Source organism: Massilia sp. Se16.2.3, assembly GCF_014171595.1.
In the GTDB taxonomy this organism is placed as follows: Bacteria; Pseudomonadota; Gammaproteobacteria; order Burkholderiales; family Burkholderiaceae_D; genus Telluria.
In genome coordinates, this window is record NZ_CP050451.1 from 4438291 (window position 1) to 4493178 (window position 54888).

The window sequence follows — 54888 nt, forward strand, 5'->3', positions numbered from 1 at the left end:
CAGCGAAACGAGCAGGAACATCTTCAGGAACAGCCAGAAGAAGCCGCCGAATGCGCCGCCGAATTCCAGGAAGGAGAACGGTGCGTGCCAGCCGCCGAGGAACATGATCGATGCCAGGGTGGAGATCAGGATCATGTTGGCGTATTCGGCCAGCATGAACATCGCGTAGGACATGCCCGAGTATTCCACCATGTGGCCGGCGACGATTTCCGACTCGCCTTCCACCACGTCGAAGGGGTGGCGGTTGCATTCCGCCAGGCCCGAGATGAAGTAGATCGCGAACAGCGGCAGCAATGGCAGCCAGTTCCACGAGAACAGGTTCAGGCCATGGCTGGCAGCCATGCCGACGGCCTGGCCGGCGACGATGTCCGAGAAGTTCAGCGAACCCGACACCATCAGCACGACGACCATCACGAAGCCCATCGGGATTTCATACGAAATCATCTGGGCCGAGGCGCGCATTGCGCCCATGAAGGCGTACTTCGAGTTCGAGGACCAGCCGGCGATGATGATGCCGTACACCTCGATCGAGGTGATCGCCAGCAGCAGCAGCAAACCGGCGTTGACGTTGGCCAGCGCCGCACCCGGGCCGAAAGGCACGACCGACCAGGCGGCCAGTGCCGGCATGATCGTCATGATCGGGCCCAGCACGAAGAGCTTGGTGGTGGCTTTCGCCGGGATCACGATCTCTTTCAGCAGCAGCTTGAGCGCGTCGGCGATCGGCTGCAGCAGGCCGGCCGGACCCACGCGGTTCGGGCCGACGCGGATCTGGATCCAGCCGATGAGTTTACGTTCCCACAGGGTGGCGTAGGCGACCAGGCCCATCAGCGGCAGAAGCACGCACAGGATCTTGATCACGGTCCAGATGACTGGCCAGACCGGCGCGATCGGGCTGGACGCGCCGAACTCGTAGAAACTATCGATATAACCGGGCGTTGCCATTAGTTGCCCTCCCCTGCTTTTTCAACTTGGATGGCGCCGAACATCGCGCCCAGACTTGCGGTTGCCGGATGGGCGGCGGCCACGCGCACGACGTTCGCCGGCAATCTAGCGTCGATGTCGGCGACCAGCAGCGCGCTGCCATTGCCTTGCGTGACCTTGACGACGTCGCCGGCTTTCACGCCGAGGCGTTCGGCCAGGGCGCGCGGCAGGCGTGCCAGCGGCTGCTGGCCGTCGGCCGTACGCAGCAGCGGTTCCGAGCGGCGCGCGATGGCGTCGGCGAAATAGATCGGCACGTCGGCGAGGCGTTGCAGGCTGCCCTGCTCTTCAGAGCGTGCAGCAGCTTGCGGCGCCAGCTTGGCCACGTTGTTCAGCTTGGCCGAATGGTCCGTTACACCTTTGCCCAGCGCTTCGTCGCGGATCGATTCGGCGGTGTCGAACTCGAAGCCCGAGAGGCCGAGCAGGTTGCCCAGCACGCGCAGCACTTTCCAGGCCGGACGGGTTTCGCCCAGCGGCTTGACGGTGCCGTTGAAGCTCTGTGCACGGCCTTCGCAGTTCACAAACGTACCGGCGGTCTCGGTGAACGGCGAGATCGGCAGCAGCACGTCGGCATAGTCCATGCCGTGCTTGAACGGCGACATGGCCACGACCATCTCGGCGCCCTGCAGTGCGCCCAGGGCCTGCTGCGGGTTGGCGGCGTCGAGTTCCGGCTCGGCGTTCAGCAGCACGAAGGCTTTCTTCGGCGTGGCGAACAGGTTCTGGCTGGTGGTGGCACCGACCAGGTAGCCGCCGACGGTATTGGCCGCTTCGACGAAGGAACCGAAGCTGGCGCCGACGGCGTTGGCGATCCATTGCGCGGCGGCGTGGATTTGCGAGGCTTGCGGGTGGTGCGTGGCGGCGTTACCCAGCAGCACGGCGCCCGGCAGCTCGCTACCCACGGCAACCAGCGAAGCGGCGATGGCTTTCGCCACGTCGCCGGCCTGCACGTTCTCGAAGCCGGCAGGGGCCTGGACCTCTTTCGCAGCGGCGACAGCCGAGACGATTTCCGACAGCGCAGCGAGCCAGTCGGTCGGCGCGGCGATCATTTTCGCGGCGGTCGGGATCAGGTTGTCCTCGTCCGAACCATGCAGGATCGACAGCTTGGCGCCGCCCTTGACTGCCTGGCGCAGGCGGGTCGCGACCAGCGGGTGATCCTTGCGCAGGAAGGAACCGATGACCAGCACGCGCTTCAGGTTCGACAGTTCGGCGATCGGCATGCCCAGCCATGGGGTGACCTGGCCGTCCAGGGCGAAATCGCTCTGGCGCAGGCGGAAGTCGACGGCATTGACGCCGAAGCCGCGCATGGCCTTGTTCAGCAGGTGCAGTTCTTCGACGGTCGAGTGCGCGGTGGCGACCGCGGCGATGCTGTCGGCGCCGTGTTCATGGCGGATGTTGCGCAGGCCGTGGGCGACGTATTCCAGCGCCGTCTGCCAGTCGGTTTCCTGCCACTGTCCGCCCTGCTTGATCATCGGGTTGATCAGGCGGTCGGCATTGTCCAGCGCTTCGTACGAGAAGCGGTCCTTGTCGGACAGCCAGCACTCGTTGATCTTTTCGTTTTCCAGCGGCAGCACGCGCATCACTTTACCGCCCTTGACCTGGACGATCAGGTTGGTACCGAGCGAGTCGTGCGGGGAAATCGACTTGCGGCGCTGCAGTTCCCATGGACGTGCCGAGAAGCGGAAAGGTTTACTCGTCAGCGCGCCGACCGGGCACAGGTCGATCATGTTGCCCGACACTTCAGAGTCGACGGTCTTGCCCACAAAAGTAGTGATTTCCGAATGCTCGCCGCGGCCGACCATGCCGAATTCCATGACGCCGGCCACTTCCTGGCCGAAACGCACGCAACGGGTGCACTGGATGCAGCGGGCCATCTCTTCCATCGAGATCAGCGGACCGGCTTCCTTCGGGGTGACGACGCGCTTTTCTTCCTGGTAGCGCGAGTTGCCCTTGCCGTAGCCGACGGCCAGATCCTGCAGCTGGCATTCGCCGCCCTGGTCGCAGATCGGGCAGTCCAGCGGGTGGTTAATCAGGAGGAATTCCATCACCGACTTCTGCGCCTGCACGGCCTTGTCGCTGTGGGTGCGCACGATCATGCCGGGCGAGACTGGCGTGGCGCAGGCAGGCATCGGCTTCGGTGCCTTCTCGACCTCGACCAGGCACATACGGCAGTTCGCTGCGATCGACAATTTCTTGTGATAGCAGAAGTGCGGGATATAGGTCCCGAGTTTGTTTGCGGCGTCCATCACCATGGAACCTGGTGCGACTTCGACTTTCTTGCCGTCTAATTCAATTTCAACCATTTGATCGTTACCTGACGGGGCTTAAAGGTAGGTGGGCACGAGGCATTGCTTGTGCTCGATGTGATGAATGAATTCCTCACGGAAGTTCTTGATCATGGCTTCCACAGGCATCGCGGCGGCTTCGCCGAGCGCGCAAATGGTACGGCCCTTGATGTTGAACGCCACATTGTTCAGGAGTTCGATGTCTTCCGGACGGCCTTGTCCGTTTTCGATACGGTGCACCATGCGGTACAGCCAGCCGGTGCCTTCGCGGCAGGGCGTGCACTGGCCGCAGGACTCTTCGTAATAGAAATAGGACAGGCGCAGCAGCGACTTGACCATGCAGCGGGTCTCGTCCATGACGATGACGGCGCCGGAACCGAGCATCGAGCCCGCTTTCGCGATCGAATCATAGTCCATGTCGGTTTCCATCATGACTTCGCCACGAATCACCGGTGCCGACGAACCGCCTGGAATCACGGCCTTGATCTTCTTGCCGCCGCGCATGCCGCCGGCCAGCTCGAGCAGCTTGGCGAACGGCGTGCCCAGCGGGATCTCGTAGTTGCCTGGACGCTCGACGTCGCCCGAGATCGAGAAGATCTTGGTGCCGCCGTTGTTCGGCTTGCCCATGCCCATGTAGTTCTCCGGGCCGACGTTCATGATGAACGGCACGGCGGCGAAGGTCTCGGTGTTGTTGATCGTGGTCGGCTTGCCGTACAGGCCGAACGAGGCCGGGAACGGCGGCTTGAAGCGCGGCTGGCCTTTTTTACCCTCGAGCGACTCCAGCAGCGCGGTTTCTTCGCCGCAGATGTAGGCGCCGTAACCGTGGGCGGCGTGCAGCTGGAAGCTGAAGGTCGAACCCATGATGTTATCGCCCAGGAAGCCGGCGGCACGCGCCTCTTCCAGCGCTTCTTCGAAACGCAGGTATTCCTGGAAGATCTCGCCGTGGATGTAGTTGTAGCCCACGGTGATGCCCATCGCGTAGGCGCCGATGGCCATGCCTTCGATCAGCGCATGGGGGTTATAACGGATGATGTCGCGGTCCTTGAACGTGCCCGGCTCGCCTTCGTCGGTATTGCAGACGAGGTATTTCTGGCCCGGGAACTGGCGCGGCATGAAGCTCCACTTCAGGCCGGTCGGGAAACCGGCGCCGCCGCGGCCGCGCAGGCCCGAGGCCTTCAGGTCGGCAATGACCTGTTCCTGGGTGATGCCGCCTTCGAGGATACGGCGCAGGGCCGAGTAGCCGCCGCGCTTCACGTAATCGTCGAGACGCCAGTTGTCGCCGTTCAGATCCTTCAGGATCAGCGGATTGATGTGACGGTCATGCAGGCTGGTCATTGCTTCTGTTCCTTCAATTCATCCACCAGGGCGTCGATCTTCTCGTTGCTCATGAACGAGCACATGCGGTGGTTATTCACCAGCATGACCGGCGCATCGCCGCAGGCGCCCATGCACTCGCCCTCGAGGACGGTAAACTGGCCGTCTTCGGTGGTGCTGCGGAACTCGACGCCGAGCTTGTCCTTCAGGTGCTTGGCGGCGCGCTCGCCACCGGACAGGGCGCACGGCAGGTTGGTGCACACGGTGATCTTGTGCTTGCCGACCGGGCGGATGTTGTACATGTTGTAGAAGGTCGCCACTTCCTGCACGGCGATCGCCGGCATGCCGATGTAGTCGGCGACTTCCTGCATGGTTTCGGGCGACAGCCAGCCCAGTTCGACCTGGGCGTGGGCCAGCGCGGCCATCACGGCGCTCTGGCGCTGGTCGGCCGGGTACTTGGCCAGCTCGCGATCGATTTTTTTATAGCACTGCTCGGATAACAACATAATCTTTTCTGCCTTTGAGCTTTATCGGTCAATAGAGCCGAACACGATGTCCTGGGTACCGATGATCGTGACGGCGTCGGCGATCATGTGGCCGCGTGCCATCTCGTCCAGGCTCTGCAGGTGCGCATAGTCGGGCGTGCGGATCTTCAGGCGGTAGGGCTTGTTGGCGCCGTCGGAGACGATGTAGATGCCGAACTCGCCCTTCGGGTGCTCGATGGCGGCATACGCCTCGCCTTCGGGCACGTGGAAGCCTTCGGTAAACAGCTTGAAGTGGTGGATCAGCGATTCCATGTTCGACTTCATGTCTTCGCGCGCAGGCGGGACGATCTTGTAGTTGTCGATCATCACCGGGCCCTGGTTCGCACGCAGCCAGGTCACGCACTGCTTGATGATGCGGTTCGACTGGCGCATCTCTTCCACGCGGACCAGGTAGCGGTCGTAGGAGTCGCCGTTGGTGCCGACCGGGATATCGAAGTCGAGGCGGTCGTAGACTGCGTACGGCTGGGTCTTGCGCAGGTCCCAGGCCACGCCCGAACCGCGCAGCATGGCGCCGGTGAAGCCCATGGCTTTCGCGTCTTCCGGCGACACCACGCCGATGCCGACGGTACGCTGCTTCCAGATACGGTTATCGGTCAGCAGGGTCTCGTATTCGTCGACATAGCCGTCGAAGCGCTTGGTGAAGGACTCGATGAAGTCGAGCACCGAACCCTGGCGGTCTTCGTTGAGCTGGTCGATCGCCTTCTTGCTGCGAATGATCGATTCCTTGTGCTTCGGCATGAAGTCCGGCAGGTCGCGATACACGCCGCCCGGGCGATAGTATGCCGCGTGCATGCGTGCACCCGAAACAGCTTCGTAGACGTCGAACAGGTCTTCGCGGTCGCGGAAGGCGTACAGGAACGGGCCCATCGCACCGATGTCGAGCGCGTGCGCGCCCAGCCACATCAGGTGGTTCAGCAAACGGGTGATCTCGTCGAACATGACGCGGATGTACTGGGCGCGCAGCGGTGCTTCGATGCCCAGCAGCTTTTCCACCGCCAGCACATAGCCGTGCTCGTTGCACATCATCGACACGTAGTCGAGGCGGTCCATGTAGGGCACGGACTGCAGGTAGGTACGGGTCTCGGCCAGTTTCTCGGTGCCGCGGTGCAGCAGGCCAATGTGCGGGTCGGCACGCTGGATCACTTCGCCGTCCAGTTCCAGGACCAGGCGCAGCACGCCGTGCGCTGCCGGGTGCTGCGGACCAAAGTTCAGGGTGTAATTCTTAAGCTCAGCCATTATTTCATCCCGTAGGTTTCTTCGCGGATCACGCGCGGGATGTTCTCACGCGGCTCGATCGTCACGGGTTGGTAGATCACGCGCTTCTGCTCGGGGTCGTAGCGCATTTCGACGTAACCCGAGATCGGGAAGTCCTTGCGGAACGGGTGGCCGATGAAGCCATAGTCGGTCAGGATGCGGCGCAGGTCGCCGTGACCGTCGAACAGGATGCCGAACAGGTCGAACGCTTCGCGCTCGTACCAGTTGGCGGCACGCCAGATGCCGGTGATCGATGCGATCAGGGGCATGTCGTCGTCCGGGCAGAAAGTACGCACGCGCACGCGCCAGTTATTGGCCAGCGACAGCAGGTGCACGACGACCGCGTAGCGCGGGCCGTCGTAAGTACCTTCCCCATATTGGGAGTAGTCGACGCCGCACAAGTCGATCATTTCCTCGAATGCGAGCGAAGGATCGTCGCGCAGGGTCTGCATCGCTTGCGCATAGTCGGCGGCCTTGACCACCACGGTCACTTCGCCAAGCGCCGCGCTAATGGCGGCGCCCTCGCCCAGTGCTTTTTCCAGGGCGAGTTGGAGGGCTTCGATTTTCGTTGTCATGGTGAACCCGGCTGTGTTAACGCGCGATGGTGTTGGTGCGCTTGATCTTGTTCTGCAGCTGCATGATTCCGTACAGCAGGGCTTCGGCGGTCGGCGGGCAGCCCGGCACGTACACGTCGACCGGCACGATGCGGTCGCAGCCACGCACCACCGAGTACGAGTAGTGGTAGTAGCCGCCGCCGTTGGCGCAGGAACCCATCGAGATGACCCAGCGCGGCTCGGCCATCTGGTCGTAGACCTTGCGCAGTGCCGGTGCCATCTTGTTGCACAGCGTGCCGGCCACGATCATCACGTCGGACTGGCGTGGCGATGGACGGAACACAATGCCAAAGCGGTCGAGGTCATAGCGGGCTGCGCCCACATGCATCATCTCGACCGCGCAACAGGCCAGGCCAAACGTCATCGGGAACATCGATCCCGTGCGCGCCCAGTTGATCAGCTTATCGGCTGTGGTGGTAATGAAACCTTCGTTTAAGACGCCTTCATGAATAGCCATGGCTTATTCCCAATCAAGGGCACCTTTCTTCCAGATGTACCAGAACCCGACGACGAACTCGGCGATGAACACCATCATCGTCACGAAACCGGTCCAGCCCAGTTCGCGCATCGAGACGCCCCATGGGAAGAAGAATGCCGTTTCCAGATCAAACAAAATAAAGAGGATCGCCACGAGATAGTAGCGAACGTCGAACTTCATGCGCGCGTCTTCGAAGGCTTCGAAGCCGCATTCGTAGGGGGAGAGTTTTGCCGCATCAGGGCGATTCGGACCGAGCAGGTAGCCGAGCACCTGGGGCGCGACACCAACGCCGACACCGATCAGGATGAAGAGAAGAACGGGGAAGTAATTTTCGAGGTTCACGATGGAGCCTATTTGAACGATCGGTTAATGAAACCACTGCATGCCTGCAGCGCCGTATCGCGCAATCCTGGCTGTAAAGCACCCGCCACGGAGCACTTGGCCTGCCACCAGGACCGTACGACTGATCCTCGTAAAAAAGCCAGCTCAGGCATGAGAGCAATCGCTCGTTTGCCCTTGCTGGCTTTTCTGTATCTTGGTGCCGACGGCGAGACTCGAACTCGCACAGCTTGCGCCACTACCCCCTCAAGATAGCGTGTCTACCAATTTCACCACGTCGGCTGGAGACCAGTATTCTACCCTGCCTTAGCACCTTTTTTCAATGCACAAATTGAGGCGTCGCAAGGAAAAACAGGGAATTTTTCAAACTTTCTTCCGTGCAGCCGTCAAAACCACGGCGGAAGGGGCTTGAACACCGGATAAACGCCCAGTTGAGGGCGTCAGCCGGGTACTACAAGGAGGAAACGAGGCGGCTCGACCTGTTTACTCCACGGCCTTGCGGCCGGTTTTGCCTGCGGTGCGGGGCGGGGCTGGGGCGAACCGACCTGCGGTCCGTGCTCCTGCAGGCACCCTGCCTTCCACACCTTGCTGCGATATTGCTTACTGCGCGCTCGCCCCGGGCGCAGCATCAGGCCAGGGCGAACGAACCATCTGGAATTACTGCTGCGTAGCCGGAGCTGCCGGAGCAGCTGGCGCCGGTGCGCTCTGCGCAGGCGCGGCCGGCACCTCGCTCGCCGGGGCGACAGGCACGCCGGCGGTTGGGGACGGGGCGGTCGTGGCAGGTGCCGTCGTGGCGGGAACATTCGCGCCGCCAGGTGCCGGCACGCCATTGCCTGGCTGAGCCATGCGCTCCATCACGCCGCCGCTCGGTGCTGCGCCCGTGCGGTTGTTGGCCATCGAAGCCAGGCCGAGGGTCGACGCGAAGAAGATCGCGGCGGCCAGGGCGGTCGACTTCGACAGGAAGTTCGACGAACCGCTGGCGCCGAACAGGCTGCCCGATGCACCGGAGCCGAAAGCGGCACCCATGTCGGCGCCCTTGCCATGCTGCAGCAGCACCAGGCCGATGATGGCCAGGGCGGAGATGACCTGCACGATCACTACGAGATTGAACAACACGTTCATACCAGTTCCATTCCAAGTTGTACTACGTTGCAAATTCTTTTCAGGCGGCACCTTGGGTGGCGCCTCGGGTCATGCTTCAGGCAGCGTTGACGATCGCCAGGAAATCCGCCGCCTTCAGCGCGGCGCCGCCGATCAGGCCGCCGTCGATGTCGGCTTGCGCCATCAGTTCGGCCGCGTTCTCCGGCTTCATGCTGCCGCCGTACAGGATCGCGACCTGCGCCGCCGCCTCGCTGCGCTGGCGCAGCTGGGCGCGCAGTTGCGCATGCACTTCCTGGGCCATGGCCGGCGTGGCCGTCTTGCCGGTGCCGATCGCCCATACGGGTTCGTAGGCCACCACGATACGCGCGACAGACGCTTCGTCAAGCAGTTCGAGCACTGCCGACAGCTGGCGATTGACGACGGCGGTAGTCTGGCCTGCTTCGCGCTCTTCCAGGGTTTCGCCGACGCACACGATCGGGGTCAGGCCGGCTTCGAGGGCTGCAAGCGCCTTCTGCGCCACCAATTGATCGCTCTCGCCATGGTAGGCGCGGCGTTCCGAGTGGCCGACGATGACGTAGCGGCAAGCGAAATCGACCAGCATCGACGCGGCGACTTCGCCCGTATAGGCACCGCTGGCGTGCTTCGACACATCCTGCGCACCCCATGCGAGGGGCGTGCCGGCAAGGGTGTCGGCACATTGCTGCAGATAGGGAGCGGGAACGCAGACCGCGCAGGCCGCCTTCGCGCCTTCGAGTCCAGCGACGATTCCAGCGAGCAGCGACGCATTGTTCGCGCGGCTGCCATTCATCTTCCAGTTACCTACGACGAGCTTGGGACGCATATTACCCCACAGTCAAATAACCCGCTATTCTAGCTGCCGTTCAGGGGTCGGTCAAACTATGGCTGAGCAAGCGTATTACAAAGGCGTCAATGAGATCCCGAATTCCGGGACGGCCGATCGAGGCCGCCCTAAAACAGGACAGGCGGCACTTGCCGTAGGGTGGACTCTCGAGTCCACGCGGTCTCACCGCATGCAGATGGCAGCGCGGCCACCGGCCAATGTCGTTCGCGTACCCGCCAGCCTCACACCACCTGCAACACGATCTTTCCCACATGCGTGCTCGACTCCATCAGCGCATGCGCCGCCGCGGCTTCCTCCAGCGGGAAGGTCTTGTAGATCACCGGCTTGATCCGGCCCTGCTCGATCAACGGCCATGCCCGCTCGCGCAGTTTCTGCGCGATCGCCGCCTTGAACGCCACCGGCCGCGGCCGTAGCGTCGAGCCGCTGATGGAGAGGCGCCGGCGCAGCACCTGGCCCAGGTCGACGTTTGCCTTCGCCCCGCCCAGCAGCGCGATCAGCGCGATGCGGCCGTCGTCGGCCAGGCAGTCGATCTCGCGCGCCACGTAGTCGCCCGCCACCATGTCGAGCACGACGTCCACGCCACGCCCGCCGGTCAGGTCCTTGACGACGGCAACGAAGTCTTCATTCCGGTAATTGATGCCGCGCTCGGCGCCGAGTGCTTCACAGGCGCGGCATTTCTCATCGCTGCCGGCAGTGGCAAATACCCGGTGGCCAAGGGCACTGGCGAGCTGAATCGCAGTCACGCCGATGCCGGAAGTACCGCCCTGCACCAGCAGCGTCTCGCCCTCGGAGAGTCCCGCGCGGTCGAACACATTGGTCCACACGGTAAAGAAGGTTTCCGGAAGCGAGGCGGCCTCGACGGCGCTGAGTCCGCCTGGCACCGGCAGGCACTGTGCCAAGGGCGCGGCGCAATACTCGGCATAGCCGCCGCCCTGCACCAGCGCGCATACCATGTCGCCCTTCGCGAAGCCGCTGCCGGCAAGAATGCCGTCGACGATCTCGCCCGCCACTTCCAGCCCCGGCAGGTCGGATGCACCCGGCGGCACCGGATAGTGGCCGAGGCGCTGCAGCACGTCGGGACGGTTGATGCCGGCCGCATGCACGCGGATCAGGATCTCGCCATCCTTCAGAACCGGCAGGGGCCGCTCGCAGGGCTGCAGGACCTCGGGTTTGCCGGGCTGGGTGATTTCGATTGCGCGCATGGTTCGGCTCCATGAAAAAGCGCCATTGTACGTCAGCCTTTTCCCCGCCGTTTTCGTTGCTGAGCAACCACTTCCGAGCTCCTCTATTTCCAATTCCTGTGCTCAAACGCAAGCAAATGCTTTGACGCATGAGCTTTTTGGGGAACTTTAGAGCTGGCACAACGAACTCGACTGTAACCACCTTGTCGCCCCTATTCGCGCCGCATAGATTGGAGGACGCGAGCTCAGGCATACGAGCCGTCCCGACCAACCATCGAAGGAGCGAGATCATGTACTCTGCCCTGCTTGACGTCGTCCGCCGCACCGCGGCGCTGTTTTCCCAGCCCCTGCCGGCCGACCGGCGCCGCCGCGGCATGCTGCTTGGCGGCGCTGCGCTGGCCATCGCCCTCACCCTGCCCGTCCCGCGCGCCGGCGCCCGGGACTGGACGAGCGAGCGCTGGGTCGGCACCTGGGGCACGGCCCCGGCCGGCCCGCCACCCGCCGCCAGCCTGCAGACCTTCAGCAACCAGACCCTGCGCCTGATCGTCCACACCAGCATCGGCGGCAACCGCGTGCGCATCCGCGTGTCCAACGAGTTCGGCACGGTGCCGCTGACCATCGGCGCGGCGCGCATCGGCGTGCGTGCCTCCGGCTCCGACGTCGCCCCAGGCAGCGACCGCGCCCTCACCTTCAGCGGCCGCAGCACGATCACGATTCCGGCCGGCGCCCCGGCGCTGTCCGATCCGGTGGAGCTGAACGTGCCGGCGCTGGGCGACCTCGCCATCAGCCTTTACCTGCCAGGCACGGTTGAGGCGAACACCATCCACGGCACCGCCCTGCAGACCAATTACGTCTCGCTGCCGGGCGATTTCACGGGCGCCGCCACCCTGCCCGTGCAGCGCACCATCACCAGCTGGCCTTTTTTTCTCACCGAGGTCGACGTCGAAGGCAGCGGCCCGGCCATCGTCGCGCTGGGCGATTCCATCACCGACGGCACCCGCAGCACGGTCGACACCAACAACCGCTGGCCCGACTGGCTGGCGCGGCGCCTGCAGACCGTGCGCGACCCGGTGGCCGGCCTGAACGGGCGCATCGGGGTCGTCAACCGCGGCATCAGCGGCAACCGGTTGCTGAGCATTAACCCGGCCAACCTGGTGGCGGGCCGCTCCATCCTCGAGCGCTTCGACCGCGACGTGCTGGCCACAGCGGGCGTGCGCTACCTGACCCTGATGATCGGCATCAACGACATCGGCAACAGCACGGTGACGGGTCCCGGGTCGCTTTCGATTACGGCCGAGGAACTGATTGCCGGCTATCGCCAGGTGATTGCCCGTGCCCACGCGAAAGGCATCGCCGTGTTCGGCGCCACGCTGACGCCCTTCGAAGGCGCCGGCTACTTTTCGCCCGAAAAGGAAGTCGTGCGCCAGGCCGTGAACAACTGGATCCGCTCGAGCGACGAGTTCGATGGCGTCATCGATTTCGACCTCGCCACCCGCGACCCGGCCCACCCGAGCCGCTTCCTGCCGGCCTATGACAGCGGCGACCACCTGCACCCGAGCGACCTCGGCTACCAGGCAATGGGCAATGCGGTGCCTCTGGCCCTGTTCCGTTCGGTGGGCACGGCGGCCTTGAAACCGGCGCAAGCGAAGTAGGGCGATAAGGTAGAAGACGATCAGCTGCCGGAGGCGCGCATGCCTCCGGCAGGCTCCGGCTGTGTCGAAAATGCCAACAGCCGCGCCTGCCTTGCGCGGCTGTCTTGACGCAAATCATTGGCAACCTCGGATGCTTTCCCGGGGGAACATGATCGCTATATGGTAGCCCGGCCAGGAGCGTCCGCCGACACCGCCGCAGCGACGCGGCAAGCTTGCGCAGGACGTGCCGATTCCCTTAACCCGCCAGGAACCATATGAACATCAAGCCATTGATCACCGCTGCCATCTTCCTGCTGATGGGCTCCGCCGCCCAGGCCGGCACCATCCACTACGGCACCGGCACCAACGACCCCTGGAACTCGGCCACCAATGACAGGGCCATGGACAGCGCCTTCGGTGCCGGCAACTGGACCAAGCGCTGGGGATTTTCCACGGGCGTATTCGAGGATGCCGATTTCGTTTTCCTCGATGGCGGCGACGGCAATGCGGTCGACTTCGCCAGCTTCCTGGCCAATAACAGCGCCGTCATCGCCAACTGGGTCGCCGCGGGCGGGCGCCTGTTCCTGAACGCGGCACCGAACGTCGGCGGCTCCTTCGACATGGGCTTCGGCGTGCGCCTGAACTACCCTGGCTATGCCGGCAGCGTGACGGTGACCGACGCCGGCGTGGCCGCCGGCCTGACCGAGGGCGGCTTGACCACCTCGTACTGGGGCACCTCCTTCGCCCATGCCACCGTCAGCGGCGAGATCAGCAAGCTGATTGCCAGCGGGGACGGCGGCACCGTGTTCGGCGCCATGCAGTTTGGCAAAGGCTTCGTTGCCTTCGGCGGCGAGACCACGACCAACTTCCACGGCCCCTACGCCGATGCACAAGCGCTGCGCGTCAACGCGTTGCGCTACGTCGCCCATGCCGCAACGCAGGGGGGAGAGGTGCCGGAACCGGCAACGGTCGCGCTGGTCGGCATGGGTCTGCTGGCCGTCTGCGCCGTACGGCGAAAAGCCGGGCGCGACTGACCGGCGCGTACGATACCGGACGGGGTGCGCCTGGGCTCCCCCTTTGTTCCTCAGGCGTCGCGCGGCGGCCAGCAATGCACCGCGCCGCCGGTTTCCCCATCGCCGCGCGCCAGGTCTGTTCGGGGAAATGGCCGCGGCCGATCAGCCTGGCCAGCAAGGCGTCGGCGCCACGGGCCTCCATCGGCACGATCACCGGCCGCCTGCCCTCGCCGAGTTCGATGACCAGGATGTCCGATGCGTAGATGCCTTCGTCCTGGAAGCAGACGCGGCTGATATCGCGCCAGCCGAAACGCTGGGTCCACTCGGCCTGGGCGGTGTCGAGCGCAATCACCCGTGCCTCGTTCGCGTCGAACTCGACGGCAATGAGTTCATCGAGCCGCCGCGGCCGGCGTGCGTTCCACCAGGCCTGCAGGCGCGCCAGCCAGGTGCCGGGTGTCGTTTCCATCTAGCTTCCGCCTGTTTTCGATTGGGTCGGCAGGCTGGTACCCACCTTCCAGGTGCGCGACAGCGCCTGCGCTTCCTCGATCTGCTCGGGCGTCATCTGCCTGGTAATCGCCGCGCGCTGGCTGACCGCGTTGTTGTTGCCGCTGGCCGCCGCGAGGTTCCACAGCATGTAGGCGATGACGGGATCGGCCGGGACGCCCGCGACGTGGTAGCGGTACATCAGCCCCAGCGCATGCTGGGCTTCGGCATGGCCCTGCTCGGCCGCCTTGCGGAACCAGGTGACGGCATGCTTCTGGTCGACCGGCACGGCGTTGCCGGTGTAATACATGGCGCCGACGACGTACTGGGCATCGGCCTTGCCCTGCTGGGCCGCCTTCAGGTGCCAGGCAAAGGCCTGCTTGTAGTCGCGCGCGACGCCGCGGCCCATGTAGTACATCAGTCCCAGCAAATGCTGGGCCTCGGGGTTGCCGGCCCGCGCCAGGGGCGTGACCTCTTTCAGGGCGAGCGCATAGTTGCGTGCGTTATAGGCGCTCGCTCCTTCGGGAAAACCGGCCTGCGCCGCCCCGGCCAGCCCGAGCGCCAGCAGGATCGCTACGGTAAGTTTTTTCATTGTCTCGTGCGTGATACCGGTCACTTCGCCTCATCCATGTCGCCGCCGGCGACGGTGCTCTCCTGCCCTTTCGGCTGCTGCCGGTTACTTCCAGCTGACCTTGCCCAGGCCGTCCACGCTCACCTTGCGGTTGAGCGGCTTGCCGTAGACTGTGACCGAGCCCATGCCCGACAGGTTCAGGTTCGCGCTCTGGTGGGCCGTGACGGTGGCGTTGCCCAGGCCCGAGAGCTCGAGGGTGACGCTGTCGGCGGCAAAGGCCTGCGCGTCCAGCCCGCCGAGCCCGCCCAGCTCCGCTTTGAGCCAGCGGCTGCGTCCGCTTAGGGTGACATAGCCAGCGCCCTGCAGGTCGAGGCTGATGCCTTCGCTGCGCAGGCCGACCAGCTTCATGCTGCCGACGCCGCTCAGGGTGGCCGTGATCATGCGGTAGTCGCTGTTGACGTGCATCGAGCCGGCGCCGTCCAGCGAGAGCTCGAGCTCCTCGCCGCGAAAGCCCGTGATCTCGGTGACGCCCAGGCTTTCGGAGCTCACTTCGCGCAGGTTCGGCAGCACCAGGTCGGCGCGCACCGGGCTCTGGCGCGACATGCGCACGCCTTCCATCTCGCTGCCGAGGTTCAGGGTGTCGCCGCTTTGCATCGCTGTCAGGCGCGCGATCCAGCGCGGGTCGCCGCTCAGCGACAGCGTCGCCGGACTGCCCCGGCGCACGCGCAGGTCGATCACGCCATCGACGCGCACGCGCACGATGCGCGCATCGAGCTGGCGCTGTTCGCCCGCGACCTCGGGCGCGCGCTCGCCGAAGGGCGCGGCGCCGGCCAGGGGCGCCAGCGCCAGGGCCGCCAGGCCGAGGCCCGCCAGACGGGGTTTGAAAGACTTGATCATGCGATGTTCTCCGTATCTGCTGTGACGCGACTGCCCGCACGGCCGGCCAGATCGAGCCTGGCCATCCTTGAACAGTTTGACAATATCTGCATTATGACAACCGCCCCCTTGCGGCGCGCGCAAATGCGACAGACTGCAGAATTGGCGGACCAGACGACAGAAACGGCGCCGGAATCCGTCGTCTTACCTTTCTCTACACTAACATGCATACGTAAAAAATTACTTTTTAGCATGCCGCTACGCTAAGATGGATGACGCCGCGCGTTCGCCGTTGCGGCCGTTTTTCGACTCAACCCATTATTCGACTCAGCTCTATTTCCGAGGTCATCAATGCGCATGCGCCAACTTCCCGCCCTGCTGGCCGGGCTCAGCCTCTCGGTGTCAGCGGTATCCGCGACACCTTCCGCCACGCCTTCGGCTGCACCTTCGGCCGCCAGCGACCGCTGGGACCTGCCCGTCCACACCAAGAAACTCGACAACGGCCTGACCGTGATCGTCACCGAAGACCATAGCTCGCCGACCGTCGGCGTCTCGGTCGTCTACCACGTCGGCATGCGCCTCGAGCCGAAGAACCGCACCGGCTTCGCCCACCTGTTCGAACACCTGATGTTCCAGGGCACGCCGAACGCGCCGAAGGGCGTCTTCGACAAGACGATCACCGGCGGCGGTGGCCGCAACAACGGTTCGACCCGTCCCGACTTCACCAACTACATCGAGACCGCACCGGTTTCCTCGCTCGAGCCGATCCTGTGGCTGGAAGCGGACCGCATGAAGACGCTCGACTTCAACGCCGCGACGCTGAAGAACCAGCAGGACGTGGTCAAGGAAGAAATCCGCGTCAACGTGAAGAACCAGCCCTACGGCGGCTTCATGTGGATCGACATCAGCCAGCATGCGTTCCAGAAGTGGGAAAACAACCATGACGGCTACGGCAGCTTCGAGGACCTCGAAGGCGCCAGCCTGGAAGACGTGCGCAGCTTCCACCGCGACTACTACGGTCCGAACAACGCCGTGCTGGCCATCGCCGGCGACGTGACCCCGGCCCAGGGCTTCGCACTGGCCCAGAAGTACTTCGGCGGCATCAAAGCCCGTCCGGTGCCAAAAAGCGGCGACTTCTCCGAGCCGCTGAACAAGGCCGAAAAGCGCATCGAGCAAAGCGACGCGCTGGCCCAGGTGCCGGCCGTGGCCGTGGCCTGGAAGGTGCCGGAACGCGGCAGCCGCGACCAGGCACCGGTGGCCGTGCTGGCCGAACTGCTGGCCGGCGGCGACGCGTCGACCATGTACCAGGGCCTGGTCAAGGGCCGCGAACTGGCGCTGAACGTCGACGCGCTGTTCGGCCTGGTGAGCCCGTGGGAATACGGCGGCCCGACGCCGCTGACCATCTACGCGATGTACAAGCCCACCACCAACGCCGACGCCATCCTGGCGGCGATGGACGAGGAAATCGCCAAGGTCGTCAAGGACGGCGTCGACGATGCAACCTTGAAGCGCGTGAAGACGCGCATGCTGGCCGACTGGAACAACGGCCTGGAAAGCTTCATCAACCGCGCCGATACCGTCGCCCGCCTGCAGACCATCTGGGGCGACGCGAACGTGGTCAACAAGATCCCGGGCTGGATCGAGGGCGTGACTTCGCAGGACCTGCAGCGCGTGGCCGCCACTTACCTGGTCAAGACCAACCGCACCGTCATCGACCGCAAGCCGGCAGCCAAGCCGGCGCCTGCGGCACCTTCCACCACGCCAGCTGCCGCAACGGCCGCCGGCGACAAGAAATAAGGAGCGCATCGATGAACAAACTGATGCTGACACTGGCGATCTCGATGATGTTCGCCCCCGCCGCCTTTGCCGCGCCTGCCGCCGATGAAGCACAGTCCAGCGCGAAAGCCGCCGCACCGGCAGCCAAGCTGGCCGCCATGCCCGCCTACGGCAGGACAAGCCGATCCCGACCCCGAAGATCGCCAAGAAGACCCTCGCCAACGGCATGACCGTCTGGGTGGTGCCGCGCCGTGGCCTGCCGCGCGTCGACTATGTGCTGGCCGTGCGCGGTGCCGGCTTTGCCGCCGACGACAGCGCCCATCCCGGCTTTGCCAACCTGCTCGCCGGGATGATCAACGAAGGCAGCGCCAAGCGCGATTCGCGCGCGATCGCCGAAGCGGCCCGGGCATGGGCGGCTCGGTGGCCGCCGGCCCGGCGTCGGACGGCATCGTCGTCCAGGCCAATGCGCTCGCTTCGCAGGCTGGCCCGATGATGGCGCTGCTGGCCGAAGTGGCGCGCACGCCGAGCTTCCCGGAAAAGGAAGTCGAACTGACCAAGGCCAACGCGCTGCAGCAGCTGCGCGCCGCCGAGGCCACGCCGCGCTTCCGCGCCGAGCGCGCCATCAGCCAGGCCGTGTACGGCCAGCACCCCTACGGCCACCCAGCCGACCGCGGAAGCGATCACCTCGACGACGCGCGAGATGATGGTGACCGAACATGCGAAGCGCTTCCGTCCCGACCGCGCGCTGCTCGTGATCACCGGCCGCATCAGCGAGGCCGAGGCGATGAAGCTGGCCCAGGCTGCGTTCGGCGACTGGAAGGCCGAAGGCGCGGCACTGGCCGACGTGGCGGCCCCGAGCCAGCCCGCCAGGCCGGCGCGCATTTTGCTCTCGCGCGCAGGCAGCGTGCAGTCGACCATCCGCGTCGGCGGCCCCGGGATTGCCGCCAGCGCCGACGAGCAGGTGCCGCTGCGCCTGGCCAGCACCATCCTCGGCGGCGGCTTCTCGAGCCGCGTGAACATCAACCTGCGCGAGCAAAAGGGTTATACCTATGGCGCCTCGGCCGGCGCACGCATGAACCGTGCGGGCGGTGCCATCGTCGGCGGCGCCGATGTGCGCAACGAAGTCACGGGTGCGGCCCTGCTTGAATACCTCAACGAGTACAAGCGCATCGGCAGCGAGATGGTGCCGGCGGACGAAATGACGATGAACAAGCGTTATGTCGCCGGCGGTTACCTGATCAGCAACCAGCTGCAGGGCGCGGTGGCCGGCACGCTGGCGCAGAACTGGCTGGTCGGCCTGCCGGCGGAATTCCTCGGCCAGTACGTGCCGCGGATCCAGAAGGTCAGCCCGCAGCAGGTGCGCGACGTGTCGAAGAAGTACTTCGCGCCGGAGTCGCAGTCGATCGTCGTGGTTGGCGATCCGCAGGCAGTGAGCGCCCAGCTCAAGCAGTTCGGCGAATTCACCGTCACGGAAAAGTAAGGCTCGTTTTGCTCCCTTCGAACGCCCGCCTCGCGCGGGCGTTTTTCGTTGAGGCGTCGGCAAGCAAGGGTAGAATACGGCTTTTGCCCCCTCCCCTGCCGCCATGGAACCGCTCGACCAACGTTATCTCGTCCAACAGAACAAGCTTGCCGACGACGGCAGGAAGCCGCCCGTGTTTGCCAAGGTCATGCGCAGCAAGGAAGGCAAGTTCGAGGGCGTCTCCTTCATCCGCAACAAGGAAAAGGCCACGGTCATGACGATCGAAGAGGCGCAGGAAGTGATCGACTGGGCCAACCGCAAGAAGGAAAACGCGCGCGAGTACGCGACGAAAATCATCTGCCTGGGCCAGTAAACAGGCCCGCTACTGCAGCATCGCCAGCGCTGGCCGCCCGCGCAAACCGGCAAGCACTGTCCGCACCGGCAAATGGCAGGCCAGGTCGGTGTTCGTATGGTGCCAGGCTTGCGCCGGGCGCACCTCCACGGTGATCGCCGGGTCCGAATTCATCGCGCCGAACCAGTCGAGTTCTCCCATCACGTCGATGATGCGGCGGTAGCGCGGCGGCATGGCAATGGCCGCCGAGATCGTGACGATCGCGGTCTCGGCCAGGTCGCCGTCCATCCCTGTGCCCTGGAGCGCATACAGCGCTTCCGAAATCACCAGGTTGCCCTTCGAATGCCCGGTCAGGAGGGCGAAGCGGAAACGCCGGTCGGCCAGCAGCTGGCACAGTGTGCGCGTGTCCAGGCTGGTACGCGCCAGGTTGAAGGGCCGCGGATGGGTGATCTCGAAGGCGGTGCCGCGCGTCAGGTCGTCGAACTGCTCGAACAGATGGCGCACGCGGTTGAGCGTGCCGAACCAGTACCAGCCGCCCGCCGCTTCGGCGAGCATGTCGGCCAGGCCGTAGCCGGATACCAGCGCCGCCACCGGCTCGCCGAACGCGTCGGCCACGTTGCGCGCGAACGCCGCCGTTCCCAGCGCCGAACTGCCGACGCCGGCCACCGCGAGGATGCGCATGCCGGTTCCGCCGCTGGCGGCGAAGTCCTCGATATCGGGACAGATGCGCAGACGCCCGGCCTGCGATGGTGGCACGATCAGGAGCGCTCCCTCGCGCGCCAGCCAGGGCGCGACGGCAGCCGCCTCGGCAGGCGTGATCACGCCGATGTCGTAGAACAGCGCGTCGAGCGTGGTGTTGCGGCGCCGGTAGCCTTCGAGCACCGCTTCGCGCCAGGGCGCCTTGGCCTGCACCACCTCGGCCGCGGAATTGCGGCGCAGCTGCGCCGATGCGAGCACGAGCGGCGTGCTGTTCCTGCCTGCGTCTGCCATGACGGTCCCCTGGTCGTTGCGGGCCATGGCAATCCGCGGGCCCGTTCGCTTAAGAGCCGGGCGCCGGCCGAAAGTTCACGGCCGCGCTCCTCGGCGGGCTGCGCGTCCTCAGGGCAGGAAGCCGCGCAGGTTGTCCAGGTAAGCGTCGGGGATGACGACCGGATACAGCAGGCCGCCAAAGGCCGCCAGGATCAGTCCGGCCACGACAAGGCCCAGCACGGCGCCGGCCTGTCCCATGCGTACGCGCGTTGCGGCAACGACGCGCCCGCGCACCAGCAGGTGCAGCGCGCCGGCCAGGTGGACGAACAGCGCCAGCACCGCCAGGCCATAGTAGGGCACGAAAAAAAATGGAAAGGCGCCAGGTGCAGGCCGGCCGCGGCGTAATGGAAGTTGGTATCGAGCTTGAACACGAAGCGCCCCGCCAGGACCGAGGACACATGCACCAGCAGGAAGAAGGCCAGGTAGGCGCCCGAAACCGCCTGCATGCGCAGGAAGGGCGGCATCGGCCCGCCGCGGCGGCGCAGCAGGAATGCCAGGCCCGTCCCCACCTGCACCAGCACGCAGGCCAGCAGCAGCGCTTCGACGGCCGGCACCCGGGTCAGGCCACGCACCGCGTCCATGAAGGCGATGTGGCTGGCGACGCCGTCCAGCGCGGCGAGATGGTTCGCCAGGTGCACCAGCGCATACAGCGCCAGCACGATGGCGCTGCCGCGATGGACGCGGCGCAGGCCGTTCATGAGGCGGCGTGGAAAGGACAGGCCCCTGCGCCCGCTGCGGCAGCGCGAACTGGCACCGCTGCCGGCTGCCCGCTCGACACGCGCCGTTCCAGCAGCAGGCGCAGCCCGCCGGCCGGCCGCATCGTCACGCCCATGCGCGGCACCGGGACATCCTGGCCCGGCGCCGGGCGCAGGGTGAAGCGCTGCAGCAGCATGGCCAGCGCCAGCGTCATCTCGACCGTGGCGAAGCTGCTGCCGATGCAGACGCGCGGGCCGGTACCGAAGGGCAGGTAGGCGCCGCGCGGAATGCCTTTCGCCGCCTCGCCGGGAAAGCGGTCGGGGTCGAAGTGCTCCGGTTGCGTAAACCAGCGCGCGTCGTGATGCGGCAGCACCGACAGGATCGAGACCACGCTCCCCTGCGGCACCAGCCAGTCGCCGATGCGGACGTCGCGCGTGGCGCGGCGCGCCAGCACGCCTGGCGAGGGCGAATACAGGCGCATCACTTCCTTCACGACGCTGCCGAGACAGGGCAGTTCCGCAACATCCCGGTAACCGGGCACGCGATTGCCGAGCACCCGGTCGACTTCCTCCGTGGCACGCGCCGCCACGTCGGGATGCGCGGCCAGCGCCCAGCCGGCCCAGGTCAGCGCCGCCGCCGTGGTCTCGTGGCCGGCCAGGAAGGTCGTCATCAGCTGGTCGCGCACGCCATCGTCGCCGAGCATGGCACCGCGCTCCTCTCCCTCCCCTTCCTCGTCGCTTGCCGCCAGCAGCATGCCGAGCAGGTCGTCGCCCAGGTCCGGCGCGGCGCGGCGGCGCCCGATGTGGGCACGCACCAGGTCGTCCAGCAGGGCCAGCGCCGCGCGCTTCTCGTTGCGTCCCGGGTAAGGCAGCCAGCCGGGCAAGGCGAAGGGCAGGAACATCTCGCGGTAGCCGGCATCGACCAGCGTGCGCACGGCGCGCTCGACTTCGCGCGTACCGATGCCGTGGTCCGCGTCGGCAAAGCGGGCGCTGAACATCGTGCGCAGGATGACGTCCGCGGCCAGCATGTTCATCGTGTGCTCGAAGTCGACCGCGCCGCCGGGCAGCGCATCGAGTGTGCCCGCGATACCGTCCGTCATCCGTCCCGCGTAGGCATCGAAGCGCCGCGGATTGAAAGCCGGCTGCAGCATGCGGCGCTGCCGGCGCCACTCTTCTCCCTCGGAGACGAGCACGCTCTGGCCGTGCAGCTGGGCCAGGATCTCGACGTGACGTTCCCAGCGCACGAAGGCGTCCGCCTCCTCGACCAGCACCGCGCGGATCTGGTCCGGATGCCGGAACGAGTAATAGGGAATGTGGCCCAACTTCACGTACACGGCGTCGCCATGGCGCGCATGCTCATCGCGCCAGAAGCCGAGGAAGTCGCGGCCCATGCGGCGCAGGCTGCGCATGCCGAAGGCGTGGTCACGCGGGCCGGGGGCCGTGTCGTCGGGGGTGTCGTCAAGCGGGTCGTCAGGTGTGTCTTCATCAAGGGGGAGCTCCAGTCGGTAGATCCAGTCGGCTTCTTCCAGCGCGACGTCGCGCGCGAGCTGCATCGGCGTGCGTCCGGTCTCGTTTGCAATCGCGGACCATGTGCGACTGGTCCGCGTAGTCGTTGGCGAGCGCGTGGTCGGCCATGTCGACCTTGCGCCCGGCGAAGTAGGCGCGTTGCGCAAGCAGGAAGCTGCGCTGGCCACGCCACAGGCGCAACGTGGTCTGGAGGCTGGCGCCGGCCTGGCGCAGCGCCACCCGCTGCAGCTGGCGCGGGCCTACCCCAAGGAGTTTGCTGGCCAGCGCCAGCGTGAGCCGGCCGCCGAGGCGGCGCATGCGCGTCCAGACCGGCAGCGCCGCGGCCTGGCCGTGGCGGGCGACGAAGTCCTCGATGGCGCGGCGGCGCGCGTCGTCGTCGCCCGCCGCGAATACGGCGTCAAGCAGTGCCGTGGCATGCACGGGCAGCACCTCGAGGGCGTCGACGAAACGGTTCTGCAGCGCCGCGAGGTCGACCCCGAACAGCGCATGAAAGGCATCCGGGTAGAACATGGCGATGAAGGCGTGCACGTCTCCCTCGTTCTCGCTGGCGAAAGGCGCCGTCTGGCAACCGCCGACCGCGCAGCGCGCGACCGGCCGGCGCACGGTATCGCCGCCATGCGCGACGATGTCGACGCGGCCGTCAAGGAACCAGTTGATCGAACAGTAGGCGCCGGCCGGAAAGCGGTTCAGGCGCGCCGCCCCTTCCAGGCCACAGCCGCGCGCATCGCGGGCGATGAAGGCATAGACGAAGCCGGCCGCGCCGGCGCCGGGCAGCCAGATGCGGGTGACTGGTGAGCGCAGGCTCGGACGGGCGGCGTGGAAAGCGGTCGGATGGCGCATGAAGCCATTCTAACCGTGTCAGCAAGGCAATATAGAACAAAGGCGACATGGCCGCCCTCGCTTCGCCCCCCCATCCACCCAAGCGTCTGGGAACAGCTTCAGAGCAAGGGGCGGCCAGGCGCGCTAGCCGCGCAGCGCCTTTTCCAGGTCTTCCAGCTCGGCCGGCTTGACCGGTGCGCATCGAAGCCCGCCTCCAGCGCGCGGCGGCGGTCTTCGGGCGAGCCGTAGCCGGTGTGCGCGACCAGGCGGATATGGCGCAGCTGCGGATGCTGCTTCAGCATGCGCGCCAGCTCGTAGCCGTCGGCGCCGGGCAGGCCGATGTCGAGCACGATCACCTGCGGCTTGTGCTCGAGCGCCATCGCCTCGATGCGGCCGGCGTCGAAGGTGGTCCAGGTTTCGTGCCCCATCTCGGCCAGCAGGAAGCCCATCATCTCCATCGCGTCGACATTGTCGTCGACCAGCAGCACGCGCAGGCCGGCGGCGCTGCCCGTTTCCGGTTGCGCCTCGCTGTCGGCGCAGTCGTTGCGGCTGGTGCGCAGCACCGGCAGTTCGGCCGTGAAGGTGCTGCCCATCCCGATGCCGGGGCTTTCGGCGCGCAGTTCGCCGCCATGCATCTCGAGCAGGCGCGATACCAGCGACAGGCCGATGCCCAGGCCTTCGGGTGCGGTCCGGCGGCACCGCCGCCTGCGCGAACATGCCGAAGATGCGCGGCAGGTTGTCCTCGGCGATGCCGATGCCATTGTCGCGCACGTCGATGCGCACACTGTCGCCGTCCGGGGTGACTGCCAGGCCGATCTCGCCGCCCTTGGGCGTGAACTTGGCGGCATTGTGCAGCAGGTTGCCCACCGATTGCGCCAGGCGCACCGGGTCGCCCGCGATCCACACCGGCAATCCGGCTGCTGTACCGGAGATGGTGCTCGCGCGCGCCGATCAGGGGCGCGGCGGTCTCGATCGCCTGGGCGATGACGGCGCCAGGTTGACCTCTTCGCGGCGCAGCACGATCTTGCCTTCCGAGATGCGGGCGACGTCGAGCAGGTCGTCCACCAGGTGCGCCAGGTGGTCGACCTGGCGCAGGATGACTTCGCGCGCCCGCGCCTGGCGCTCGGATCCGCTGTCGGCCGTCACGCCCAGCAGCGCGGCCGCGTTGCGGATCGGGCTCAGGGGATTGCGCAGCTCGTGCGCCAGCGTGGCGAGGAACTGGTTCTTGTTGGCGTCGGCCGCGCGCAGCAGCGCTTCCATTTCGCGGCGCGCCGAGATGTCGCTGGTGACGCGGGCCACGCGATAGACCTCGCCACGGAAGTTACGCACCGCGAACAGGCGGTCGCGCACCCAGCGTGTGGCGCCGTCGGGCAGCACGAGGCGGAATTCCTCGTCGTAGTGCGGCTGGGTCGCCAGCGCGGCCCAGCGCCCCTGCATGCGGGCGCGGTCGTCCGGGTGGACGGCGTCGAGCCAGCTGGCATGCTGGCGCCGCAGCGAGTCGACGCTGCGGCCCCAGATGGCGGCGTGAGGCCGGGCTGACATACCCGAGCGCGCCGTCCGGCGCCGAGAACATCCAGAACACGTCCTCGATGTTGTCCGTCAGCTGGCGAAACCGCTCCTCGCTCTCGCGCAGCTCGTCCTGGGTCTGGCGCATGCGCAGCAGCGCGTTGACGTTGGCGATCAGCTCGTCGGCTTCGATGGGCGCGGCCAGGTAGTTGTCGGCGCCCCCTTCCAGGCCGCGGATCTTGTCGGCGCGCCCGGTCAGCGCGGCGGAGGTCTGCAGCACCAGCACGCAGTTGGTGTCGGGATCGGCCTTGATGCGCCGGCACACCTCGATGCCGTTGATGTCGGGGAGTTTGACGTCCAGCAGCACCAGCGCCGGGTCTTCCTCGCGCACCATCGCCAGCGCGTCGGTGCCGCTGGACGCCTCGAGCACCCGGAAACCGGCACTTTGAAGGATGCGTGTCTTGGCGTAGCGGGCGCCGTCGTTGTCGTCGACGTTGAGGATGAGTGGATTGACAGTCATGGTTCGGCTTTGTCGGGCGCGGCTCAGGAATCGAGGTGCGGCGGATGGGGGAAGCGACGCGGCAGCGTCAGCGTGAAGGTCGAGCCGACGCCGGGACGGCTGGTGACGTCGACGCGCCCGCCCAGCAGTTCGGCCAAACGCCGGCACAGCGGCAGGCCCAGGCCCGTGCCCTTGCTGCGCCGCTGCAGGGGATTTTCCACCTGAGTGAATTCCTCGAAGATCAGCTGCAGGTGTTCGGCATCGATGCCGATGCCGGTGTCGGTCACGGCAAAGGTGATCGTACCGGGCGCCTCGTCGGCGCTGGCAACCACGCGCACCGAGCCGCGCTCGGTGAACTTCAGCGCGTTCGAGATGAAGTTGCGCAGGATCTGGGACAGCATGCCTTCGTCGGAGTCGAACGGCGTGTCGATGCCGCCGTTGTCGAACACCAGCTCGACGCGTTCGGCATCGACCAGCGGGCGCATCATCCCGCGCAGGGCGCGGAACAGGTTGTCGACCACCACCGGCGCCGGCTGGGCTTCCACCCGGCCCGCTTCGATCTTGGCCAGGTCGAGCAGGTCGTTGACCATCTCCGACATCTCGGTGGCGGTGCGTTCGATGAACAGCACCTGGCGTTCCTGCTCGGGCGTGAGCTCGCCGTCCATGCGGTCGAGCAGGAGCTTGGACAGTGCCCGGATCGACGACAGCGGCGTGCGCAGCTCGTGGCTGGTATTGGACAGGAAGCGCGACTTCATCTCGTCGGCGCGGCGCAGGCGCTCGGCCTTGTCCTCGATCTCGGCATACAGCGCGACGATGCCGCGGTTGGTGTCTTCGAGTTCGCGCGTGAGCGAAAGCAGGTCTTCCTGGCGCTCGCGCAGTTCGGCCAGGGTCTCGACCAGCTCGCGGTTCTGCTGCTGCACTTCCCGGAACGAGTTGGCAACCGGCGTCGCCGCCAGCTCGGCGGCGATTTGCGCCAGCCGCGCCGCGCCCACAGCTTGCTGGGGCGGCAGCGTCTTGCGCATCCGTATCGCCGGCTCGTCCGCGCCGCCACCGGAACAGGCGTCCATCAGGCGGTGCGCCGTCACCACCGCGGCATCGGCGAGCGCGGCCGCTTCGCTATAGGGCGGCGGGACGCACGAAGCCGACACCGTCACCTCGAGCTGCTGGCGCGCGTGCTCGTCCAGCAGGGCAAACGTGACCCGTGCCGCCGCCCCGCCGTGGCAAGCCGCGCGCGCCACTTCCGACACCGCGGTGGCGATGCGCACCTGGTCCTGCTTGGTGAAACCGAGCACCATCGACACCGGCGTGCGCGCTGGCGCACCAGCACCACGTCCATGTCGCGTTCGACCGCCACGACGAGGATGCGCTGGCTCATGCGCGCCTCGCGCGGCGGCGCACGACGAGCACCATGGCATCGTCGCGGCGGCGGATGAAGTCGCGCATCAGCACCGCGGCCACCAGCGCCGGACTGCGCGCGAGCAGGCCCGGGTATTTGTCCAGGTCCCACTGGGTCTGGATGCCATCCGAGTGCAGGATGCACAGGGCGCCCGGCGGGCATGGCACCGAAAACTCCTGCACCTTGCGCATGTTGTGGCCGACGATGCCGTTGTGCGAGACCAGCGCACGGCGGCTGTCGCCGTCGATCACATAGGCGCCGATATTGCCCACGCCGGCAAAGCGGATGGTGTCATGTTCGAAATCGATGCGGGCGGCCGCCAGCGCGGCGCCGCGCGTGACACGCAACGCATGGTGCGCGGCCTCGACCAGGGCCCCCGGTTCCGATTGCGGACGGTGCGCCAGTTCCGCCAGCGCGGCCCGGGAAGCCGCGGCCGCGTCCGGCCCATGGCCGAGGCCATCGGCGGCGAGCAGGGTGGCGCCGGTCGGGCCGCAGGATACGCCCCAGCCATCGCCGCACTCGTCTTCGCCGACCAGCGGCACGGTCAGGGCGCCGACATCGACCCGGCACAGCCCGGGACCGGCCTCGTCGCGCCACAGGCGCATGAAGAACAGGGCCCCGTTGCCGGGCACGGACCAGACGTCGAACTCGTCGGACAGGCGTCCGAGCGCGCCCAGGCCGGTGCCTGCCGTGCCCGCCGTCGACATGCCGTCGCGCAGGCAGGCATCGAGGTCGGCGATGCCGGGGCCGTTATCGACAGCGAGCACGTCGACACCGGGCACGCCTTCGGACTGCGCCACGTTCAGGTAGAGCGTGCCCTCGCCCGCATGCTTGAGCAGGTTGGTGCCGGCTTCGGTGACGATCAGCGCCAGCGCGCCGGCCCGGGTCTCGCTGAAACCGAGGTTCGTGGCCAGCCTCTGGCCGGCGCGGCGCGCCGCCGCAATGTCGCTGGCGTGCACCACAGGGAAGCTCAGCTGGGTGTCGCGCGAAGTAATCAGCGTTTCCATTTCACGACCGCGATCGCGGTTCCCTCTCCCGTGCGGGTGTCGATGGCGAATTCGTCGACCAGGCGCTTCGAGCCGCCCAGTCCCAGGCCCAGGCCGCCGCCGGTGGTGTAGCCGTCGCGCAGCGCCAGGTCGAGGTCGGGGATGCCGGGGCCGGCATCGACGAACACGAGGCCGACACCGCTACGCAGGCCGTCGACGAGCTTGTCGAGGTGGACGGCCCCGCCGCCGCCATACTTGATGACGTTACGGGCCAGTTCGCTTGCCGCGGTGATCAGCTTGGTCTGGTCGACCAGCGACAGGCCGATGGCGACGGCGCGTTCGCGCACGTGCCTGCGCAGCCCGACGACGTCCTCGTCGCCACGCAGCGGCAGGCTCGCACGCTCGACGCGGTAGCGCGCATGATGGTCGAGCAAGTGGGTGTCGAACGCAACTGCGGAATCAGTCGCTGAACTCATCTATTCAGGTTCTTTCCGAGCAGGGCCATGCCTTTCTCGACGTTCAAGGCGGTTTTCACGCCGTGCAAGGTCAGCCCCAGCTCGACCAGGGTGATGGCCACCGCCGGCTGCATGCCGACGACGACGGTCCGCGCGTCGAGCACGCGGGCCATGGCCGCGGTATTGCTGATCATGCGTCCGATGAAGGAATCGACCAGGTCGAGTGCCGAGATGTCGATCAGCACACCCTTGGCGCCATCGCGCACGATACGCTCGGTCAGGTCGTCCTGCAAGGTCATCGCCAGGCGGTCGTGCATGTCGACCTGGATGGTGACCAAGAGCAGGTCGCCCATCCTCAGGATAGGAATGCGTTCCATGTCGTTCCGCTTCGATCAGTGCTTGTTGGTGACGACAACCGAGGTGCCGGTACGCTCGAGCGCTACCAGGAACGCGTCGGCCAGGGTCGCCTTGGTGACCACGTCTTCCAGGTTCACGCCCAGGTGCACGATGGTCTGCGCGATCTGCGGACGGATGCCGCTGATGATGCAGTCGGCGCCCATCAGGCGCGCGGCGGCGATGGTTTTCATCAGGTGCTGGGCAACCAGGGTGTCGACCATCGGCACGCCGGTGATGTCGATGATGGCGATCACGGCGCCGGTGTCGACGATCTTTTGCAGGATGTTTTCCATCACCACCTGGGTACGGGCCGAGTCGAGCGTGCCAATCAGCGGCAGCGCCAGGATGCCGTTCCACAGCTTGACGACCGGGGTCGACAGTTCCAGCAGCTCCTGCTGCTGGCGCACGATGATCTGGTCCTTGGCCTTCTGGAACACCTCGATCGTGTACAGGCCGAGCTTGTCGAGCAGCATGCTGATCGACCAGGATGCGGCGGCCAGCGCGCCGGCGTCGTCGCCCAGGCCGGCAGCCATCTGGCTGAACAGCGCCTGCTTCAGCGAAAAGACGAAGGTCGCCGTTTCGCTCGGCGTGGAACCGGTCTTGGCACGGTTCGACGAAATCTCGGCCAGCAGGTCGCGCGCTTCATCCCACGAACGGTGCTCGATGTTTTCCAGCTCGCCGGCACGGGTCGCCTGGGCGAACACCGACAGGAACTGCTGGCAATGGGTACGCAGCTGCTCCTTCGCGCTGGCGCTGCCGCGCATGGTCAGCGCTTCCAGCTGTGCAATCCACTGCGAACCGATCTCGGCTTCGTGTTCGGAGATGAGCTGGCTGATGCGGGCGGCGTTGTCCTTCGTGGTCATCGATTCGTTCCTTGCGTCGTCGGTAGAGGGAGTGCTGCCCGAATCGCACACGAGCAGTTCCAGATTAAAGAATTATTAACTATAACACTTCTTGCCCTGGATTCACGTGACACTTCAGCCGTGCGCGGGTAGCGCGCCATGCGGCGGGCATGAAAAAAACGCCGGGCTCGCGCCTCGGCGGTTCCTTGTAAAGCCGGGTTCGGCGCAGCCCTTTGTCACAGGCCCAGGCTGGCCAGCTCCGGGAAGCGCGACACGCGGTAGCGCACTGGATAGGTGTCCGGCTCCGGCGTCATCAGGTGCCCTGCCGCTGCCACGACCTGCTCCCAGCCCACGATGCCGGCGTGGTGGCCCTTGCCCCCCTCGTCCAGGCGCCCGAACGCGACCCGGTCGGCGCAAGGCAGCAGCGTCTCCACTCCCTCGGTCCAGACCGTTACGCTGAACAGGCGTTCGTCGTCGCCCTTGTAGAGCATGTAGCTCGCCACGAACAGGTCGACGCCCTCCTTCTCGTAGTGCTGGTCGAGCAGGTGCTTCTGGTCGGCATAGTCTTCCTGCAGCGCCTTGCGCCGCAGGTCATCCAGGGCGCGCGCGACCTCCTCGTCCTCGGGCACGAAGCGCTCGGCGCGGCCATCGATGAACGCGTACATCACCGTCGACACGCGCCGTCCTTCATCGTCGATCGCCATGCCGGCGCAGCGCACCAGCTCGAGCAGGTCCTCTTTCGTGCGCGAGGCCGAAAGCAGCATGCGCCCGCGCGTGGGAATCATCGCCACCGGCTGCGTGCCGGCCACGCGGTGCACGAGGTCGGGCAGCAGCAGCCTGGACGAGTCGTAGGCATCGTTCCAGTCGCTGGCGAACAGGGCCGGCGATATCTGGACGAATTTCTCGGCGCCGAGGTCGCGCAGGTTATCGAGCGCAACCGCGTTCGCCTCGGCGACCGCCACACCCCATTCGACGAGCTGCCCGGCGCCGAGCACGTGCGTGACGTGTTCGCTGTCGTAGGCCAGCATCAGCACCGTATCGTCGCTGAAGGCGGTCGTGGCAAAGCCGCCCTCGGCGCCGCCGCGTGCGGGCGCAGGTCCGAGGCCGGCCGCCTGCTGAAAGGCGCGCGTGCGCAGTACCGGCAGCAGGTTGCGCCGGGCCGCGGCGAAGGATGCGGGAATCTCGTTACGAACGAACAGATTGGCATACTTGGCCATCACGTTCGCCCGTCCGGCACGGCTTGCCTGGCAGTAGTCGTGATAGTAATTGTGCAGGTTGACGACGTTATCGCTGCCCATGAGGATGCGGAAATTCGCTTCGTCGAACTCCATGGGGCCGTCGAATCCGCGCTTCCTGGCTTCCTTCATGACGATGTCCGCGAATGCGGCGGGAGTTGGTTTGCGCTTGAAAAAGTCCAGGATTCCCACGGCGTGCTCCGAAATGACGATAGCCCGGCAGTCTAGTGGCTTGCCGCACCGCCGTCCATCGAAGCATGGCAAAAACAAAAAACCGCCAGGCTCACGCACTGGCGGTTTTTGGTTTCAACAGCGGCAGCACCGCTTGCGAAGACTGGTTACTGCGCCGCGCCTTCCACAGGATCGGCAGCCTTCATCGACAGCTTCAGGCGGCCGCGCTCGTCGGTCTCGAGGACCTTCACGCGCACTTGCTGGCCTTCCTTGAGGTAGTCGGCGACGGCGTTCACACGCTCGTTGGCGATCTGCGAGATGTGCAGCAGGCCGTCCTTGCCAGGCATGACCTGCACGATGGCGCCGAAGTCCAGCAGTTTCAGCACGGTGCCGTCGTAGGTCTTGCCCACTTCGACCGATGCGGTCAGTTCTTCGATGCGGCGCTTGGCTTCCTGGCCGGCGGCAGCGTCGACGGACGCGATGGTCACGACGCCTTCGTCGGTGATGTCGATCTGGGTGCCGGTCTCTTCGGTCAGCGCGCGGATGACGGCGCCGCCCTTGCCGATGACGTCACGGATCTTGTCCGGGTTGATCTTGATCGTGATCAGGCGTGGTGCGAAGTCCGACAGTTCGGTCTTCACGCTCGGCACGGCCTTCTGCATCTCGACCAGGATGTGCTGGCGGGCTTCCTTGGCTTGCGCCAGCGCCACCTGCATGATCTCCTTGGTGATGCCCATGATCTTGATGTCCATCTGCAGGGCGGTGATGCCCGCGGTGGTACCGGCGACCTTGAAGTCCATGTCGCCCAGGTGGTCTTCGTCACCCAGGATGTCGGTCAGGACGGCGAACTTGCCGCCTTCCTTGATCAGGCCCATGGCGATGCCGGCGACGTGCGCCTTCATCGGCACGCCGGCGTCCATCAGTGCCAGGCAGCCGCCGCAGACCGATGCCATCGACGAGGAACCGTTCGATTCGGTGATTTCCGACACCAGGCGCACCGAATAGCTGAACTCTTCAGGCGATGGCAGCGCTGCAACGAGTGCGCGCTTGGCCAGGCGGCCGTGGCCGATTTCGCGGCGCTTCGGGGTGCCCACACGGCCGGTTTCGCCGGTGGCGAACGGAGGCATGTTGTAGTGCATCATGAAGTCGTCGGTGTACTCGCCCATCAGCGCGTCGATCTTCTGGCTGTCGCGGGCGGTGCCGAGGGTGGCGATGACCAGCGCCTGGGTTTCGCCGCGGGTGAACAGGGCCGAACCGTGGGTACGCGGCAGCACGCCGGTACGGATAGCGATCGGACGCACGGTGCGGGTGTCGCGGCCGTCGATGCGTGGCTCGCCGTCCAGGATCTGCGAACGCACGACCTTGGCTTCCATGTCGAACAGGATGTTGCCGACTTCGGCCGCATCGGCGCTGACGCCCTGCTCGGCCAGCTGGGCCATGACTTCCGACGACAGCGATTTGAGCTTCTGCTGGCGCGCCGACTTTTCGCGGGTCTGGTAGGCGTCGCGGATCTTTTCCGAGGCCAGCTGGGCCACCTGGCCGATCAGGGTTTCGTTCTTGGCTGGTGCGCTCCACTCGACTTCCGGCTTGCCGCCTTCTTCGACCAGGGCGTGGATGGCGTCGATGACGGCGCGCATCTGCTCGTGGCCGAAGACGACCGCGCCCAGCATGACTTCTTCGGACAGCTGCTGCGCTTCGGATTCGACCATCAGCACGGCCGTTTCGGTACCGGCGACGACGAGGTCCATCTGCGAGGTCTTGAGCTGGGTGGTGCTCGGGTTCAGGATGTACTGGCCGTTGGCGTAGCCGACGCGGGCGGCGCCGATCGGGCCATTGAACGGGATGCCGGCGACGCACAGGGCGGCCGAGGCACCGATCATCGCAGGGATGTCCGGATCGATTTCAGGATTGACCGACAGTACGTGGATGATGACCTGGACTTCGTTCAGGTAGCCTTCCGGGAACAGCGGACGGATCGGACGGTCGATCAGGCGCGAGGTGAGGGTTTCCTTTTCGGAAGGACGGCCTTCGCGCTTGAAGAAACCGCCCGGGATTTTACCGGCAGCGTACGTTTTCTCGATGTAATCGACGGTCAGCGGGAAGAAGTCCTGGCCTGGCTTCGCGTCTTTCTTCGCGACGACGGTAGCGAGCACGACGGTGTCTTCGACGGACACCATGACGGCGCCGCTTGCCTGACGGGCGATTTCACCAGTTTCCAGGGTGACGGTATGTTGGCCGTACTGGAAGGTTTTCGTAACTTTATTAAACATGGGTAATCCCTTTCTATTTGCCGACAGATTTTCAGGGGCTGTCGTTCACCTCTCACCACGCACGGCCAACGAAGTTCCCGCCAAGGGCGCCTCGCAGGCCGCTTATTGCCTTACAAAAACAACAAACGCGCAAACAAAAAATGCCCGCGACAGTCAAACTGACGCAGGCATTTCTTTGACTAAACCGTCTGGCGCAAAAATTACTTACGCAGGCCGAGTTTGGCGATCAGGTCACGGTAACGATTTGCATCCTTACGCTTCAGGTAAGCCAGCAGGCTCTTACGACGGTTGACCATCATGATCAGGCCGCGGCGCGAGTGGTGGTCTTTCTGGTGGGCCTTGAAGTGGCCGTTCAGTTCGTTGATGCGTGCGGTCAGCAGTGCGACCTGGACTTCCGGCGAACCGGTATCGTTCTGGGCACGTGCGTTATCCGCGATGATCGCGGACTTGTTGATGTTTTCTACGGTCATGATGTTACCTTTCACATGCGGTGCAAGAGTCGGAACCCAGCGCACCGTGATTATGTTAAAAAAACCTGCCCTTGCGGACAGACCCGCCAGTATATGCGAAAACGGTGGGCGCCACCAGCCTTTGCGAAGGGTTGGCGGCCGCATCCTGGGTTGTCGATGTGTTTTCGGGGGCGTTTCATGCAGAACCTGACAAGAATGGCAATACTATGCGGCGCGTTGGCCCTGGGCGGCTGCAGCGCGCCGCTCTTCCGCCAGGCACCGGCCGTGGGCGATCCGGTCGCCAGCGTCACCGCGAAGATGGGGCAGCCGACCAACGTGTATCCGCTGCCCGATGGCCAGCTGTTCGAATACGCCACCGGACCGATGGGCCAGTTCACCTGGATGGCGCGCATCGGCGCCGACGGCCGGCTGCAGTCCTATGAACAGGTGCTCACTGGCGAGAAGTTCGCGGCCATCAGGATCGGCAAGGCCACCAAGGACGAGGTGCTACGCACTGTCGGGCGCCCCGCGGAGCATTCGCGCGTGGCCTCGCACGACTACGAAGTGTGGTCCTACCGCTACCGCGAGGCGGGCGTATGGAATTCGCTGATGCACGTGCACTTCGACGCGCACGGCGTGGTGCAGCAAATGCTCAACGGCCCGGACCCGTTGTTCGAAGTGCGCGACAGGAACATGTGGTGAGCCAAGGTTCTTGCTCTATGCAATTTTTTACATATGCATGATCTAAAGGGCAACAACGGCACGTATACTGCCGTGCCATGAACCTGGCACACCCATCGCCGCAAAAACAGCGCTACCTGGCCGGCATCGGCGTCTCGCTGGCTGTCCATGGCCTGCTGATCTCGCTCTGGCAACTGTCGAAGCCACCCCGCGTCCATGAGAACAGGGCGGAGACCGCCATGCTGCTGCGCCTGATACCGGCGCCGCTGCGTGACCAGAGCGTGCAGCGCACCCCTGCCCTGCCCGCCTCGCCCTCGACGACCAGGGGCGGGCGAGGCCCGCAGCCGCGAACACGCCCGCTACAGGAAGACCCGCAGCCGGTTGCGATCGCGCCAGACACGTCGGCGGCGTCCGCGCTACCCCCCCCGCCAGCAGCGCCAGAACCGGTGGCGCCCACCGCGCCGGGCGGCAGCGTCCTCGACAGGGCACGCGCCGCCGTGGGTGACATCGACCGCGACCTGCGTAGCGAACGCCCGCGGCGCGGCATCGAAGCGCCGATCGAGACGAAGCAGATGAAGCTGGAACGAGGGATTGCCCGGGCTGCCGAGCTGGCGCCGAACCGCTGGTACCAGGCAGCGAAAACCGAGGAAATCCTCGACCCGGGCGGCTATGGGCGCAAGCGCTACCGCGTGGTGGGCGCCGCGGGTACCTATTGCGTCACCTACGAATCGCACCATGCACCGGACGGCATCGATTCGATGAGCCGCGGCCTGAAGCCGAAAATCACCAGCTGCGAGGAAAGCGAACAGCCGGCAAGGTCCCAGAAATGGAACGACGCGCCCCCGCCCTCGACCCGGCGTCCGCCGCTACGGAACTAGCAAACGCGCCGCTCCACCGGGAGCGGCGCGGCATTTACGCAACCGGCTCGTCGTCGGTCGGGATGATCGATACTTTCTTGCCGCGCGCCCGCTGCAGCACGAACACGACATAGCCCGACAGGCCATAGACGACGAAGATCGGCCACAGCACCTTCGGCGGATCGATCGCCACCAGCGCGAAGCCCAGCGCGATCAGGAACACGACGATGAAGGGCACCGACTTCTTGAAGTTGACGTCCTTGAAGCTATAGAAGGGCACGTTCGAGACCATCGTCAGGCCGGCGAACACGGCGATGCCCCAGCTCACCCAGTCCACCTGGCGCGCGCTGACGTTGATGTCCGGGTCGATCATCATCATGATGAAGCCGACCACCAGCGCGGCCGACGCCGGGCTGGGCAGGCCCTGGAAGAAGCGCTTGTCGACCACTTCGATATTCGTGTTGAAGCGCGCCAGGCGCAGCGCGGCGCCCGCGCAATAGACGAAGGCCGCGATCCAGCCGAGTTTCCCCAGCCCCTTGAGCGACCACTCGTAGATCACCAGCGCCGGCGCGGCGCCGAAGGAGACCATGTCCGACAGCGAGTCGTACTGGGCGCCGAATTCCGACTGGGTATTGGTCAGGCGCGCAATGCGTCCATCGAGGCCGTCGAGCACCATGGCGACGAACACGGCCCAGCAGGCGTACTCGAAGCGGTGGTTCATTGCCATCACGATCGCATAGAAACCGCAGAATAGGGCCCCGGTCGTGAAGGCATTCGGCAGCAGGTAGATGCCGCGCCCGCGCGGTCCTTGCTTGTCCTCGGCGCGGCGGCCGAAGCGCCTCAGGCGGGAGAAACGTGGCGTCCGGGGCGCACCTGCGGTTTTCTTGCGTCGTGGGAAGGCTGGCATAAAGTTCCGTATTCAAATGTTCGCGCAACAGCGCCGTTCTCCGCATTATAGAGGCGGGAACGGCTTGTTAGCGAACGGATACTATTGGAACCTCATCGGAAACGCTCCAGGCGCGCGGCCAGGACGCCGGGGCTGGCCAGGAAAGCCCGGCGCCTGCTCCATGCTGGTCATGTACGCCATGCTTTGTTCGTTCCGACGCCAATGTGGCGGCGCTTACTCTTCCGGGAATGATGCACAGACCTTTAGGGTGGGCGGCTCCACCCCTTCGGCTAGCGAACCGGCAAGGCTGGTGCCGCCCACGCGTTCAACCAGCCGGCGATTCGTCGCGAGGTTTCATAGTGTGCTTGCACGCGTGGGCGGCATTCCAGCAGCGGGCGGGCACGCGTTCGGGTTTAGCCGCCCCCCCTACAGTTCTGTGCATCGTTCCTGGAAGACGTCGTCTTTACTGACTGGCATCATGCGCCTGCCGCTCAGCGGAACTTCACCTTTCCCACCAGGCGCATCTGCAGCGTCGTATCGCCGGGCTCGAAGCTCGGTTCCGGCATCTCCCCGCCCCGCGCCCTTGCCTTCATTTCGGGTGCCGCCATCATCGCCATGTCGTTGCGGCCGCCGCCGTAGTTGCCGGAGGCCTCGAAGTCCACCGTCTCGAGCACGGCCTCGCCGGGCTGGCGTCCCATGGCGCGCGCGATCGAGACGATGCGTTCGTTCAGGTTGCGATAGGTCTCGTTGATGCGCCGGTCGTCCAGCATTTTTTCGCTGGCCGGACTGAGGCCGAACTCGATGCCGTCGATCGCCAGCACTTTCTGGGCGGCCGCCGCCATTTTCGGCAGCCCCTCCAGGTTCAGGGTTTTTACCTGCAGGTACTGGCCCACGCGCCAGCCGATCGGCACCGGTTTCAGGGGCGCGCGGCCGGCAGGCAGCGGTTCGACCGGCGGCTCAGGATACACGGGGTAGGTGAAATAGCCCTGGGTTTTCAGTTCCGCCTTCGGATCGAGGCGGCGCACGATCTCGGTGCCCTCCTTCATCTTCCGGTTCACGCGCGCCGCGGCGGCGTTCTTGTCCTTGTCGTGCTCTTCGACGATGAACATGAGGGTCGCCTGGTCGTTGGCGGCGCGCACTTCGCCCACCGCCGGGACGATTACCAGGGTGCCGCTAGTTGCCGGCGCCGTCTGCGCGCCCACCGGGGCGTGGGCGGCCAGCACCAGGGCCGCGATCAGGAAGGTTCTTGGAAGGGACATGTTTTCTCCTTGTTGGTCATGCGGGACAGGCATGACTTATACGATACCGCTCCCGCAACTTCCATCGTGTTTTTGTAATGGAAAGTTGCAAAAGCGTGCGAACGGAGAAAACGGCGCATGCCGATCACGACACACGCGCAGGGCAGCGGCGGGCCGGCGAGCCGCCGATACCCGCACGACAGGCTACTTGAACTTCACCTTGCCGACGACGTCTATTTCCACCGTCGGACGAGACGTTTTTTCTCCATATAAATAATGCAAATTTGCATCATCCATATCTTATCGCCATGGCGACGCCTGTCGGGCTTTTTGTTGGGAACATCGCATTGCCGCCATGCCGATTTCATATCGCTTACGGATTGCCTTCGACTGGCGTGATCGCACCTGGCGCTGTCGCATTCGGACAAGACAGTGGCAAATTCGTCAACTAAATTGGCCGCTCCACTTCACGAGGAGCCCACCATGTCGGACCGCAGCGTCGAACGGCGTCACTTCATGGCTGCATTGGGAACCCTGGTCGCGGGCGCCAGCCTGCCGACCGGTTCGCAAGCGGCAAGCCTGCCCCCACGCACCGCCTTGAGCCGCAGCGCGGGCGAGCTGCGCGATACCTACGACGTGGTGGTTGTCGGTTCCGGCTACGGGGGGCGCCGTCATGGCAGCGCGCCTCGCGACCGGCCGCCGCCTGTGCGTGCTCGAGCGCGGCAAGGAGTGGGCTCCCGGCGACTTCGCGGTCGGCCTGGCCGACACCCTGGCCCAGTTCCGTTCGTCCGCCAAACCCGATGGCTTGTTCGACTACCGCATTGGCGCCACCGTCGACGTCCTGAGCGGCAACGGCATCGGCGGCACCTCGCTGATCAACTGCGGCGTCGTGCTCGCGCCCGACCGCGACGTCTTCAACCGCTGGCCACAGGCGATCCAGAACCGCCTACGCCAGCGGCGCGATGGACGCCTACGAGACACGGGTACGCACCATGCTGGGCGTCGACAGCGTCGTCGAGGGCGATGCCCTGCGCAAGAACTGGTTTCACCTCTCGAGCGCCAAGGCACGCCAGCGCCGGGGATCGCCGTCACGCCACGCGCCATGCCGATCGCCGTCAACCTGCGCCGCTACCGCGACGCACCGAATGCGCAAGGCGTCTGGCAAGCCGCATGCACCGGTTGCGGCGACTGCGTCACCGGCTGCCGCGTCGGCGCCAAGAACACCCTCGACGTCAACTACCTGCCGCTGGCGCGCAGCGCCGGCGCCGAGATCTTCTCGCGCATGGAAGTCGACTGGATCGAGCGCCTGCCTGACGGCCGCTGGCGCCTGCACGTCCTGTACCGCGCCGATGGTGGCGCCACGGTACAGCGCCGGTGATTGCCGCCAGCGTGGTGCTGGCCGCCGGCTCCCCGGGCAGCACCGGGATCCTGCTGCGCTCGCGGGCACGGGGCCTGGCACTCTCGCCCGCCCTCGGCACCCGCTTCTCGACCAACGGCGACCTGCTCGGCCTGGCCTACAACACGGCCATCCAGACCAACGTCATGGGCTTCGGCACGGCCCCCGCGCCCTTCGGCGAAGCCAGGGTTGGCCCGACCATCACGACAGCGGCCGACTACCGCAAGCCAGGCACCGCGCTCGAGCAGCGCTTCCTGATCCAGGACGCCGCCATCCCGAGCGCGCTGGTCGACGCGCTGCGCGTCAGCCTGCCGCTGGCGGCCGGGCTGATGCCGGAATTTGCCGCGACCCAGCGGATCGCCCGCGACGCGACCGCGCGCCGCACCGACGGCGCCCTGAACCACAGCATGGTCTATCTCGGCATCGGCCACGACAGCGCCGGCGGCAGGGTCGAACTCGACAGCGCCGGCAACCCGCGCGTGGTCTGGCCGGGCCTGGCCAAGGAGCCGTTTGTCGCGCGCATGCGCGCCGAGATGACCCAGCTGTCGCAGGGGTTTCAATGGCAAGTTCACCGACAGTCCGCGCACCAGCCCGATCTTCGGCGGCGCGATGACGACCGTCCATCCGCTGGGCGGCTGCCCGATGGCCGACCGGGTCGAGGACGGCGTCGTCAATGCCGACGGCCAGGTCTTCAATCCGCATGGCGGCGCGCAGGCCGTGTACGCGGGGCTGCGCGTGATCGACGGGGCGATCGCGCCCGCCTCGATCGGCGCCAATCCCTTGCTTACCATCGCGGCGCTGGCAGAACGCGCCGCCGACCACTATCGCCTGTGAGGAACGGATCATGAAACGACTTCTGATACTGGTTGCAATGCTGGTGCTGCCTGTTCTGGCGTGGGCACGCGGCCTGTCGTTCACCGAAGAGATGCATGGCTACGCTTACCATGGGGGCGAATACCGCAAGGTGAGCGTGTATTTCGACATCGTCATCAAGGACATCGACGCCTGGCGCAGCAACCAGAACTACGCGGCCACCGTCAGCGGCAAGGCGGTTCTCGATCGCCTGCCCGCCGTCCCCGTCACGGGAACGCTGCAGATCCTGGCACCTGCGCCGGGCGCGAATTTGACAGGTGATCCGGGTCGCCTGCTGACCTATCGCTTTGCCGGCCCCGGCCTGCAGTTCGTCGGCGTCAAGCACGTCTACAACAACGCCGGCATGGACATGATCGACGACATGACCACGCTGCACGGCGTGTTCCAGGCGGCGGGCCAGCCGCAGCCGACCGTGCAGGAGCTCCTCTACGGCAGCGCCTGGACGTCCGAGCTGCACTTCGAATGGTGGAAGCCGGCGACGATGGCGAGCTTCTCGTTCTCGTTCAAGACCATCGCCACGCCCTGGTACGAAGACCTGGCGGTGCGGATCCTGTTCCTGAAGACGGTGTTCGGCGACCTGGCGAAAACCTTCTTCCCCTGGGCTGTCTGAGGTGAGGGGCACCATCGGATCGAAAGGGATCGGGCGCGGCACGCCCAGCGTGTCGACACTGTATGCCGACGCGCTGGGTGCCTTCCTCGGTGAGCGCGGTTTGCCGCCCGCCACCGCGCCTGCGCGCGTTGGCAGCGATCTGCCCACGCCGCCGCGCCTGTGCGGTAGCAGCTATGACACGCTGATGGGGCGCGCCTCGCGCGAACTGGGCGACAACGCGCTCGGCCTGCGCTTCGGCACCCGCGTGGGCGGCGCCGGCTTTGGCATGCTCGGCATCGCCGCCGCCAGCGCCGCGACCCTGGGCGAAGCGATTCGCCACCTGACCCAGCTCGAATCGATTACCAGCACCCTGGGCCGCGCCACGGTACGCCGACGCGGGGACAAGCTGCACCTGAACTGGCAACCGGTGCTGGCAGTCTCGCCAGCGGTGGTCGAAGGCATCCTGTCCGGCTGGGTGTCGTTCGGGCGCTACCTGCTGGGTGAACACGTCGACGTGGTCCAGGTGTCGCTGCGCCACCGCCGCATCGCGCCGATGGAAATCTACGACGGCGTGTTCGAGTGTCCGGTGCGTTTCGAGACCTGCAGTTATGGCGTGACGATCGCGGCCGAGCTGCTCGACGCCCGCCCGCGCTTTGCCGATCCGGTACTGAGCGCTGCCATCGGCGGCTGGCTCGGACACTGCGCCATCGCCGCCCTGCACGGCCCGGTGGCCGACGGCATGCGCGCCACGCGCCAGGTCGCCGCACTGCTGGGCGGCGCCCTGCCGCTGGCCGATGCCGACGAGGGCAGCGTCGCCGCGCGGCTGGGCATGGGACCGCGTTCGCTGCAGCGCGCCCTGCGCCGTGAGGGCAGCTCGTTTCGCCAGATCCTCAACGCCGCGCGCGCCCAGCATGCCGTGATTGCGCTGATGCGGGGCGAGGCCGCCTTGCCCGACCTGGGCGCCGAGATCGGCTTCGACGAGCAGTCCTCGCTGTGCCGCGCGTTTCGCAACTGGACCGGCTATGCGCCGCTGGCCTTCCGCCAGCGGATGGCGGGCGTGTTCCGGCCGCTGCGCGGCGCGCGGGACGGCTGGACTGGCGGGATGAGCGCATGATGCAGCGTTCGGAAGCAAACCGCTGCCGCTTCGAGCCGGGCACGCCCGCGGGACATTACGAAAGCTATTTCGTGCGCGCCAACCATCCCGAACGCCCGCTCGCCTTCTGGATCCGCTATACCCTGTTCAGCCCCGGGGGTGGCCCGACGACGCCAGCGGCGAGCTCTGGGCCGTCTATTTCGACGGCGAACGCGAACGCATCACGGCGGCCCGGGACTGCTTCCCGCTGGCGGACTGCGAGATCGGCGCCGAGGGTCCCGATCTCCGCATCGGCGGCTCCCACCGGGCGATGCCTGCCTGGTCGGCGGCGCAAGCTGCGGCACCAGCACTGGCGGCACTGGAGGCGCGATCGCCTGGATGCTGGGTTACGCGAGCCACCAGGTGCCGCTGCTCCTGATGCCGGAAGCCCTGTACGCGCGTGCCTTCCCGCAGGCGAAAGTGCTGGTGCCGTCGCCAGGCGCGCGCTTCGATGGCGAGCTGCAGGTCGACGGCCAGCAGATCGACATCGACGGCTGGCACGGCAGCCAGAACCACAACTGGGGCAGCCGCCACACCGACAGCTACGCACGGGGACAGGTGGCCGGCTTCGACGATGGCCTTGACGTCTTCCTCGAATGCGCGACCGGGCGCGTGAAGGCGGGGCCGTTCTGGACGCCGTCGATGACGCCGCTCGTGCTGCGCATCGGCAGCCGCGAGTTTGCGCTCAACGGCATCACCCGGGCATTGCGCACGCGCGGCCGCTTCGACTTCTTCAGCTGGGAGATCGCAGCGGCGACGAAGGAGGTCAGGATCGCGCTGCGATTCTCCGCGCCGCCGGCGCGCTTCGTCGGCCTGCGCTACCCGAATCCGCCGGGCGGCGCGAAGACCTGCCTCAATTCCAAGCTGGCCTCCTGCGAGCTGACCGTCGAACGGCCCGGCCAGCCGCCGCGCCGCTACCACGCACGCCACCGGGCCGCCTTCGAGATCCTGACCGACCGCCATGACCACGGCATCGCCATGCTCGCCTGAGCGGCGCCGCATTTTCACGAACACGACACCCGCCATCACAAGGAGAACCATGAACATCGGATTGACCCGCACCGCCATCGCAGCGACTGTCGCAGGCGCCCTGACCTGGACCGCGCCGGCCCAGGCCTGGCATGGCGAAACGCACCGACGCATCGTCCTCGACGCGGTCGGCTACATGAAGGCCCATCCGGACACGACCAACTACGCCAGGCTGGTCGCGGGGGTGACGAAAGCCGGCTACACGATCGACGGCTTCGCAAAGGCCCTCGCACAGGCGGCAGTCGACGTCGACGACTTCCAGGACACCTTCATCTGCGGCGCCACCACCGGCAACTGCCAGCCGGCGCCGGTCTGGGGCAACCTGAAAGCCGGCGCCTACAGCTCCTACTGGCACTTCCAGAACCACACGGCGGGCAAGGACGTGCACGGCAATCCCTTCGGCGGCTACGACTACGCGAGGAACGCGGTGCACGGCGACGTCGACAAGATCGCCGCGTCCTGGCTGGCCAACGACTACCTCGACGACGGCCCCGGCGGCATGGACGGCTGGTTCGGCGACGGCAGCAAGTACAACAGCTACGGCAAGACCGAAGCGAACTACCGCCTGGGCGGCTACTCGACCCCTGGAATGTACCAGGACTTCCAGACCATGCCCTTCCAGCCGATCGACAACCTGGCCCAGTACTGGTTCGCACGCTTCCTGGCCGCGCCCTCGGCCCAGGCCCTGGGCTTTGCGCTGCATGCGACCGACCTGCTGCAGCCGCACCATACCTGGAGCACCTCCGGCTCGAACCACACCGGCTGGGAAGAATGGGCCGAGGATTACTATTACAGCGAGGGCCTGAACAATCCGGCACTGGTGCAGGCGGCCCTGGGCGACTTCACGCCGCTCGCCGCCACCGCGCAGGACCTGCGCCCGCTGCTGCGCCAGGGCGGCAGCTATTCCTATGCGAACGGCGGCGCGGTGCTCTCGTCGACCGACCATGCCGTTCGCCGGACGGCCGGCCGCAAGATGATCCCGCACGCGATCGCCATGGTCGTGCATGTGCTCAACCGCGCTGCGCTGCGCCTGTAAGCCATGAAGGGATCCTCTTTCGTCCACCCGCTGCGCGCGCTGATCGGGTTGTTCGGCTGCGCCCTGATGCTATCGGCCACCGCGTCCACCTTGCGCACCCTCGACGATCCCGCGCTGGCGGCGCGCGTCAATGGCGAGGCCATTCACGCCTTTACCTTCCAGGCCATGCTGCATGCGAGCCAGGACAGCAAACCACGGCCGACGCCCGCTGCGGTGCTCGACGAACTCGTCGCCGAGCGCCTGTTGGCAAGCTGGGCACGCAAGCGCTTTACCAGCGAGGAGCTGTATCCGGCCACCCGCGTCGGCTTCGCGCGCGAGGCGGCCCCGGACGACAAGCTGGTCGGCCTGCTGCGCAGCATGTACCCCCGCGAGCTGGAAGCGGCGCTGCACGCCCTGCCCGGCGGCGACCTGAATGGCTTGGTCGCCGATAGCCCACGGCTTGACGCGGCCACGCTCGAGCGGCTGTTCGGCAAACCGGGACGGATGCGGCTCGACTACACCCTCGACGCCGGGCAGGAGGCGCTTGCCGCCAGGGTGCCGCTGCTGCGCTACACGCTGGGTGGCCAGCCCGGCACCTTGACGGTGCTGGACGTGCTGCGGCGCCAGAACGTGCAGGGCCGGATGGAGTTCTTCAACCACAACGTCGACTTCATGCAGCAGGGGAGCGCGGACCGCGCTGGCGGGCCTGTTCGTCCGGGACTGGGCGGCGCGCCGCTTCGGCGCCCCGGCGCTGGCCGACCTGCGCCGCGCGCTGTCCGACCAGGACGATGTGCACGCAGTGCGCGCCCTGTATGGCCTGGCCGGGCATGCCGAGAGCGAGAGCCGGGTGCAAGCGGGCCTGGCGCAGGGGTGACACGCGCCGAAATCGGCGCCTATTACGCCGCCAACCGCGAGCAGTTCCGCCGCACGCTGCGGGTCAAGGCGCGCCACATCCGCGTGCCCGACGAAGCGACGGCCGCGCAGGTCGTGGCGGCCGCCAGCAGGGCCAGGATTTCGCCGGGCTGGCGCGGCGCTTCTCGATTGCGCCCGACGCGCAGTCAGGCGGGGATCTCGGCTGGGTACACCAGACCGGCAACCCCGACTGGCTGTCCTCGCTGGTGCTGCTCCAGCCCCGGGGAAGGTCTCGAGTCCCTTCCGCGCCGCCGTCGACAGCGACCAGGAAGCGACCCGGGAAGTGCTGTTGGTCGAGGAGCGCGTCGAGGGCTTCCACCCGCCGCACTCGGAAACGGTGCGCTACCTGGCGCGCCAGGCGATCGCCCATGACAAGGCGCGGCGCCAGTTCGCCGCCGTGCGCGCCCAGGCGCTGCGCCGGGCCGCCATCGAGATCAACCCGGGCTGTTCAAGGGCGCACGCGCCAGGCGCAGCGGGCATCCACGGTAGGGAGCGCATCATGAAGCCGGAAATCCAGCTGGCGGCCGTGGTGGCCGCCGTCGTCTTCGCCACCGGGTGGCGTGACCGGACGGCGAGGACGCGCCTGCCTCCGCCGTTACCGTGCACCCCGCCGGCGCCACGGCCGCCGCCAATGCCGCCTCGAACGCAGCGTGGCCCCGCCCTGGCCCGATCCGGGGCCCGCCGGCGCGCCGCGCACATCCGGCGCCGGCGAACCCAAACCGGCTGCCGTCAGCCTGGCCGAGACACGCCTGCATGGCGACCCCGAAGCGCCGCCAATCGCGCGCGACGAGACGCCGCGCGAGCGTCCGAGTGAAGCCGAGCTGGCCGACCCGAAGGCCTATGCGGCCTACGAATCGCGCCAGCAGGCGCGCCTGTACGCGGCCTATGTCGATGCGGTCAACAAGGAATTGCCGCGCCTGCGCGAAGACATCGAACGCGGCCGCGCGATGGGCATCGCGGCGGACAAGATCGCCAGGGCGGAGGAGAAGGCGCGCGGGCTGGAGGCGATGCGTGCCCAGCTCCTGAAAGATCATCCCGAGCTGGGGAGATGACACGGCCGCCCGCGGCCGTGAAGACCAGCAGACCGGTTGCCGCATGCGCGGCACCGACAACACCAACCTGCGTTGCACATAAAAAGGAAAACACATGAAAACTGCATTCAAGCTGGCACCGGTTGCGATCGCGCTGATCGCCTGCCTGCCCGCGAAAGCATGGAACACGGAAACCCATCGTCGTATCGCCATGGACGCGATCGAATTCATGAAGACGCATCCTGCCCAGACTAAATACGCGAAGCTGCTCGCCGGCGTTACCAGGGCCGGCTACACGATGGAGCAATTCGCCGCGGCGATCGGCCAGGGCGCGCATGATGTCGATTACTTCGAAGATACCTACATCTGCGGCGCGACCACCGGCAACTGCGCCAACGCGCCGCTGTGGGGCCTGGCATCGGACGTGGCCCACTACACCTCGTTCTGGCACTTCCAGAACCGCACCGCGGGCCAGGACGCGCATGGCAACCGCTTCGGCGGCTACAACTATGCCAAGCTGGCCAACCCGGGCGACATCGACAAGCTGGCCGCGACCTGGCTGGTAAACGACTACCTCGACGACGGCGCGGGCGGCATGAACGGCTGGTTCGGCGACGCCACCAGGTACAACAGCTATGGCGTCACCGAGGCGCACTACCGCCAGGGCAGCAGCTCGACGCCGCAGATGTACGAGGACTACCAGAAATTCCCCTTCCAGCCGATCGACAACCTCGGCCAGTACTTCTTCTCGCGCTTCCTGCAGGCGCCGTCGGCGCAGTCGCTGGGCTTCTCGCTGCATACGACCGACCTGCTGCAGCCGCACCATACCTATGGCACGCTGGGCAATGGCCACTCTTCGTGGGAAGGCTGGGTGGGCGACAACTACGACCGGGAAAAGCTGAACGACGGCGCGCTGGTGCTGGCGGCGCTGAACGACTTCACGCCGCTGGCCGCGAGCGCGACCGATATCCGCCCCTTGCTGAACCAGGGCGGCGCCTACTCGTACAAGTATGGCGGCGCGGTGCTGTCGTCGTCGGATAACGAGGTGCGCAAGGCGGTGGCGCGCAAGATGGTGCCGCATTCGATCGCGATGGCGGTGCGGATCCTGGATCGGGCGGCGGAGAGACTGGCGCAGTAAGGCACCGCGGCGCTGCAACGTAGGGTGGGCGGCTCCATCGGTACAGTCGGGCATTCGTGGCGTCGACGCCGCCCACGCGTTCAACCGGCCGTGGAAACCCCGCGACCATGCCCGCGTGCGTTGAACGCGTGGGCGGCGCAGGCCTCGCGTTCTCTCACGCGTTCCCGCTTTAGCCGCCCACCCTACGAGAACACCATCAATTCTTCGACTGATCCACCAGCTTGTTCTTCGCGATCCACGGCATCATCGCGCGCAGCTTGGCGCCGACTTCCTCGATCTGGTGCTCGCTGGTGAGACGGCGGCGCGAGATCAGGGTCGGGGCGCCCGCCTTGTTCTCGAGGATGAAGCTCTTCGCGTACTCGCCGGTCTGGATGTCCTTCAGACACTGCTTCATCGCTTCCTTGGTCGCCGAGGTGACGACCTTAGGCCCCGTCACGTACTCGCCGTATTCGGCATTGTTCGAGATCGAGTAGTTCATGTTGGCGATGCCGCCCTCGTAGATCAGGTCGACGATGAGTTTCAGTTCGTGCAGGCACTCGAAATAGGCCATTTCGGGCGCGTAGCCGGCTTCGACCAGGGTTTCGAATCCCGCCTTGATCAGTTCGACGGTGCCGCCGCAGAGCACGGCCTGTTCGCCGAACAGGTCGGTCTCGGTCTCTTCGCGGAAGTTGGTCTCGATGATGCCGGCGCGACCGCCGCCATTGGCCATCGCGTACGACAGCGCGATGTCGCGCGCGGCGCCGGACTTGTCCTGGTAGACCGCGACCAGGTGCGGCACGCCGCCACCCTGTTTATAGGTGTTGCGCACGGTGTGGCCGGGGGCCTTCGGCGCGATCATGATCACGTCGAGATCGGCGCGCGGCACGACCTGGCCGTAGTGGACGTTGAAGCCGTGGGCAAAGGCGAGCACGGCACCCTGCTTGGCGTTCGGCTCGACGTTTTCCTTGTAGACCTGGGCGATGTTTTCGTCCGGGAGCAGGATCATGATGATATCGGCGTTCTTCACGGCCTCGTCGACCTCGGCGACCTGCAGGCCGGCCTGTTCGACCTTGTTCCAGGAAGCGCCGCCGCGGCGCAGGCCGACGGTGACCTTCACGCCCGATTCGGAGAGGTTCTGGGCGTGGGCGTGGCCTTGCGAGCCATAGCCGATGATGGCGACATTCTTGTTCTGGATGAGGGAGAGGTCGCAGTCTTTGTCGTAGAAAACTTTCATTTTTTGTCCTTTAGTATTTGGCGTTATGGCTGTTCTGTTTGTACGGCAGGTGGCCGATCGGGCGTTCGCGTGGGCAGTTGAGATGGCCGGGGCCATCTCAACGAAGCGCCCACCCTACGATGTTGATCGAAGCCGGTGGCGGATCAGACCTTGAGGATGCGCTCGCCACGGCCGATACCCGAGCCGCCGGTACGGACGGTTTCGAGGATCGAGGCGCGGTCGATGGCGTCGATGAAGGCGTCGAGCTTGCTCTTGGCACCGGTCAGTTCGATCGTGTAGGTCTTTTCCGTGACGTCGATGATGCGGCCGCGGAAGATGTCGGCGGTGCGCTTGATTTCCTCGCGCTCCTTGCCGACCGCCCTCACCTTGAGCAGCATGAGCTCGCGCTCGATGTGCTGGCCTTCGGTCAGGTCGACCACCTTCACGACTTCGATCAGCCGGTTCAGGTGCTTGGTGATCTGCTCGATGATGTCGTCCGAGCCGGAGGTGACGATGGTCATGCGCGAGAGCGTCGCGTCTTCGGTCGGCGCCACGGTCAGGGTTTCGATGTTGTAGCCACGCGCCGAGAACAGGCCCACCACGCGGGACAGTGCGCCGGCTTCGTTCTCCAGCAGGACCGAGATGATGTGTCTCATTTACAGGTCCTCCGAGCCGAGCAGCATTTCGGACAAGCCGGCGCCCGCCTTGACCATCGGCCAGACGTTTTCGCTCTGGTCGGTGATGAAGTTCATGAACACCAGGCGATCCTTCATGGCAAAGGCTTCGCGCAGCGAGCCTTCCACGTCGCCCGGCTTCTCGATGCGCATGCCGACGTGGCCGTAGGCTTCGGCCAGCTTCTCGAAGTCCGGCAGCGAATCCATGTAGGACTCGGAATAGCGCGAGCCGTAGTCGATCTGCTGCCACTGTCTGACCATGCCGAGGAAGCGGTTGTTGAGCAGGATGATCTTCGGGGTCAGGTGGTACTGCTTGCAGGTCGCGAGCTCCTGGATGCACATCTGGATCGAGCCTTCGCCCGTCACGCAGGCGACCGTCGCGCCGGGGTTCGCCATCTGCACGCCCATCGCATACGGCAGGCCGACGCCCATCGTCCCGAGGCCACCGGAATTGATCCAGCGGCGCGGTTTTTCGAAGGGGTAGTACTGGGCTGCCCACATCTGGTGCTGGCCGACGTCGGAGGTAACGAAGGCGTCGCCGCCCGTCACCTGCCAGAGCTGTTCGATGACCGACTGCGGCTTGATGACGAGATCGGACTTCTCGTACTTCAGGCAATCGCGCCCGCGCCACTCGGCAATCTGCTTCCACCAGGGAGCCAGCGACGGCGAGCTGCTGCGCGGACCGGCTGCGTCGAGCTGAGCGAGGAATTCGGTCAGCACTTCCTTGACGTTGCCGACGATGGGAATGTCGACCTTGACCCGTTTCGAGATCGAGGACGGATCGATGTCGATGTGGATGATCTTGCGCGGGTGGCTGGCGAAGTGCTTGGGGTTGCCGATCACGCGGTCGTCGAAACGGGCGCCGATGGCGATCAGGACGTCGCAGTGCTGCATCGCCATGTTCGCTTCATAGGTTCCGTGCATGCCCGGCATACCGACGAAATGCTCGTCGCTGGCGCGCGAGCCGCCCAGGCCCATCAGCGTGTTGGTGACCGGCGCGCCGAGCTTGTCGACCAGGCGATTCAATTCGTTCGAGGCATTCGCCAGGATGACGCCGCCGCCCGCATAGATCATCGGCCGTTCGGCGCCGGCCAGCAGCTGCACGGCCTTGCGGATCTGGCCCGCATGGCCCTTGTCGACCGGCTTGTACGAGCGCATCTCGATCTCGCGAGGGTAGTCGTACACGCACTTGTGCATGCTGATGTCCTTCGGGATATCGACCAGCACGGGGCCGGGGCGGCCGGTGCGCGCGATGAAGAAGGCTTTCTTCATCGTCGTCGCCAGGTCCTTGACGTCCTTGACGAGGAAATTGTGCTTGACCACCGGACGCGTGATGCCGACCGTGTCGCATTCCTGGAAGGCGTCCTGGCCGATCGCGTGACTGGGCACCTGGCCGCTGATGACGACCATCGGGATCGAGTCCATGTAGGCGGTCGATAATCCCGTGACGGCATTCGTCACGCCCGGACCGGAGGTGACGATGGCGACGCCGACGGTGTTGGAGCTGCGCGAATAGGCATCGGCCGCGTGCACGGCTGCCTGTTCGTGGCGCACGAGGACGTGCTGGAATGCGTCCTGCTGGAAGATGGCGTCGTAGATATACAGCACCGCGCCGCCGGGATAGCCGAAGACGTGTTTCACGCCCTCCTCGGCCAGGCAACGCACGACAATTTCAGCGCCCGTCAGTTGACCTGTCGGACCTGAGGCTTCGTTATTCATGAATCGTTCCTTTCAAAACCCATGGGGAGATTGATCGGATGCTCGTTCCTAACGAAATGCGGATTGCCCTACAGCGCTCGAGCTTCCCTTCTTTCTGCGTGCACACACATGCGTTCGGTTACCCATAGATAACCTGCGGACACGGTGCTGGACGCAACTCGTTTGGCTGAGTGTCTGTAGCGGCTCGGCGCATCTCTCGCGCTTGTGGCGCGGGTTGGAGCAAACTGCCTACAAATGAAAGCGTGTCATGCCTGGCGGGCTTTGTGTGCGCGTCTGACTGACGATGGAGCTTCGAGGGTGCAAAGCGTAAGAAACACCTTACTGCGTTGCACCATTTTGGTCAAGAACAAAAATGGAAGAGATACAACGCACGGTGTTGGTGCGCTGTGGGGAGGGTTGAGGCGGGGATATCGTGCAGTGCAATGATGAGTGGCGAAAGTAGGGGCCGGGGGACGCGTTGCCAATGTGCCGACGGTCAGACCGCGTGGAGTCAAGCCTCCACCCTACGTTTCACGACGGCCAACGGTTGCGCGAACTCGCCCGGATCGCTCGATCTCCGTAGGGTGGAGGCGGCCGGCGAGGCTCCCGACTCCACGCGGTCGTGCTCACGCATACCCCACGGCGTGAACTCGCCACGCACCCACGCCCTCACCGCTCCATCCCCCACCTTCTCACCGTCACCCGCTCGAGCGTATGAAACACCAGATGCTCCACCGCCAGCCCGATGATGATCACCATCGCCAACCCGGCAAACACTTTATCGGTGAACAGTTCGTTGCGGCTCTGGAAGATATACCAGCCCAGTCCGCCCTTCCCCGAGGTGGTGCCGAACACGAGCTCCGCGGCAATCAGCGTGCGCCAGGCAAAGGCCCAGCCGATCTTCAGGCCCGACAGGATGGCGGGCAAGGCCGCCGGGATGAGGATCTGCAATACCAGCCGCAGGCCCGTCAAGCCATAGTTGCGCCCGGCCATGCGCAGCGTCTCGGGCACGGCGCGAAAGCCGGCGCAGGCATTCAGGGTCAGCGGCCACATCACCGAATGCATCAGCACCATGACCAGGCTACCCTTGCCCAGCCCGAACCACAGCAGCGCGATCGGCAGCAGGGCAATGGCCGGCAGCGGGTTGAACATCGAGGTCAAGGTTTCGATCAGTTCGCGCCCGATGCGGTGCGACACCGCCAGCCAGGTCAGCAGGAATGCTGCGCCGATGCCCATCAGGTAGCCCTGGGTCAGCACGGCAAACGAGACGGCCACGTAGCCGGGCAGTTCGCCCGACACCAGCCCCTCGCACAGCGCCTGCGCCGTGTGCCAGGCGGTCGGCAGCAGGAGTTCGTTGTCGAACCAGCGCGCCAGCGCTTCCCAGACAATGGCCAGCACCAGCAGGATGCCGGCCTTGCGCAGCCAGGCCAGGTTGGCGGGAACGCGGGTGGCTGCCGCCCCCCTGCTGCGTAGGCGCGGCCGCCGGTACGGGCGCGGCCAGCGCCAGTTCGACTTCGGGACGGATGGGTGGTGCGCGGAAGGCGTTCATACATGCAAGACACAGGGTTGAGGAAGCTCGGCAGCAGGGGCGGCATCGGTTTTCGCCTCGCCGAACAGCAGACGGTGAATGCGCGCCGTGGCGGCGCCGAACTCGGCGCTACCGGCATTGCCGAGGTCGAACTGGTGACTGTTCAGCTCGGCACGCACACGGCCCGGATGGGGGCTGAGCAGCAGGATGCGGTTGCCCACCACCAGCGCTTCCTCGATCGAGTGCGTCACGAACAGCATCGTGAAACCGATCTCGTCCCACAGGCGCTGCAGTTCTTCCTGCATCGTGCGCCGGGTGAGCGCGTCGAGCGCGGCAAAGGGTTCGTCCATCAGCAGGATGCTTGGTCCCATGGCCAGCGCCCGCGCAATCGCGACGCGCGCCTTCATGCCGCCGGACAAGGTGTGCGGGTAGGCGTCGAGGAAGCGCGCCAGGCCCACCTTGCCCAGCCAGTGGCGGGCGCGTTCGCGTGCTTCGGCTTTCCTGATGCCGGCGGCGAGCATCGGAAACATCACGTTGCCCTCCACCGTCTTCCAGGGCGGCAACTGGTCGAATTCCTGGAAGACGACGATGCGATCAAGTCCCGGCCCGGTGATCGGCCGTCCGCCCAGGCGCAGGCTGCCTGCGCGCGGCGCGATGAAACCGGCCACGGCTTTCAGCAGGGTCGACTTGCCGCAGCCGGACGGCCCCAGCAGGACGAAACGGTCGCCGCGGTGCACGTCGAAACTCACGTCATCGGTGGCACGCACCACGCCATGGTCGGTCGCGTACTCGAGCGTGACATGTTCGGCGCGCAGCAGCGCGTCCTGGGGCACGACTTGCAGGGTGGACAGGTTCGCGGGCGCATTCATGGGCGGAATCAACTCAGCTTCCCGAGGCCAGCGCCGGGTGGTCGAAGAAATAGTCGCGCCACGAGGCCGGCTTGTTGCGGATCGCCCCGACCTGGTGCAGGAACTGGGCCAGGCCCAGGGTGTTCTGCGGCGCCACCTTGAACTGCACCTTCGGATCCTTGATCACCTTGATGAGCAGGGCGCGGTCGATGCTGCCCTTGTTCACGCGCAGGTAGGCGTCGGCCGCCGCTTCCGGATTGCTGGTGGCCAGGCGAGCCGCCTCCACCAGCGCGTCGAGGAAAGCGCGGTAGGTCTTCGGATTCTCCTTTACATACCTTTCGGTGGCATACAGCACCGTGGCCGAGCTCGGCCCGCCCAGCACCTGGTAGGAGTCGAGCACGATTTTCGCGTTCGGGTTGCCGGCCAGTTCCTGATCCTGGAACGGGGGATTGGCGAAGTGGGCATTGATTTCGGTCTTGCCGGCGATCACGGCGGCGGCCGCATCCGGGTGTGGCAGCGCCTGGGTAAGCGGGTCGAGCTTGCGGAACTCGGCGGGGCCCCACTGCTTGCTGGCCGCCATCTGCAGGATGCGCGCCTGCACCGATACCGTCACGGCCGGTAGCGCGATGCGGTCCTTCGGGCCGAAGTCGGCGATCGATTTCACGGCCGGGTTGGTGCTGATCAGGTAGTACGGGAAATTGCCGAGCGAAGCAACGGCGCGCACGTTCTGCTTGCCGGCGGTACGATCCCAGACCGTCATCAGGGGGCCGAGTCCGGCGCCGACCACGTCCACGGAATTGGACAGCAAGGCGTCATTGGTGGCGGCGCCGCCCGAGAGCTTGACCCAGTCGACATCGATGTCGACGCCGTATTTCTTGCCATGCTTTTCGATGAGCTTCTGGTCCTGCGCGACATTGAGCAGCAGGTAGACCACGCCGAACTGCTCGGCGATGCGGATCTTGCCTTCGGCATGGGCACCGCCGGCGCCCGCCAGCAGGGACAGGGCGACGAGGGCAGCGGCAAACTTTCTGGTATTCAAATCGATTCTCCTGGTCAGAACGGGACGTCGCCCGCGATCGTGGTGCGGTAGAGCTTGCGGCGCTGCTCGGGCGGACAGCCTGCCGCCAGGTGCAGCAGCGAGCGGTTGTCCCAGAACACCATGTCGTGCGGCTGCCAATGGTGGCGGTAGATGAATTCGGGGCGTGTCGCGTGTTCGAACAGCGCCGCCAGCAAGGCGCGGCTGCGCGCTTCCGGGATGTCGACGATGCGGGTGGTGAAATGTTCGCTGACAAACAGGGCGCGGCGCCCGGTTTCCGGATGGGTACGCACGACCGGATGGCGCACCGGCACCACCTCGTCGATCTGCGCCTGGGTCAGCGCGGGGCGCCAGGGGTTCAGCTTGCGCAGGTCCTCGTAGCGTGCCAGGTAGCTGTGCTCGGCCCAGGCGCCTTCCACTTCGCGCTTGAGCGCATCGGGCAGCGTGTCCCAGGCCAGGTGCTGGTTGGCGAACAGGGTGTCGCCTCCTTCGGCTGGCAGCTCCTGGGCGTGCAGCATCGAACCCAGGCTGGGCACCGCCTTGTAGGACAGGTCGGAATGCCACAGGTGGCCAGCGTCCCCCAGGCCGATGGGTTCGCCGTTCTCGCGGATGTTCGAGACGATCAGTACCTCGGGTTCTTCCTTGAGCTGGAACTGGCGCAGCACGTGGATCTGCAGTTCGCCGAAACGGCGGCTGAAGGCGACCTGCTGGGCCGGCGTGATGCGCGCGTCGCGAAACACGAGCACGTGGTGGTCGAGATGGGCGCGGTGCACGCGCGCCAGGTCGGCGGTGGACAGCGGGCGCGACAGGTCGAGTCCGAGCACCTCGGCGCCCAGCGGTGCGTGCAGGGGGCGGATGTCGAAATCCTGGCGGGCAGGTGATCCTGCGGAAAGCGTGTCGAGCGGCATGGTGGGGGCGTTGAGTTGGAACGTGCGATCCAGATTAAGGCCGCGATGTCGGGGCGACAACGAATCGTTTCGACTATCCTCATGCGTTTTTTGACGGCCCGCCTGGCGGCCCCGCCGCGCATTGCTGAGCAATTACGGTGCATGTACGGTGGTTTTTTGCTAGGATTCGTGGGTTTTCCATAAAGCACGGGCTACGTACCCGGAGCGCACCACCCCTTTCCAGCGCATGGCGACAGACAAAGAACTCAACGACTTCCTCGAGAATGTCGAACGGCGCGCCTTCAAGCAGGCCGTGTACGCGGTGCGCAAGGACGAGTCAGCGCTCGACATCGTGCAGGACGCGATGATCAAGCTCGCCGAAAAATACGGCGACAAGCCCGCTGCCGAGCTGCCGATGCTGTTCCAGCGCATCCTGCAGACGACCATCCTCGACTATTTTCGCCGCGAAAAGGTGCGCAACGCCTGGGTCAGCCTCTTCGGGGGGCTGGGCCGCCGCGAAGGCGAGGACGAGGACTTTGATATACTCAATTCGTATGAAGCGGAAGAAGGATCCGCCGCGGCCGAGTCCAGCATGGACCAGGTCGAACGTGCCCAGACCTTGCGCCTGATCGAAGCGGAGATACAAAAACTCCCGGCGCGTCAACGCGAAGCCTTCCTTATGCGTTACTGGCAGGATATGGACGTGGCCGAAACGGCCGCAGCGATGGGATGCTCCGAGGGCAGTGTCAAAACACATTGCTCTCGCGCCACGCATGCTCTCGCCGATGCCCTGCGGGCCAAGGGAATACAATTATGAATACCGACGACATCAACCTGGCGTACAAGCTGCGCCGTGCACTGGAC

The 54888-nt window shown here is 66.0% G+C and carries 58 protein-coding genes, 1 tRNA gene and 4 pseudogenes (2 of these 63 cut by a window edge); 22 read left to right on the top strand and 41 right to left on the bottom strand.

The window, feature by feature from the left end; translation table 11 throughout:
• The 12 genes from nuoH to G4G31_RS20295 all read right to left on the bottom strand — a co-directional run.
• A protein-coding gene (nuoH, locus tag G4G31_RS20240; RefSeq protein ID WP_182989116.1) for an NADH-quinone oxidoreductase subunit NuoH crosses the window boundary here: on the bottom strand, positions 1-942 show its 5' portion. It extends 144 nt beyond the left edge of the window; only the first 942 of its 1086 coding nucleotides appear in the window; its start codon is at positions 940-942; its stop codon lies off the left edge, out of view.
• A complete protein-coding gene (gene nuoG / locus G4G31_RS20245; RefSeq protein WP_182989117.1) occupies positions 942-3278 on the bottom strand; it encodes an NADH-quinone oxidoreductase subunit NuoG in 2337 nt (778 codons plus the stop codon). The genes nuoH and nuoG overlap by 1 nt, the downstream gene beginning before the upstream one ends.
• Before the next feature lie 21 nt (positions 3279-3299).
• Positions 3300-4595, bottom strand: coding sequence for an NADH-quinone oxidoreductase subunit NuoF (nuoF, locus tag G4G31_RS20250; RefSeq protein ID WP_182989118.1), 1296 nt, complete (start codon positions 4593-4595; stop codon positions 3300-3302).
• On the bottom strand, positions 4592-5080 hold the full coding sequence (gene nuoE, locus G4G31_RS20255; RefSeq protein WP_182989119.1) for an NADH-quinone oxidoreductase subunit NuoE: 489 nt from the start codon (positions 5078-5080) through the stop codon (positions 4592-4594). The genes nuoF and nuoE overlap by 4 nt, the downstream gene beginning before the upstream one ends.
• A 21-nt stretch (positions 5081-5101) precedes the next feature.
• Entirely contained in the window at positions 5102-6355 is a 1254-nt protein-coding gene (locus G4G31_RS20260) for an NADH-quinone oxidoreductase subunit D (RefSeq protein ID WP_182989120.1), read from the bottom strand.
• Entirely contained in the window at positions 6355-6948 is a 594-nt protein-coding gene (locus G4G31_RS20265; RefSeq protein ID WP_182989121.1) for an NADH-quinone oxidoreductase subunit C, read from the bottom strand. The genes G4G31_RS20260 and G4G31_RS20265 overlap by 1 nt, the downstream gene beginning before the upstream one ends.
• Before the next feature lie 16 nt (positions 6949-6964).
• Complete coding sequence (locus G4G31_RS20270; protein WP_056333529.1) at positions 6965-7444, bottom strand: NADH-quinone oxidoreductase subunit B family protein; 480 nt, start codon at positions 7442-7444, stop codon at positions 6965-6967.
• Positions 7445-7447: 3 nt separating this feature from the next.
• Entirely contained in the window at positions 7448-7807 is a 360-nt protein-coding gene (locus G4G31_RS20275) for an NADH-quinone oxidoreductase subunit A (RefSeq protein ID WP_182989122.1), read from the bottom strand.
• Positions 7808-8001: 194 nt separating this feature from the next.
• Positions 8002-8086 (bottom strand) — tRNA-Leu (locus G4G31_RS20280).
• A gap of 375 nt (positions 8087-8461) precedes the next feature.
• Positions 8462-8926: a preprotein translocase subunit SecG gene (secG, locus tag G4G31_RS20285; RefSeq protein WP_182989123.1), complete on the bottom strand. Its 465-nt coding sequence runs from the start codon at positions 8924-8926 to the stop codon at positions 8462-8464.
• Positions 8927-9002: 76 nt separating this feature from the next.
• Positions 9003-9746 carry a triose-phosphate isomerase gene (tpiA, locus tag G4G31_RS20290; protein ID WP_182989124.1) on the bottom strand — a complete coding sequence of 248 codons (744 nt, stop codon included), beginning with the start codon at positions 9744-9746 and terminating at the stop codon, positions 9003-9005.
• A gap of 242 nt (positions 9747-9988) precedes the next feature.
• Positions 9989-10969 (bottom strand): NAD(P)H-quinone oxidoreductase, encoded by a 981-nt coding sequence (locus G4G31_RS20295; protein ID WP_182989125.1) that lies wholly within the window; start codon positions 10967-10969, stop codon positions 9989-9991.
• A gap of 269 nt (positions 10970-11238) precedes the next feature.
• Between G4G31_RS20295 and G4G31_RS20300 the strand changes: the two genes are divergently transcribed.
• The 3 genes from G4G31_RS20300 to G4G31_RS24715 all read left to right on the top strand — a co-directional run bounded on the left by G4G31_RS20300 (position 11239) and on the right by G4G31_RS24715 (position 13855).
• Positions 11239-12600: an SGNH/GDSL hydrolase family protein gene (locus tag G4G31_RS20300; protein ID WP_182989126.1), complete on the top strand. Its 1362-nt coding sequence runs from the start codon at positions 11239-11241 to the stop codon at positions 12598-12600.
• Between the two features lie 254 nt (positions 12601-12854).
• The gene (locus G4G31_RS20305) at positions 12855-13613 is read left to right on the top strand and encodes a PEP-CTERM sorting domain-containing protein (RefSeq protein WP_182989127.1); all 759 of its coding nucleotides are present in this window, start codon (positions 12855-12857) and stop codon (positions 13611-13613) included.
• A gap of 74 nt (positions 13614-13687) precedes the next feature.
• Positions 13688-13855, top strand: coding sequence for a hypothetical protein (locus G4G31_RS24715; RefSeq protein WP_210283917.1), 168 nt, complete (start codon positions 13688-13690; stop codon positions 13853-13855).
• A gap of 203 nt (positions 13856-14058) precedes the next feature.
• Here G4G31_RS24715 and G4G31_RS20310 read toward each other — a convergent pair whose 3' ends face one another.
• Entirely contained in the window at positions 14059-14667 is a 609-nt protein-coding gene (locus G4G31_RS20310; protein ID WP_182989128.1) for a tetratricopeptide repeat protein, read from the bottom strand.
• 84 nt (positions 14668-14751) lie between these two features.
• On the bottom strand, positions 14752-15543 hold the full coding sequence (locus G4G31_RS20315) for a GIN domain-containing protein (RefSeq protein WP_182989129.1): 792 nt from the start codon (positions 15541-15543) through the stop codon (positions 14752-14754).
• 336 nt (positions 15544-15879) lie between these two features.
• On the opposite strand from G4G31_RS20315, the gene G4G31_RS20320 reads away from it, so the two are divergent.
• From G4G31_RS20320 to G4G31_RS20330, 6 genes and pseudogenes are all read left to right on the top strand, one after another.
• On the top strand, positions 15880-17319 hold the full coding sequence (locus G4G31_RS20320) for a pitrilysin family protein (protein ID WP_229425147.1): 1440 nt from the start codon (positions 15880-15882) through the stop codon (positions 17317-17319).
• 11 nt (positions 17320-17330) lie between these two features.
• Positions 17331-17528, top strand: coding sequence for a hypothetical protein (locus tag G4G31_RS26975; RefSeq protein ID WP_229425148.1), 198 nt, complete (start codon positions 17331-17333; stop codon positions 17526-17528).
• Positions 17525-17791, top strand: a complete 267-nt coding sequence (locus tag G4G31_RS26980) for a hypothetical protein (RefSeq protein ID WP_229425149.1) — start codon at positions 17525-17527, stop codon at positions 17789-17791. Before G4G31_RS26975 ends, G4G31_RS26980 begins: the two co-directional genes overlap by 4 nt.
• A pseudogene (locus G4G31_RS26985) lies at positions 17707-17901 on the top strand (insulinase family protein); the annotation flags it as partial. The gene G4G31_RS26980 and the pseudogene G4G31_RS26985, both read left to right, overlap by 85 nt.
• A gap of 97 nt (positions 17902-17998) precedes the next feature.
• Positions 17999-18778, top strand: a complete 780-nt coding sequence (locus G4G31_RS26990) for a pitrilysin family protein (protein ID WP_229425150.1) — start codon at positions 17999-18001, stop codon at positions 18776-18778.
• 103 nt (positions 18779-18881) lie between these two features.
• Positions 18882-19130, top strand: coding sequence for a hypothetical protein (locus G4G31_RS20330; protein WP_182989131.1), 249 nt, complete (start codon positions 18882-18884; stop codon positions 19128-19130).
• Positions 19131-19139: 9 nt separating this feature from the next.
• On the opposite strand, the gene G4G31_RS20335 is transcribed toward G4G31_RS20330, so the two are convergent.
• The 16 genes and pseudogenes from G4G31_RS20335 to rpsO form a co-directional block, all read right to left on the bottom strand.
• Positions 19140-20099 carry a hypothetical protein gene (locus G4G31_RS20335; protein WP_182989132.1) on the bottom strand — a complete coding sequence of 320 codons (960 nt, stop codon included), beginning with the start codon at positions 20097-20099 and terminating at the stop codon, positions 19140-19142.
• Between the two features lie 191 nt (positions 20100-20290).
• On the bottom strand, positions 20291-20836 hold the full coding sequence (locus tag G4G31_RS20340; RefSeq protein WP_182989133.1) for a hypothetical protein: 546 nt from the start codon (positions 20834-20836) through the stop codon (positions 20291-20293).
• Entirely contained in the window at positions 20833-22386 is a 1554-nt protein-coding gene (locus G4G31_RS20345) for a cytochrome P450 (RefSeq protein WP_182989134.1), read from the bottom strand. Before G4G31_RS20345 ends, G4G31_RS20340 begins: the two co-directional genes overlap by 4 nt.
• A complete protein-coding gene (locus tag G4G31_RS20350) occupies positions 22319-23200 on the bottom strand; it encodes a DUF6597 domain-containing transcriptional factor (RefSeq protein ID WP_182989135.1) in 882 nt (293 codons plus the stop codon). The genes G4G31_RS20345 and G4G31_RS20350 overlap by 68 nt, the downstream gene beginning before the upstream one ends.
• A gap of 98 nt (positions 23201-23298) precedes the next feature.
• Positions 23299-23940 (bottom strand): response regulator, encoded by a 642-nt coding sequence (locus tag G4G31_RS28670; RefSeq protein WP_182989136.1) that lies wholly within the window; start codon positions 23938-23940, stop codon positions 23299-23301.
• A pseudogene (locus G4G31_RS28675) lies at positions 23924-24085 on the bottom strand (sensor histidine kinase); the annotation flags it as partial. The gene G4G31_RS28670 and the pseudogene G4G31_RS28675, both read right to left, overlap by 17 nt.
• A 45-nt stretch (positions 24086-24130) precedes the next feature.
• Positions 24131-24721 carry a histidine kinase dimerization/phospho-acceptor domain-containing protein gene (locus G4G31_RS28680; RefSeq protein ID WP_308621792.1) on the bottom strand — a complete coding sequence of 197 codons (591 nt, stop codon included), beginning with the start codon at positions 24719-24721 and terminating at the stop codon, positions 24131-24133.
• A 187-nt stretch (positions 24722-24908) separates the two neighbouring features.
• A pseudogene (locus G4G31_RS28685) lies at positions 24909-25205 on the bottom strand (response regulator); the annotation flags it as partial.
• 23 nt (positions 25206-25228) lie between these two features.
• Positions 25229-26479, bottom strand: a complete 1251-nt coding sequence (locus tag G4G31_RS20370) for a sensor histidine kinase (protein ID WP_229425649.1) — start codon at positions 26477-26479, stop codon at positions 25229-25231.
• Between the two features lie 76 nt (positions 26480-26555).
• A complete protein-coding gene (locus G4G31_RS20375; RefSeq protein WP_182989139.1) occupies positions 26556-27587 on the bottom strand; it encodes an ATP-binding SpoIIE family protein phosphatase in 1032 nt (343 codons plus the stop codon).
• Positions 27575-28042, bottom strand: coding sequence for an anti-sigma regulatory factor (locus tag G4G31_RS20380; RefSeq protein ID WP_182989140.1), 468 nt, complete (start codon positions 28040-28042; stop codon positions 27575-27577). The genes G4G31_RS20375 and G4G31_RS20380 overlap by 13 nt, the downstream gene beginning before the upstream one ends.
• Positions 28039-28398 carry an STAS domain-containing protein gene (locus tag G4G31_RS20385; protein ID WP_182989141.1) on the bottom strand — a complete coding sequence of 120 codons (360 nt, stop codon included), beginning with the start codon at positions 28396-28398 and terminating at the stop codon, positions 28039-28041. Before G4G31_RS20385 ends, G4G31_RS20380 begins: the two co-directional genes overlap by 4 nt.
• Before the next feature lie 15 nt (positions 28399-28413).
• The gene (locus G4G31_RS20390; RefSeq protein ID WP_182989142.1) at positions 28414-29280 is read right to left on the bottom strand and encodes an STAS domain-containing protein; all 867 of its coding nucleotides are present in this window, start codon (positions 29278-29280) and stop codon (positions 28414-28416) included.
• 215 nt (positions 29281-29495) lie between these two features.
• A complete protein-coding gene (locus G4G31_RS20395) occupies positions 29496-30686 on the bottom strand; it encodes a hypothetical protein (protein ID WP_182989143.1) in 1191 nt (396 codons plus the stop codon).
• Positions 30687-30832: 146 nt separating this feature from the next.
• Entirely contained in the window at positions 30833-32935 is a 2103-nt protein-coding gene (gene pnp, locus G4G31_RS20400) for a polyribonucleotide nucleotidyltransferase (RefSeq protein WP_182989144.1), read from the bottom strand.
• A 200-nt stretch (positions 32936-33135) separates the two neighbouring features.
• A complete protein-coding gene (gene rpsO / locus G4G31_RS20405; RefSeq protein WP_182989145.1) occupies positions 33136-33405 on the bottom strand; it encodes a 30S ribosomal protein S15 in 270 nt (89 codons plus the stop codon).
• A 195-nt stretch (positions 33406-33600) separates the two neighbouring features.
• Here rpsO and G4G31_RS20410 point away from each other — a divergent pair, with 195 nt between their 5' ends.
• Entirely contained in the window at positions 33601-34086 is a 486-nt protein-coding gene (locus G4G31_RS20410) for an outer membrane protein assembly factor BamE (protein ID WP_229425151.1), read from the top strand.
• 77 nt (positions 34087-34163) lie between these two features.
• Positions 34164-34943, top strand: coding sequence for a hypothetical protein (locus G4G31_RS20415; protein WP_182989147.1), 780 nt, complete (start codon positions 34164-34166; stop codon positions 34941-34943).
• 34 nt (positions 34944-34977) lie between these two features.
• On the opposite strand, the gene pssA is transcribed toward G4G31_RS20415, so the two are convergent.
• Both pssA and G4G31_RS20425 read right to left on the bottom strand, forming a co-directional pair.
• Positions 34978-35829: a CDP-diacylglycerol--serine O-phosphatidyltransferase gene (gene pssA / locus G4G31_RS20420; protein ID WP_182989148.1), complete on the bottom strand. Its 852-nt coding sequence runs from the start codon at positions 35827-35829 to the stop codon at positions 34978-34980.
• Positions 35830-36299: 470 nt separating this feature from the next.
• Positions 36300-37067, bottom strand: a complete 768-nt coding sequence (locus G4G31_RS20425; protein WP_182989149.1) for an SIMPL domain-containing protein — start codon at positions 37065-37067, stop codon at positions 36300-36302.
• A 652-nt stretch (positions 37068-37719) separates the two neighbouring features.
• Between G4G31_RS20425 and G4G31_RS20430 the strand changes: the two genes are divergently transcribed.
• Positions 37720-38424, top strand: a complete 705-nt coding sequence (locus G4G31_RS20430) for a GMC family oxidoreductase N-terminal domain-containing protein (protein WP_182989150.1) — start codon at positions 37720-37722, stop codon at positions 38422-38424.
• Positions 38425-38659: 235 nt separating this feature from the next.
• Here the strand turns inward: G4G31_RS20430 and G4G31_RS20435 are convergent, their stop codons facing one another.
• Entirely contained in the window at positions 38660-38851 is a 192-nt protein-coding gene (locus G4G31_RS20435; RefSeq protein ID WP_182989151.1) for a hypothetical protein, read from the bottom strand.
• Positions 38852-39084: 233 nt separating this feature from the next.
• Here G4G31_RS20435 and G4G31_RS20440 point away from each other — a divergent pair, with 233 nt between their 5' ends.
• The 6 genes from G4G31_RS20440 to G4G31_RS20465 all read left to right on the top strand — a co-directional run bounded on the left by G4G31_RS20440 (position 39085) and on the right by G4G31_RS20465 (position 44364).
• Positions 39085-39276 carry a GMC oxidoreductase gene (locus tag G4G31_RS20440; RefSeq protein WP_229425650.1) on the top strand — a complete coding sequence of 64 codons (192 nt, stop codon included), beginning with the start codon at positions 39085-39087 and terminating at the stop codon, positions 39274-39276.
• A 10-nt stretch (positions 39277-39286) separates the two neighbouring features.
• Positions 39287-39925: a hypothetical protein gene (locus tag G4G31_RS20445; protein WP_182989153.1), complete on the top strand. Its 639-nt coding sequence runs from the start codon at positions 39287-39289 to the stop codon at positions 39923-39925.
• 1 nt (position 39926) lies between these two features.
• Positions 39927-41018: an AraC family transcriptional regulator gene (locus tag G4G31_RS20450; RefSeq protein ID WP_182989154.1), complete on the top strand. Its 1092-nt coding sequence runs from the start codon at positions 39927-39929 to the stop codon at positions 41016-41018.
• Positions 41019-41375: 357 nt separating this feature from the next.
• Positions 41376-42026 (top strand): hypothetical protein, encoded by a 651-nt coding sequence (locus tag G4G31_RS24640; protein WP_202033664.1) that lies wholly within the window; start codon positions 41376-41378, stop codon positions 42024-42026.
• Between the two features lie 49 nt (positions 42027-42075).
• Positions 42076-43101, top strand: coding sequence for a phospholipase (locus G4G31_RS20460; protein WP_229425152.1), 1026 nt, complete (start codon positions 42076-42078; stop codon positions 43099-43101).
• Between the two features lie 3 nt (positions 43102-43104).
• A complete protein-coding gene (locus tag G4G31_RS20465) occupies positions 43105-44364 on the top strand; it encodes a hypothetical protein (protein WP_182989155.1) in 1260 nt (419 codons plus the stop codon).
• On the opposite strand, the gene G4G31_RS20470 is transcribed toward G4G31_RS20465, so the two are convergent.
• On the bottom strand, positions 44335-44544 hold the full coding sequence (locus G4G31_RS20470) for a hypothetical protein (protein WP_182989156.1): 210 nt from the start codon (positions 44542-44544) through the stop codon (positions 44335-44337). The genes G4G31_RS20465 and G4G31_RS20470 overlap by 30 nt on opposite strands.
• Positions 44545-44642: 98 nt before the next feature.
• On the opposite strand from G4G31_RS20470, the gene G4G31_RS20475 reads away from it, so the two are divergent.
• Together G4G31_RS20475 and G4G31_RS20480 are read left to right on the top strand one after the other, a co-directional pair.
• Positions 44643-45044: a hypothetical protein gene (locus G4G31_RS20475; protein WP_182989157.1), complete on the top strand. Its 402-nt coding sequence runs from the start codon at positions 44643-44645 to the stop codon at positions 45042-45044.
• A 94-nt stretch (positions 45045-45138) separates the two neighbouring features.
• Positions 45139-46161, top strand: a complete 1023-nt coding sequence (locus G4G31_RS20480; RefSeq protein ID WP_182989158.1) for a phospholipase — start codon at positions 45139-45141, stop codon at positions 46159-46161.
• Between the two features lie 196 nt (positions 46162-46357).
• Here G4G31_RS20480 and ilvC read toward each other — a convergent pair whose 3' ends face one another.
• The 7 genes and pseudogenes from ilvC to G4G31_RS20515 all read right to left on the bottom strand — a co-directional run bounded on the left by ilvC (position 46358) and on the right by G4G31_RS20515 (position 54045).
• A complete protein-coding gene (gene ilvC, locus G4G31_RS20485) occupies positions 46358-47374 on the bottom strand; it encodes a ketol-acid reductoisomerase (protein WP_182989159.1) in 1017 nt (338 codons plus the stop codon).
• A gap of 143 nt (positions 47375-47517) precedes the next feature.
• Entirely contained in the window at positions 47518-48009 is a 492-nt protein-coding gene (gene ilvN, locus G4G31_RS20490; RefSeq protein ID WP_182989160.1) for an acetolactate synthase small subunit, read from the bottom strand.
• A complete protein-coding gene (locus G4G31_RS20495; RefSeq protein ID WP_182989161.1) occupies positions 48010-49746 on the bottom strand; it encodes an acetolactate synthase 3 catalytic subunit in 1737 nt (578 codons plus the stop codon).
• Between the two features lie 648 nt (positions 49747-50394).
• Positions 50395-51274 (bottom strand): annotated as a pseudogene (locus tag G4G31_RS20500) (ABC transporter permease).
• Positions 51271-52122: an ABC transporter ATP-binding protein gene (locus G4G31_RS20505; RefSeq protein WP_182989162.1), complete on the bottom strand. Its 852-nt coding sequence runs from the start codon at positions 52120-52122 to the stop codon at positions 51271-51273. Before G4G31_RS20505 ends, G4G31_RS20500 begins: the two are co-directional and overlap by 4 nt.
• A gap of 13 nt (positions 52123-52135) precedes the next feature.
• The gene (locus G4G31_RS20510; RefSeq protein WP_374011265.1) at positions 52136-53140 is read right to left on the bottom strand and encodes an ABC transporter substrate-binding protein; all 1005 of its coding nucleotides are present in this window, start codon (positions 53138-53140) and stop codon (positions 52136-52138) included.
• Positions 53141-53154: 14 nt separating this feature from the next.
• On the bottom strand, positions 53155-54045 hold the full coding sequence (locus tag G4G31_RS20515; protein ID WP_182989163.1) for a TauD/TfdA family dioxygenase: 891 nt from the start codon (positions 54043-54045) through the stop codon (positions 53155-53157).
• A 226-nt stretch (positions 54046-54271) separates the two neighbouring features.
• Between G4G31_RS20515 and G4G31_RS20520 the strand changes: the two genes are divergently transcribed.
• Together G4G31_RS20520 and G4G31_RS20525 are read left to right on the top strand one after the other, a co-directional pair.
• Positions 54272-54841, top strand: coding sequence for an RNA polymerase sigma factor (locus G4G31_RS20520; protein WP_182989164.1), 570 nt, complete (start codon positions 54272-54274; stop codon positions 54839-54841).
• Positions 54838-54888 carry the 5' end (the start) of a DUF3619 family protein gene (locus G4G31_RS20525; protein WP_182989165.1) on the top strand. Its footprint extends 354 nt past the window's final position, so only the first 51 of its 405 coding nucleotides appear in the window; it begins with the start codon at positions 54838-54840; its stop codon lies off the right edge, out of view. Before G4G31_RS20520 ends, G4G31_RS20525 begins: the two co-directional genes overlap by 4 nt.

Bases quoted from the DNA above. Each gene is read 5' to 3' on its own strand.
- G4G31_RS20350 (WP_182989135.1), bottom strand. From the start codon at position 23,200: ATGCGCCATCCGACCGCTTTCCACGCCGCCCGTCCGAGCCTGCGCTCA.
- G4G31_RS20495 (WP_182989161.1), bottom strand. From the start codon at position 49,746: ATGAATAACGAAGCCTCAGGTCCGACAGGTCAACTGACGGGCGCTGAA.
- G4G31_RS20300 (WP_182989126.1), top strand. From the start codon at position 11,239: ATGTACTCTGCCCTGCTTGACGTCGTCCGCCGCACCGCGGCGCTGTTT.
- secG (WP_182989123.1), bottom strand. From the start codon at position 8,926: ATGAACGTGTTGTTCAATCTCGTAGTGATCGTGCAGGTCATCTCCGCC.
- G4G31_RS24715 (WP_210283917.1), top strand. From the start codon at position 13,688: ATGCACCGCGCCGCCGGTTTCCCCATCGCCGCGCGCCAGGTCTGTTCG.
- G4G31_RS20265 (WP_182989121.1), bottom strand. From the start codon at position 6,948: ATGACAACGAAAATCGAAGCCCTCCAACTCGCCCTGGAAAAAGCACTG.
- nuoG (WP_182989117.1), bottom strand. From the start codon at position 3,278: ATGGTTGAAATTGAATTAGACGGCAAGAAAGTCGAAGTCGCACCAGGT.
- G4G31_RS20465 (WP_182989155.1), top strand. From the start codon at position 43,105: ATGAAGGGATCCTCTTTCGTCCACCCGCTGCGCGCGCTGATCGGGTTG.
- G4G31_RS26980 (WP_229425149.1), top strand. From the start codon at position 17,525: ATGACCGTCTGGGTGGTGCCGCGCCGTGGCCTGCCGCGCGTCGACTAT.
- G4G31_RS26990 (WP_229425150.1), top strand. From the start codon at position 17,999: ATGATGGTGACCGAACATGCGAAGCGCTTCCGTCCCGACCGCGCGCTG.
- G4G31_RS20295 (WP_182989125.1), bottom strand. From the start codon at position 10,969: ATGCGCGCAATCGAAATCACCCAGCCCGGCAAACCCGAGGTCCTGCAG.
- G4G31_RS20335 (WP_182989132.1), bottom strand. From the start codon at position 20,099: ATGGCAGACGCAGGCAGGAACAGCACGCCGCTCGTGCTCGCATCGGCG.
- rpsO (WP_182989145.1), bottom strand. From the start codon at position 33,405: ATGACCGTAGAAAACATCAACAAGTCCGCGATCATCGCGGATAACGCA.
- G4G31_RS20480 (WP_182989158.1), top strand. From the start codon at position 45,139: ATGAAAACTGCATTCAAGCTGGCACCGGTTGCGATCGCGCTGATCGCC.
- G4G31_RS20415 (WP_182989147.1), top strand. From the start codon at position 34,164: ATGAACCTGGCACACCCATCGCCGCAAAAACAGCGCTACCTGGCCGGC.
- G4G31_RS20340 (WP_182989133.1), bottom strand. From the start codon at position 20,836: ATGAACGGCCTGCGCCGCGTCCATCGCGGCAGCGCCATCGTGCTGGCG.
- G4G31_RS20260 (WP_182989120.1), bottom strand. From the start codon at position 6,355: ATGGCTGAGCTTAAGAATTACACCCTGAACTTTGGTCCGCAGCACCCG.
- G4G31_RS20315 (WP_182989129.1), bottom strand. From the start codon at position 15,543: ATGATCAAGTCTTTCAAACCCCGTCTGGCGGGCCTCGGCCTGGCGGCC.
- nuoF (WP_182989118.1), bottom strand. From the start codon at position 4,595: ATGACCAGCCTGCATGACCGTCACATCAATCCGCTGATCCTGAAGGAT.
- G4G31_RS28680 (WP_308621792.1), bottom strand. From the start codon at position 24,721: ATGTCAGCCCGGCCTCACGCCGCCATCTGGGGCCGCAGCGTCGACTCG.
- pnp (WP_182989144.1), bottom strand. From the start codon at position 32,935: ATGTTTAATAAAGTTACGAAAACCTTCCAGTACGGCCAACATACCGTC.
- G4G31_RS20380 (WP_182989140.1), bottom strand. From the start codon at position 28,042: ATGAGTTCAGCGACTGATTCCGCAGTTGCGTTCGACACCCACTTGCTC.
- tpiA (WP_182989124.1), bottom strand. From the start codon at position 9,746: ATGCGTCCCAAGCTCGTCGTAGGTAACTGGAAGATGAATGGCAGCCGC.
- G4G31_RS20460 (WP_229425152.1), top strand. From the start codon at position 42,076: ATGAACATCGGATTGACCCGCACCGCCATCGCAGCGACTGTCGCAGGC.
- G4G31_RS20430 (WP_182989150.1), top strand. From the start codon at position 37,720: ATGGCAGCGCGCCTCGCGACCGGCCGCCGCCTGTGCGTGCTCGAGCGC.
- G4G31_RS20375 (WP_182989139.1), bottom strand. From the start codon at position 27,587: ATGGAAACGCTGATTACTTCGCGCGACACCCAGCTGAGCTTCCCTGTG.
- G4G31_RS20310 (WP_182989128.1), bottom strand. From the start codon at position 14,667: ATGAAAAAACTTACCGTAGCGATCCTGCTGGCGCTCGGGCTGGCCGGG.
- G4G31_RS20435 (WP_182989151.1), bottom strand. From the start codon at position 38,851: ATGCTGTGGTTCAGGGCGCCGTCGGTGCGGCGCGCGGTCGCGTCGCGG.
- G4G31_RS20505 (WP_182989162.1), bottom strand. From the start codon at position 52,122: ATGAATGCGCCCGCGAACCTGTCCACCCTGCAAGTCGTGCCCCAGGAC.
- G4G31_RS20390 (WP_182989142.1), bottom strand. From the start codon at position 29,280: ATGACCACGAAGGACAACGCCGCCCGCATCAGCCAGCTCATCTCCGAA.
- G4G31_RS28670 (WP_182989136.1), bottom strand. From the start codon at position 23,940: ATGGCATCGGCATCGCCGAGGACAACCTGCCGCGCATCTTCGGCATGT.
- ilvC (WP_182989159.1), bottom strand. From the start codon at position 47,374: ATGAAAGTTTTCTACGACAAAGACTGCGACCTCTCCCTCATCCAGAAC.
- G4G31_RS20320 (WP_229425147.1), top strand. From the start codon at position 15,880: ATGCGCCAACTTCCCGCCCTGCTGGCCGGGCTCAGCCTCTCGGTGTCA.
- G4G31_RS20410 (WP_229425151.1), top strand. From the start codon at position 33,601: ATGGCAATACTATGCGGCGCGTTGGCCCTGGGCGGCTGCAGCGCGCCG.
- ilvN (WP_182989160.1), bottom strand. From the start codon at position 48,009: ATGAGACACATCATCTCGGTCCTGCTGGAGAACGAAGCCGGCGCACTG.
- G4G31_RS20440 (WP_229425650.1), top strand. From the start codon at position 39,085: ATGGCCGACCGGGTCGAGGACGGCGTCGTCAATGCCGACGGCCAGGTC.
- G4G31_RS20305 (WP_182989127.1), top strand. From the start codon at position 12,855: ATGAACATCAAGCCATTGATCACCGCTGCCATCTTCCTGCTGATGGGC.
- G4G31_RS26975 (WP_229425148.1), top strand. From the start codon at position 17,331: ATGAACAAACTGATGCTGACACTGGCGATCTCGATGATGTTCGCCCCC.
- G4G31_RS20425 (WP_182989149.1), bottom strand. From the start codon at position 37,067: ATGTCCCTTCCAAGAACCTTCCTGATCGCGGCCCTGGTGCTGGCCGCC.
- G4G31_RS20370 (WP_229425649.1), bottom strand. From the start codon at position 26,479: ATGGTGCTCGGTTTCACCAAGCAGGACCAGGTGCGCATCGCCACCGCG.
- G4G31_RS24640 (WP_202033664.1), top strand. From the start codon at position 41,376: ATGCTGGGTTACGCGAGCCACCAGGTGCCGCTGCTCCTGATGCCGGAA.
- G4G31_RS20385 (WP_182989141.1), bottom strand. From the start codon at position 28,398: ATGGAACGCATTCCTATCCTGAGGATGGGCGACCTGCTCTTGGTCACC.
- G4G31_RS20345 (WP_182989134.1), bottom strand. From the start codon at position 22,386: ATGCAGCTCGCGCGCGACGTCGCGCTGGAAGAAGCCGACTGGATCTAC.
- G4G31_RS20520 (WP_182989164.1), top strand. From the start codon at position 54,272: ATGGCGACAGACAAAGAACTCAACGACTTCCTCGAGAATGTCGAACGG.
- pssA (WP_182989148.1), bottom strand. From the start codon at position 35,829: ATGCCAGCCTTCCCACGACGCAAGAAAACCGCAGGTGCGCCCCGGACG.
- G4G31_RS20445 (WP_182989153.1), top strand. From the start codon at position 39,287: ATGAAACGACTTCTGATACTGGTTGCAATGCTGGTGCTGCCTGTTCTG.
- nuoE (WP_182989119.1), bottom strand. From the start codon at position 5,080: ATGTTGTTATCCGAGCAGTGCTATAAAAAAATCGATCGCGAGCTGGCC.
- G4G31_RS20515 (WP_182989163.1), bottom strand. From the start codon at position 54,045: ATGCCGCTCGACACGCTTTCCGCAGGATCACCTGCCCGCCAGGATTTC.
- G4G31_RS20330 (WP_182989131.1), top strand. From the start codon at position 18,882: ATGGAACCGCTCGACCAACGTTATCTCGTCCAACAGAACAAGCTTGCC.
- G4G31_RS20270 (WP_056333529.1), bottom strand. From the start codon at position 7,444: ATGGCTATTCATGAAGGCGTCTTAAACGAAGGTTTCATTACCACCACA.